71 protein-coding genes (2 of these 71 running past the window's edge) are annotated in these 55418 nt (G+C 35.7%); 60 read left to right on the forward strand and 11 right to left on the reverse strand.

The genetic code is table 11. The features are described from left to right. From K5783_RS02010 to K5783_RS02215, 42 genes are all read left to right on the forward strand, one after another. Nucleotides 1–68, forward strand: the final stretch of a protein-coding gene (locus K5783_RS02010) for a hypothetical protein (protein ID WP_297471890.1). 574 nt of this gene lie to the left of the window's left edge; only the last 68 of its 642 coding nucleotides appear in the window; the start codon falls outside the window, past its left edge; it ends in the stop codon at nt 66–68. Nucleotides 69–108: 40 nt separating this feature from the next. Next, the gene (locus tag K5783_RS02015; RefSeq protein ID WP_297471891.1) at nt 109–873 is read left to right on the forward strand and encodes a sulfite exporter TauE/SafE family protein; all 765 of its coding nucleotides are present in this window, start codon (nt 109–111) and stop codon (nt 871–873) included. Between the two features lie 163 nt (nt 874–1036). Continuing rightward, nucleotides 1037–2209: a hypothetical protein gene (locus K5783_RS02020; RefSeq protein WP_297471892.1), complete on the forward strand. Its 1173-nt coding sequence runs from the start codon at nt 1037–1039 to the stop codon at nt 2207–2209. Continuing rightward, nucleotides 2206–4440, forward strand: coding sequence for a PQQ-binding-like beta-propeller repeat protein (locus tag K5783_RS02025; protein WP_297471893.1), 2235 nt, complete (start codon nt 2206–2208; stop codon nt 4438–4440). Before K5783_RS02020 ends, K5783_RS02025 begins: the two co-directional genes overlap by 4 nt. Beyond that, entirely contained in the window at nt 4430–5200 is a 771-nt protein-coding gene (locus tag K5783_RS02030) for a hypothetical protein (RefSeq protein ID WP_297471894.1), read from the forward strand. Before K5783_RS02025 ends, K5783_RS02030 begins: the two co-directional genes overlap by 11 nt. Continuing rightward, the gene (locus tag K5783_RS02035) at nt 5190–5699 is read left to right on the forward strand and encodes a hypothetical protein (protein ID WP_297471895.1); all 510 of its coding nucleotides are present in this window, start codon (nt 5190–5192) and stop codon (nt 5697–5699) included. Before K5783_RS02030 ends, K5783_RS02035 begins: the two co-directional genes overlap by 11 nt. Next, entirely contained in the window at nt 5696–6670 is a 975-nt protein-coding gene (locus K5783_RS02040; RefSeq protein ID WP_297471896.1) for a hypothetical protein, read from the forward strand. The genes K5783_RS02035 and K5783_RS02040 overlap by 4 nt, the downstream gene beginning before the upstream one ends. An 83-nt stretch (nt 6671–6753) precedes the next feature. After that, the gene (locus K5783_RS02045) at nt 6754–6987 is read left to right on the forward strand and encodes a hypothetical protein (protein WP_297471897.1); all 234 of its coding nucleotides are present in this window, start codon (nt 6754–6756) and stop codon (nt 6985–6987) included. 4 nt (nt 6988–6991) lie between these two features. Continuing rightward, nucleotides 6992–7126, forward strand: a complete 135-nt coding sequence (locus tag K5783_RS02050) for a hypothetical protein (RefSeq protein ID WP_297471898.1) — start codon at nt 6992–6994, stop codon at nt 7124–7126. Then, on the forward strand, nt 7113–8165 hold the full coding sequence (locus K5783_RS02055) for a DUF5643 domain-containing protein (RefSeq protein WP_297471899.1): 1053 nt from the start codon (nt 7113–7115) through the stop codon (nt 8163–8165). Before K5783_RS02050 ends, K5783_RS02055 begins: the two co-directional genes overlap by 14 nt. Before the next feature lie 120 nt (nt 8166–8285). Beyond that, nucleotides 8286–8519, forward strand: coding sequence for a hypothetical protein (locus K5783_RS02060; protein WP_297471900.1), 234 nt, complete (start codon nt 8286–8288; stop codon nt 8517–8519). 82 nt (nt 8520–8601) lie between these two features. Then, nucleotides 8602–9432, forward strand: a complete 831-nt coding sequence (locus K5783_RS02065; protein WP_297471901.1) for a hypothetical protein — start codon at nt 8602–8604, stop codon at nt 9430–9432. Nucleotides 9433–9467: 35 nt separating this feature from the next. Further along, on the forward strand, nt 9468–10133 hold the full coding sequence (locus K5783_RS02070; protein ID WP_297471902.1) for a hypothetical protein: 666 nt from the start codon (nt 9468–9470) through the stop codon (nt 10131–10133). Between the two features lie 53 nt (nt 10134–10186). Beyond that, nucleotides 10187–10522, forward strand: coding sequence for a hypothetical protein (locus K5783_RS02075; protein WP_297471903.1), 336 nt, complete (start codon nt 10187–10189; stop codon nt 10520–10522). Between the two features lie 76 nt (nt 10523–10598). Then, the gene (locus tag K5783_RS02080) at nt 10599–12050 is read left to right on the forward strand and encodes a hypothetical protein (protein ID WP_297471904.1); all 1452 of its coding nucleotides are present in this window, start codon (nt 10599–10601) and stop codon (nt 12048–12050) included. Next, nucleotides 12047–12622: a hypothetical protein gene (locus tag K5783_RS02085; protein ID WP_297471905.1), complete on the forward strand. Its 576-nt coding sequence runs from the start codon at nt 12047–12049 to the stop codon at nt 12620–12622. Before K5783_RS02080 ends, K5783_RS02085 begins: the two co-directional genes overlap by 4 nt. Next, complete coding sequence (locus K5783_RS02090) at nt 12619–14619, forward strand: hypothetical protein (RefSeq protein ID WP_297471906.1); 2001 nt, start codon at nt 12619–12621, stop codon at nt 14617–14619. The genes K5783_RS02085 and K5783_RS02090 overlap by 4 nt, the downstream gene beginning before the upstream one ends. 9 nt (nt 14620–14628) lie before the next feature. Beyond that, nucleotides 14629–15066: a hypothetical protein gene (locus tag K5783_RS02095; RefSeq protein WP_297471907.1), complete on the forward strand. Its 438-nt coding sequence runs from the start codon at nt 14629–14631 to the stop codon at nt 15064–15066. 83 nt (nt 15067–15149) lie between these two features. Continuing rightward, a complete protein-coding gene (locus K5783_RS02100) occupies nt 15150–15539 on the forward strand; it encodes a hypothetical protein (protein WP_297471908.1) in 390 nt (129 codons plus the stop codon). A 3-nt stretch (nt 15540–15542) separates the two neighbouring features. Then, a complete protein-coding gene (locus K5783_RS02105) occupies nt 15543–16361 on the forward strand; it encodes a hypothetical protein (RefSeq protein WP_297471909.1) in 819 nt (272 codons plus the stop codon). Next, nucleotides 16358–16612, forward strand: a complete 255-nt coding sequence (locus K5783_RS02110; protein WP_297471910.1) for a hypothetical protein — start codon at nt 16358–16360, stop codon at nt 16610–16612. The genes K5783_RS02105 and K5783_RS02110 overlap by 4 nt, the downstream gene beginning before the upstream one ends. Continuing rightward, nucleotides 16609–17307: a hypothetical protein gene (locus K5783_RS02115; RefSeq protein ID WP_297471911.1), complete on the forward strand. Its 699-nt coding sequence runs from the start codon at nt 16609–16611 to the stop codon at nt 17305–17307. Before K5783_RS02110 ends, K5783_RS02115 begins: the two co-directional genes overlap by 4 nt. 128 nt (nt 17308–17435) lie before the next feature. Continuing rightward, on the forward strand, nt 17436–17651 hold the full coding sequence (locus tag K5783_RS02120) for a hypothetical protein (protein WP_297471912.1): 216 nt from the start codon (nt 17436–17438) through the stop codon (nt 17649–17651). Between the two features lie 73 nt (nt 17652–17724). Beyond that, entirely contained in the window at nt 17725–17997 is a 273-nt protein-coding gene (locus K5783_RS02125; protein WP_297471913.1) for a hypothetical protein, read from the forward strand. A 311-nt stretch (nt 17998–18308) separates the two neighbouring features. Further along, nucleotides 18309–19577, forward strand: coding sequence for a hypothetical protein (locus tag K5783_RS02130; protein WP_297471914.1), 1269 nt, complete (start codon nt 18309–18311; stop codon nt 19575–19577). Beyond that, a complete protein-coding gene (locus K5783_RS02135; protein ID WP_297471915.1) occupies nt 19574–19768 on the forward strand; it encodes a hypothetical protein in 195 nt (64 codons plus the stop codon). Before K5783_RS02130 ends, K5783_RS02135 begins: the two co-directional genes overlap by 4 nt. A 139-nt stretch (nt 19769–19907) precedes the next feature. After that, entirely contained in the window at nt 19908–20618 is a 711-nt protein-coding gene (locus K5783_RS02140; protein ID WP_297471916.1) for a hypothetical protein, read from the forward strand. After that, a complete protein-coding gene (locus K5783_RS02145; RefSeq protein WP_297471917.1) occupies nt 20618–22099 on the forward strand; it encodes a hypothetical protein in 1482 nt (493 codons plus the stop codon). Before K5783_RS02140 ends, K5783_RS02145 begins: the two co-directional genes overlap by 1 nt. Further along, on the forward strand, nt 22096–23793 hold the full coding sequence (locus K5783_RS02150) for a hypothetical protein (protein ID WP_297471918.1): 1698 nt from the start codon (nt 22096–22098) through the stop codon (nt 23791–23793). Before K5783_RS02145 ends, K5783_RS02150 begins: the two co-directional genes overlap by 4 nt. 43 nt (nt 23794–23836) lie before the next feature. Continuing rightward, nucleotides 23837–24142 (forward strand): hypothetical protein, encoded by a 306-nt coding sequence (locus K5783_RS02155; RefSeq protein WP_297471919.1) that lies wholly within the window; start codon nt 23837–23839, stop codon nt 24140–24142. Continuing rightward, nucleotides 24139–24636 (forward strand): hypothetical protein, encoded by a 498-nt coding sequence (locus K5783_RS02160; RefSeq protein WP_297471920.1) that lies wholly within the window; start codon nt 24139–24141, stop codon nt 24634–24636. Before K5783_RS02155 ends, K5783_RS02160 begins: the two co-directional genes overlap by 4 nt. Then, the gene (locus tag K5783_RS02165) at nt 24633–25334 is read left to right on the forward strand and encodes a hypothetical protein (protein WP_297471921.1); all 702 of its coding nucleotides are present in this window, start codon (nt 24633–24635) and stop codon (nt 25332–25334) included. Before K5783_RS02160 ends, K5783_RS02165 begins: the two co-directional genes overlap by 4 nt. Continuing rightward, nucleotides 25324–26736: a hypothetical protein gene (locus K5783_RS02170; RefSeq protein ID WP_297471922.1), complete on the forward strand. Its 1413-nt coding sequence runs from the start codon at nt 25324–25326 to the stop codon at nt 26734–26736. Before K5783_RS02165 ends, K5783_RS02170 begins: the two co-directional genes overlap by 11 nt. A gap of 2 nt (nt 26737–26738) precedes the next feature. Continuing rightward, the gene (locus K5783_RS02175; protein WP_297471923.1) at nt 26739–27344 is read left to right on the forward strand and encodes a cobalamin biosynthesis protein CbiN; all 606 of its coding nucleotides are present in this window, start codon (nt 26739–26741) and stop codon (nt 27342–27344) included. Beyond that, nucleotides 27341–27691, forward strand: a complete 351-nt coding sequence (locus K5783_RS02180) for a hypothetical protein (protein ID WP_297471924.1) — start codon at nt 27341–27343, stop codon at nt 27689–27691. Before K5783_RS02175 ends, K5783_RS02180 begins: the two co-directional genes overlap by 4 nt. After that, nucleotides 27688–28122 carry a universal stress protein gene (locus tag K5783_RS02185; protein WP_297471925.1) on the forward strand — a complete coding sequence of 145 codons (435 nt, stop codon included), beginning with the start codon at nt 27688–27690 and terminating at the stop codon, nt 28120–28122. The genes K5783_RS02180 and K5783_RS02185 overlap by 4 nt, the downstream gene beginning before the upstream one ends. Before the next feature lie 3 nt (nt 28123–28125). Further along, on the forward strand, nt 28126–28518 hold the full coding sequence (locus K5783_RS02190; RefSeq protein WP_297471926.1) for a hypothetical protein: 393 nt from the start codon (nt 28126–28128) through the stop codon (nt 28516–28518). Further along, nucleotides 28508–28768: a hypothetical protein gene (locus K5783_RS02195; protein WP_297471927.1), complete on the forward strand. Its 261-nt coding sequence runs from the start codon at nt 28508–28510 to the stop codon at nt 28766–28768. Before K5783_RS02190 ends, K5783_RS02195 begins: the two co-directional genes overlap by 11 nt. Next, nucleotides 28765–29700 carry a hypothetical protein gene (locus K5783_RS02200; RefSeq protein WP_297471928.1) on the forward strand — a complete coding sequence of 312 codons (936 nt, stop codon included), beginning with the start codon at nt 28765–28767 and terminating at the stop codon, nt 29698–29700. The genes K5783_RS02195 and K5783_RS02200 overlap by 4 nt, the downstream gene beginning before the upstream one ends. Beyond that, a complete protein-coding gene (locus tag K5783_RS02205; RefSeq protein WP_297471929.1) occupies nt 29697–30170 on the forward strand; it encodes a hypothetical protein in 474 nt (157 codons plus the stop codon). Before K5783_RS02200 ends, K5783_RS02205 begins: the two co-directional genes overlap by 4 nt. Further along, complete coding sequence (locus K5783_RS02210) at nt 30167–30586, forward strand: hypothetical protein (RefSeq protein WP_297471930.1); 420 nt, start codon at nt 30167–30169, stop codon at nt 30584–30586. The genes K5783_RS02205 and K5783_RS02210 overlap by 4 nt, the downstream gene beginning before the upstream one ends. Beyond that, nucleotides 30583–31146 (forward strand): hypothetical protein, encoded by a 564-nt coding sequence (locus K5783_RS02215; protein WP_297471931.1) that lies wholly within the window; start codon nt 30583–30585, stop codon nt 31144–31146. Before K5783_RS02210 ends, K5783_RS02215 begins: the two co-directional genes overlap by 4 nt. 12 nt (nt 31147–31158) lie before the next feature. Here the strand turns inward: K5783_RS02215 and K5783_RS02220 are convergent, their stop codons facing one another. From K5783_RS02220 to K5783_RS02235, 4 genes are all read right to left on the reverse strand, one after another. Then, entirely contained in the window at nt 31159–31332 is a 174-nt protein-coding gene (locus K5783_RS02220) for a hypothetical protein (RefSeq protein ID WP_297471932.1), read from the reverse strand. A 311-nt stretch (nt 31333–31643) separates the two neighbouring features. Continuing rightward, the gene (locus K5783_RS02225) at nt 31644–31853 is read right to left on the reverse strand and encodes a hypothetical protein (RefSeq protein ID WP_297471933.1); all 210 of its coding nucleotides are present in this window, start codon (nt 31851–31853) and stop codon (nt 31644–31646) included. A gap of 111 nt (nt 31854–31964) precedes the next feature. Further along, on the reverse strand, nt 31965–33017 hold the full coding sequence (locus K5783_RS02230) for a hypothetical protein (RefSeq protein WP_297471934.1): 1053 nt from the start codon (nt 33015–33017) through the stop codon (nt 31965–31967). A gap of 193 nt (nt 33018–33210) precedes the next feature. Beyond that, complete coding sequence (locus K5783_RS02235) at nt 33211–34014, reverse strand: helix-turn-helix domain-containing protein (protein ID WP_297471935.1); 804 nt, start codon at nt 34012–34014, stop codon at nt 33211–33213. Between the two features lie 110 nt (nt 34015–34124). On the opposite strand from K5783_RS02235, the gene K5783_RS02240 reads away from it, so the two are divergent. From K5783_RS02240 to K5783_RS02285, 10 genes are all read left to right on the forward strand, one after another. Further along, complete coding sequence (locus tag K5783_RS02240) at nt 34125–34691, forward strand: hypothetical protein (protein ID WP_297471936.1); 567 nt, start codon at nt 34125–34127, stop codon at nt 34689–34691. Nucleotides 34692–34763: 72 nt separating this feature from the next. Continuing rightward, nucleotides 34764–36080: a hypothetical protein gene (locus K5783_RS02245; RefSeq protein WP_297471937.1), complete on the forward strand. Its 1317-nt coding sequence runs from the start codon at nt 34764–34766 to the stop codon at nt 36078–36080. 1 nt (nt 36081) lies between these two features. Beyond that, complete coding sequence (locus K5783_RS02250; protein WP_297471938.1) at nt 36082–37011, forward strand: hypothetical protein; 930 nt, start codon at nt 36082–36084, stop codon at nt 37009–37011. Nucleotides 37012–37014: 3 nt separating this feature from the next. Beyond that, nucleotides 37015–38328 carry a serpin family protein gene (locus tag K5783_RS02255; protein ID WP_297471939.1) on the forward strand — a complete coding sequence of 438 codons (1314 nt, stop codon included), beginning with the start codon at nt 37015–37017 and terminating at the stop codon, nt 38326–38328. A gap of 40 nt (nt 38329–38368) precedes the next feature. Next, nucleotides 38369–39139 (forward strand): hypothetical protein, encoded by a 771-nt coding sequence (locus K5783_RS02260; RefSeq protein ID WP_297471940.1) that lies wholly within the window; start codon nt 38369–38371, stop codon nt 39137–39139. Next, nucleotides 39129–40412, forward strand: coding sequence for a hypothetical protein (locus tag K5783_RS02265; RefSeq protein WP_297471941.1), 1284 nt, complete (start codon nt 39129–39131; stop codon nt 40410–40412). The genes K5783_RS02260 and K5783_RS02265 overlap by 11 nt, the downstream gene beginning before the upstream one ends. Next, nucleotides 40402–40866, forward strand: coding sequence for a hypothetical protein (locus K5783_RS02270; RefSeq protein WP_297471942.1), 465 nt, complete (start codon nt 40402–40404; stop codon nt 40864–40866). Before K5783_RS02265 ends, K5783_RS02270 begins: the two co-directional genes overlap by 11 nt. Continuing rightward, complete coding sequence (locus K5783_RS02275) at nt 40866–41486, forward strand: hypothetical protein (RefSeq protein ID WP_297471943.1); 621 nt, start codon at nt 40866–40868, stop codon at nt 41484–41486. Before K5783_RS02270 ends, K5783_RS02275 begins: the two co-directional genes overlap by 1 nt. After that, nucleotides 41483–42322, forward strand: a complete 840-nt coding sequence (locus K5783_RS02280; protein WP_297471944.1) for a hypothetical protein — start codon at nt 41483–41485, stop codon at nt 42320–42322. Before K5783_RS02275 ends, K5783_RS02280 begins: the two co-directional genes overlap by 4 nt. 127 nt (nt 42323–42449) lie before the next feature. Then, nucleotides 42450–42647: a hypothetical protein gene (locus tag K5783_RS02285; protein ID WP_297471945.1), complete on the forward strand. Its 198-nt coding sequence runs from the start codon at nt 42450–42452 to the stop codon at nt 42645–42647. A 274-nt stretch (nt 42648–42921) separates the two neighbouring features. Here K5783_RS02285 and K5783_RS02290 read toward each other — a convergent pair whose 3' ends face one another. Beyond that, nucleotides 42922–43374: a hypothetical protein gene (locus K5783_RS02290; protein WP_297471946.1), complete on the reverse strand. Its 453-nt coding sequence runs from the start codon at nt 43372–43374 to the stop codon at nt 42922–42924. Between the two features lie 2 nt (nt 43375–43376). Further along, entirely contained in the window at nt 43377–45146 is a 1770-nt protein-coding gene (locus K5783_RS02295) for an SDR family oxidoreductase (protein WP_297471947.1), read from the reverse strand. Between the two features lie 280 nt (nt 45147–45426). Between K5783_RS02295 and K5783_RS02300 the strand changes: the two genes are divergently transcribed. From K5783_RS02300 to K5783_RS02320, 5 genes are all read left to right on the forward strand, one after another. Continuing rightward, the gene (locus K5783_RS02300) at nt 45427–45654 is read left to right on the forward strand and encodes a hypothetical protein (protein ID WP_297471948.1); all 228 of its coding nucleotides are present in this window, start codon (nt 45427–45429) and stop codon (nt 45652–45654) included. Between the two features lie 84 nt (nt 45655–45738). Then, nucleotides 45739–45936, forward strand: coding sequence for a hypothetical protein (locus K5783_RS02305; RefSeq protein ID WP_297471949.1), 198 nt, complete (start codon nt 45739–45741; stop codon nt 45934–45936). A 51-nt stretch (nt 45937–45987) separates the two neighbouring features. Beyond that, nucleotides 45988–47775, forward strand: a complete 1788-nt coding sequence (locus tag K5783_RS02310; protein ID WP_297471950.1) for a cation:proton antiporter — start codon at nt 45988–45990, stop codon at nt 47773–47775. A gap of 364 nt (nt 47776–48139) precedes the next feature. Further along, a complete protein-coding gene (locus tag K5783_RS02315; protein WP_278975142.1) occupies nt 48140–48376 on the forward strand; it encodes a hypothetical protein in 237 nt (78 codons plus the stop codon). A gap of 2 nt (nt 48377–48378) precedes the next feature. After that, a complete protein-coding gene (locus K5783_RS02320; protein ID WP_297471951.1) occupies nt 48379–48756 on the forward strand; it encodes a hypothetical protein in 378 nt (125 codons plus the stop codon). Here the strand turns inward: K5783_RS02320 and endA are convergent. The 5 genes from endA to fbp form a co-directional block, all read right to left on the reverse strand. Beyond that, nucleotides 48753–49289, reverse strand: coding sequence for a tRNA-intron lyase (endA, locus tag K5783_RS02325; protein WP_297471952.1), 537 nt, complete (start codon nt 49287–49289; stop codon nt 48753–48755). The genes K5783_RS02320 and endA overlap by 4 nt on opposite strands. Before the next feature lie 94 nt (nt 49290–49383). Then, nucleotides 49384–50037 carry a DUF47 family protein gene (locus tag K5783_RS02330; protein ID WP_109877250.1) on the reverse strand — a complete coding sequence of 218 codons (654 nt, stop codon included), beginning with the start codon at nt 50035–50037 and terminating at the stop codon, nt 49384–49386. Nucleotides 50038–50102: 65 nt separating this feature from the next. Beyond that, on the reverse strand, nt 50103–51869 hold the full coding sequence (locus K5783_RS02335; RefSeq protein WP_297471953.1) for an ATP-dependent DNA ligase: 1767 nt from the start codon (nt 51867–51869) through the stop codon (nt 50103–50105). Between the two features lie 36 nt (nt 51870–51905). After that, nucleotides 51906–52316 (reverse strand): hypothetical protein, encoded by a 411-nt coding sequence (locus K5783_RS02340; protein ID WP_297471954.1) that lies wholly within the window; start codon nt 52314–52316, stop codon nt 51906–51908. 64 nt (nt 52317–52380) lie between these two features. Continuing rightward, nucleotides 52381–53517 carry a fructose-1,6-bisphosphate aldolase/phosphatase gene (gene fbp, locus K5783_RS02345; protein WP_297471955.1) on the reverse strand — a complete coding sequence of 379 codons (1137 nt, stop codon included), beginning with the start codon at nt 53515–53517 and terminating at the stop codon, nt 52381–52383. Between the two features lie 131 nt (nt 53518–53648). Here fbp and tuf point away from each other — a divergent pair, with 131 nt between their 5' ends. The 3 genes in view from tuf to K5783_RS02360 are tightly spaced (at most 29 nt apart) and all read left to right on the forward strand, a layout consistent with a single transcriptional unit that may run on beyond the window. Beyond that, nucleotides 53649–54947, forward strand: a complete 1299-nt coding sequence (gene tuf, locus K5783_RS02350) for a translation elongation factor EF-1 subunit alpha (protein ID WP_109877246.1) — start codon at nt 53649–53651, stop codon at nt 54945–54947. A gap of 11 nt (nt 54948–54958) precedes the next feature. Beyond that, entirely contained in the window at nt 54959–55267 is a 309-nt protein-coding gene (gene rpsJ, locus K5783_RS02355) for a 30S ribosomal protein S10 (RefSeq protein WP_008299200.1), read from the forward strand. A 29-nt stretch (nt 55268–55296) separates the two neighbouring features. Then, a protein-coding gene (locus K5783_RS02360) for an RNA polymerase Rbp10 (RefSeq protein ID WP_366939141.1) crosses the window boundary here: on the forward strand, nt 55297–55418 show its 5' portion. It continues 85 nt past the right edge of the window; the window shows 122 of its 207 coding nt (coding positions 1–122); its start codon is at nt 55297–55299; its stop codon lies off the right edge, out of view.

A 55418-nucleotide genomic window follows, 5' to 3' on the forward strand; every position in this document is an offset into this window, starting at 1 on the left:
AGAGGTTGATTTTGGAGATTACATCCACAGGTGAATCATATCTGTGGACATTAATTGTACTAAAGTAGTCTGATTATATACTGCAAAATTCTTTGATTGACAATTACAATGATTGATCAATTTTGGTTAATTCTTTTGGGATTTGCAGCAGGACTTCTAGGATCTATGATTGGTCTTGGTGGAGGAATTATCGTAGTTCCTGTATTGACATTTCTAGGATTTCCACCTACGACTGCTGCAAGTAACAGTCTTTTTGCTGCATTAAGCAATGCGATTGCTTCTACAATTTCATATTCTAAACAAAAAAGAATAGAAATTTCTTTAGGATTAAAACTTGGATTGCTCTCAATTCCTGGAACTGTTTTGGGTGCAATGATCTCAACTGATGTGGCACCAGATATTTTTAAAATATTATTTGGCTTTGTTTTGATAGCGTCTGCAGCTTATATTTTTTTAAGGAAACAAATTGAACCTAAAGAAAAAGCAATATCAAAACAAATAATGATCTTTGCAGTGGGTGCAAGTTTTTTTGCAGGAATTGTCTCTTCATTTTTTGGGATAGGTGGTGGTATCATCTTTGTGCCATTGATGGTTGTTGGAATGGGAATGGCAATGAAAAGAGCGGCCCCTACATCTCAACTGATATTGTTGTTCTCTTCATTTTCTGGAGTAGTCTCTCATAGTCTTTTAGGCCATCCTGATTTTACACAGGCAGGATTTTTGGCAGTTGGTTCTTTTGTTGGTGGATTAGTTGGCGCACGCTTGTCTATTGATATACGTGAAAGATATTTACAAATAATTGTCTCTGTTGTAGTTCTGATAGCTGCAGGAAAACTTATTCTAGATTCACTTTCTGGTAATTTTGGTTTTTAGTCTTGTTGTGCTTTTATACTTTTTTTGTAATTATAAAATGTTCTTCAGGTCTTTTGATCTGAGAGCTGGGGAGACTGGTTGGTCAGCACATATTTTATAAAAAATATTCATGGATACAAAACATCAGAAGAATTAATCAGTGATAAAATAATCCATACTTTTGATGGATGCTGTTCTCATTCTCATATCTTGGTTAATACTACTAGTTCCAGGATTTGATGACTCTGTTCCTGTTACTTCTGACAAAGTTTTCAAAATCGAGACTAGTCCGGATATGATTCAGTCCATTACAACACGTTCTGATGAATCTCTGGATTTTTTGGGTTTTGATGTTAAATTAAACCAAAATTCTACTGGAATTCTTGAGATCAAAATTCCAAAAAACTTGTCAACTCCTGCAAGCTTTACTAATTCATGGCATTATGACGCAAATCCAATCATACTAGCAGATGGTGCTGAAATTGGTTATGACATAATCCCAGATCCATGCTATTCTCATTACAAGATTCCTGTTGATGAGAAGACAAACTTGGAGATTCTCTATACAGTTATCTTGACAGGTTCGTGGCAACTTTACAGTCCCATACAATTTGATGAAAACCACCAATGCTACAACAAGGTGTTTTATGAAAAATTTCCGAAGTCTGCTCTAAACCAATTTCAAACCGCTATAATACAATGGAATTCTCGATGTTACTCTACTCATGATGTTGCAACTGTTACTGTGATTGATCAAGACATGAACGTTGATCCTAATGTTCCAGACCAGTTTCAAATTACTGTATGGTCTGATTGGATAGAAGAAGAAACAGGAGAAAGCAAGATTTTACCTGTAAATGTAATTGAGACTGGAAATTCTACTGGTGTTTTTGAGAGCCTTGTGTTTCTTGGAAGTGCATATGATGAGACATCCGGGCACAGAATTCCAGTTGGAATTGAAAATACTATCTTTGCAAAATATGTAGACTATACAGTATCGTCTTCTAATGAACTAAAAATAATAGAGACTACCTCTGCAAAAATTCTTTCAATTGGAGGTTCTTGGGAGAGATGGGAAGAATTTTCATCTCTTTATGACATCCCTCTGGTCTATGATCCGTGTTTAAAAAAACAAATGGATCTTGTTGGCACTGGAGATGAATTTGCACAACTTGACATATTTTATCCTGCACCTCTCAAACAAATTGAATCTGGATTGTTTGTTGATGAGATAATATGCAAAGACGGACTTACAATGCTGTTGTCTCCTAAAGACTCTAGACCTGTTTGCGTAACTGAAGACACTTTTAACAAACTAATTCAAAGGCATTGGGGAATTTTAGTTTCAAGGGGATGAAAAGTAGACTATTGATAATTGTTGTAATGCTGATGATGGTAATCACAATTACAACAAATCATGTGTTTGCAATGTGTGCATATGATCCTACTAATCCCCACAAACCATGCGATGATCTTCGTGCTATGCTGATTATTGAATCACATGAAACTCAACTTAAAAATATTGATGGAAAATTATATCATGTTATTGGTCCGTTTACTCTACAAAGTCAATCGGAAGATGCAATTCGTTTAGGGGATACTGAATTCACATATCCCTATTATCCTGTACCTATACCTCCTGGGGGAGTAATGACAGTCGAAATTACCTTTTCTGATGGGATCAAAGAATCAATTGGGAGAGTTGGACCGCCTACTCCATTTATTGAATTCACAGACCACGATGATCCCAAGGCAGGAGTTAAACACAATTCAGATGGCACGTTTAATTTTCTACTAAGCGTTGAAACCAATTCTATTTTACCATTAAAACAACTCAAGTTAGCAATTCCATTTGATGAAATACAGTGCAAAGACGAATTAATTTTAATCCAAAAGTATGATGGCTCCCCTGCATGTGTAACAGAGTCAACCAAACAAAAACTAGTTGAGAGAGGGTGGATAAAAATAGAAATCAAAGACTCGAATAATTCATTACTACAGAAATGGACATACGATACAAAGGGCGAAATATCCAGTATTGATATTTCAAAGGATGACTCCATTATTGTAGTAGGTACCGCAATCAGAGACACCCAGAAGGGAATGTTGTATCTTTTAGACAATGATGGGATGCTTTTGTGGGAAGAGGAGTTTGATAGTATGATCAATCATGTAGATATATCAAACAATACAATTTTGGTGAACGGATTTCATATTTGTGGAGGAGGTGGAGGAGCGAGAACACATTGCAACTATACTGTAGATATTTTTGACATTCAAGGCAATAATATACAAAGCTACGCTCATGATGACAATACTTCTTTTGGAGCATCGCTTTCGCCAAACGGAAGTCAGATAATCACTCATACCTATGATGTGCTAGAATACTTCGATATCCAAGAAAATGATTCTTGGATGTATGATCCAGATGAATCAATCAGACATGCGACATTTCTTACAGATTCAACATTGCTAGTAAATACAGACAACGCAGGAGAAATAATCGCACTAGACAATACTGGAGATGAATTGTGGAATTTTGCCACAAACTATCCAGACAACTATTCCTATGCAACTTCAAGCAATGGAAAATATTTCGCTGTATCTGATTATACAAGTCCAGACGATGGAAATATCTACTTGTTAGATTCCAATGGAAATCTTTTGTGGCAAGCCAATACAGGAAACACAGTATTGCATCTGGAATTTTCAGGTGATGATTCCCGCATCTTAGCTGAATTAAACGGTGCATTCATGGTGTATGACATGCAGGGAAATCTGCTGTGGAAGAACAACATTCCATCTAATCTGACAATGTCTTCATTTGGCTCATTTCTGCTAGGAACCATATTCAATCAGGGTTCTGGTGCCAGCATTACATTGTTTGACGGTAAGGGGAACATACTTTCCAACTATCCTGCTGACAAAGAAAGTCTAGGTGCTGTTTTTGCGCTTGCAAACAGCGATGAATACTTTGTAATGGCAAATGACACAAATCAACTCGTAATGTTTGAAGTGATTCCTGATTTTGATAAAGTGTACTATGATCTTACAGATATTCGTGATTCTGAGGATCTTCATGTCAAAATTGTGCCAAAAATTCCGGGATTATTTGATGTTGCAATTGCAAAAGGTGATTCCGTAGAAATTCCATGGGACATAAAATTTGAGCAAGGATACGCTAGATCAAACTTTGATGTATCGATTGCATCTGATTCTGATATAGAATCTCAAATAACTCCTACCAGTCCTTACACTCCAATCAACGGGGTGCCTCCAGGCGAAAAAATAATTATCATTCATCCTAAACCTGATGCAACCACAGAAAACTATACCGTACAAATTCTTGGAAGGGGAGACACAGTACACAACCAAACGGGATGGATGACAAACCTTGATGGAAAAATACTGGGAACAATCAATGTCAACGTGATTCCAAAACCGTTGGGTCTTCAAAGAGTTTTAGACAGTTGCAATTCTACTGGAATTCAACCTAGTGTTGGATATAGATATTCAAATGACACTCATACCATTGCCAACAATTCTTGTGAATGGCAGACTATTGAAGAATATGAAAATGAAAACTAGGCTCTTGATAATAATCTGCATCGCCGTTTTTGTTGCAGTCATGATTCTATTGAATTTCTCAATAGTAAAAGATGACCAGTCATACGTTTTATTTTGTACTCATTATGTATTCTCAAATTCTAGAACTTGCACAGTTCTCTGGCATGAAACAGAACCACTTGATGATATTAGTTATGATTCAGAATCAAGCTTCTCACAGAAATACCAAATATCTATACTCCAAAACACAAAAACAATGAGGCAATACGTATCTCCTGATTTTATAACAATCGGTCCTGGCAGTAAAGTACTTTGGTATAATTCTGATAAAACTCCAGTTACGATAAACTCCAACGATCCTGACAATCCTTGGAGTACTGGAGTAATCTTGCCTGATGAGTATGCTACTGTGACGTTTGATGAGCCTGGAATTTACGAGTATCATGGAAGACCTGGAATCAATGGAATCATTGTTGTTATGGATGATGATGGGACCCCGCTTACATCAGAATTTAGCGAAGTGTTTGGTAATGGAAGTCCACTAGTATACAATGATGGAATGAGGCCCGTTTTTCTTTATGATAATTGTAATCGATATGCATATTGGTTAAACGCGCATGGTAAAGAGAAAATAGATTTGCCTGAAGACTATCCACGATATCCGCCATGGGGAAACCAGATTTTCCCACTTGTTGAGTTTTGTACTAGTAATGGGGAACTGGTAAAAACCATATCAGGCAATAACATTCGTTGGGAGTTTAGAATAGAAAATGAAAACTAAGATTTTGATAATCATTGGAATTGTTTTGACAATTTCTATTACAAGCGCATTTATCTTAAATTATTATGTTGATGAGAAAATAAAAACTCAAAAGTTTAACGAAGTACAAATAGATAGAATTTTCAAACGATGTGATTATCAAAAAATGATGGATGAAAGAGGCTGGATCGGCCTTGATGGAAACAAAATTCTTGATCATCAACCGTTGTATGTGTGGAGCAACTCTACTCATCATCTTGATAATAATATCTGCAATTGGCAAACCATTGAAAAATACGAATCTGATGCTAATCTTAGAAATGCTTTAGCCAGATGCTGGACTGGAAACAGTGAATTCCTCGCTGATGATTTTGTATTATGGAATAATGTGACACATTACATAGATACTGATACTTGTTTAATCACTGAGACAATTCATTCTGAATCCGAATCTGTCAAAATTAAAGTCTGTCGGGGTGAGTATGACCCTGAATGGTGTGGAGAAGGTACTGATCCTTGAAAACTAGGCTCTTGATAACTATCTTGTTGACCGTATCAATCCTTATCCCTATGACATCATTTGCACAAAAACCCGTCAACTGCTATTTTGGAGATGATTCTGTATCACTTGATGACATCTTTGAAAAAGACATGGCAGTCAAGGCATTTACTGAAAAACATCCCAATGCGATACGGCAAGTTGTAATTGAGCAAACAGATCCTCTGCAAGGAAAAATCAGTTTCACAACAGATGACAATGGCAAAGAAGAAATCCTTTTGATAAAATTCAATCAAAATGAAAACGGATGCTATAGACCATACCCGTATATCTATTCCTATGATGATGGAATAATTGATGGTACAGTACAATACTCTGTACTCGACATCACTGAGATAATCAATCTGATAAAACTAGAAGACAAGAAAATAGAGCACTTTTACGCCAAAAACTGCAATACTATCCAATTAGATGCTGTATTGGACGGCAACTCAAAACCGTACTTTTGCAAATCTGATGTTAATGGTTCCATAGAGATGCACCTTCAAAAACATGTTGGTGGAACAGTTGAGGTTCACATCAAAGACAAAGCAATGGATGCTTTGTTTTACAACTGTGTTATTGATGGTTTTATGGTGTTAAACAATAATGAAGAAATATCGTATGAGTTGGTTGTTGAGGAAGACAAGAAAATATTCAAGTTCGAGTTTTTGCCAGGATACAACGAGGCAGAGATTGCAGGATTTTCCTATGGTGGAGGCAGTGGATTTTGCGGTTCAATATGGGGTGATGACTCTAGATATATCTCTCCGCTACTGCAAACAAAGATTGGCGTTGAACCTTGGATGGTCAAATGTAATGATGATATGACTTTGTTGCTAAAACCTACAGAATTCACAACATCTGCTTGCGTCACTGGTGAAACTGCTGATAAATTGTCTCATAGGGGATGGAGCATCGTCTTGTCTCAAGATGAATATTCTGACTGGTGATCTGATTTTATCCTCTTATTTCTAGAATAAAAAAATCTCATAGATTAGAACAACTTATGAGTATAATGTACTGAGTTTGATTAATGCAAGTGTATGTTCGCAAAGAGGTTCAGGCATTTGAGTATGTCTCTTTTACTGAATTTAAAAATGAGGATGAGTTAGATTTTTGCTGTGAGAGATTAAAGAAATATGTTTCAGTTGTAAAATCTTGGAGTGGCAAAATTGGGAAATTCTGTATTGTGGAAAAAGATGTTCTTACTCCGATTGATTACTGTCCTTTTTGCGGTGAAAAAATAGAGTGTGTTTCGGTTGAATGAGAATATGAAAACTAGATTTTTGATACTTGTTGGAATTGTTATTCTTGTAAGAATTATTCTATTGTCAATCTTCTCAATAGTAAAAAGATACAATAATTTATCAAAACAAATAGAGTATGACAAGTATGAATCGATTTAGACTGCTTCCTCCAACTGTGGATGATTTTGATACAACAATAGTGCGCATTGGAAAAAGTCAAATGGAAAAGATGGGATTGCACGACGGTGACACAGTAAAGGTTACTGGGATGAAATCCTCAGGTGCATTGTGTTATTCTATAGATGATGATTTTAAACTGCCAAATGATTCAGATATCACATATCTGTCAGAGAATCCTACAATTTTGCCCTCTTTGAGAGCAGGCAACTTTGTTGGATACAACATCAACCGTCATGGTTCAGGGCTAATTCCAGTAAGTGTGGAAAAAGTGTATGAGGGTACACGTCCTGCAAGCAAAGTTTGCCTAATGTCTCTTAACTCTGGCTCGGATGATGAAAGTTTTGCCAGGAGCAAGCTTGATGCATTGATTGTATGTGAGAATGATCGACTAAATTTTCGAGATGCCGTGCCGCAAAACAACTTTGGGTATCACATTACATGTGTTGAGCCTTCAGATTATGCCCAAATCACCAAAGATACTGTAATAGAATTTGTAAAGATAAAACCAGACAAGATAAGTTCCTTCTTTAGCGGTCCCAAACTAGAAAGACTGCAAGATGTGATTCCTATCGTATATCAGGAAACTCTGAATGATGTGAATGTAACAATACCTTCACTTGAAATCTTTGATACTGGGATTCGATTTGCCTTATACATAAAAAGTGATTTTGAACCTAGTCAGACCATTCAAAACGGAGCAACATCTGTAGTTGTTACTCTGGAGGATGACCTTGGAAATTTGCATGAACTGACCAACCACGGTGGTGGAGGTTCAAGTTCCCAGAATGGGTTTGAATACAAACACGAGTTTCTTGGAAAACCTTTGCATCATGATGCAAAGCAAATTACCATTACGCTGCATGAGATCCTCATTCAAGAACGTTTTCCAAGAGAAAGTCCAGGTTCTGTGTCACGCAAACCAATGAGGGGAACAAAAGAGGAATATGCAAAAATTGACAAGTTTCCTGCATTTGTTGTTATTTCAGGTCCTTGGACATCTACAGTTCAATTAAATTAATGATTAGAAAACAAATCAAAAATAAATGTGCACATCTTGACAGATTCAACAGTTCAAACCTGTATGGATTTGCATATTCAATAGAATGTTTTATGAGTATAATCATCTGAGAAAAAGAAAATGAAAAGTAGATACAAAATAATGTCAATTTTAGTTATTGTTGGTGGTATTTTATTGACTGCTAATTTTACCGTGTATCAAGAAGGGAATTTTGATTCACTACAAGACGAAGTAGTGATAGTTTGTGATATTAACTGGTTACAAAAACCAATTAATTGTAAACCCGTATTTCCTGATGGATTTGATTTTAGTGCAGGAACTGACTCCATTACTAGAGAATCAACTTGGCCATAGGGAATTACTATGATTAGAAAATGAAAACTAGATACAAAACATCAGAAGCACTTTTCAATGATGGGATGAATTTTCATACGGTATGAAGTATTTTGTAATTCTTCTTTTATTGATAGTATTTGTTTTACCTGACGTTTTTGCAGAATCTAGCGATTCTGCATTGGCTGATATTCAATGGAAAGAGGCTTCTTTCCCAAGTCATGCGGGTACAAAAGCCACAATAACTGTAACTGACAGTGACATGAACAAACATTCTGAAGTAATTGATTACATATGGATTGACGTTCGTTCTGACTCTGATGGTGTAGGTTTTAGAATGAATCTATTTGAGACTGATTTTGATTCTGGAGTATTTGAGAATGATGTGATATTTACAGGAACTGCTCCTTCTGGAGGTGGTTTTTTGCATACTGTGGACGGTGACACCATAACTGCAAAATACGTTGACAGAAATTTTCCTTCAGATTATGAATCTGAGCGTAGAAACATTGTTGTGACAGAAGACAAAATAGAGATGTTTGCAACTGCAATTGTTGGAAGCACTGGTCCTCCAATGGAAAGAGCACCTGCATCAAACTTTATGGTACTTGATATAAGAAAAACCCCGATAGAAAACAATCTGATTGCAGTTGATCAACAAATAAGACTAGTTTCTGATCTGGAAAATCAAATGAGTCGTATTCAACCATTTGCATATCTAGTTCAAATACATAATGAGCAAAATCAAGTAGAGTCTTTGTCTTGGTTAACTGGAAATTTAACTGCATATCAAAAAATAAACTTGGGTACAACTTGGATTCCAATCAAAGAAGGAAAATATTTTGCAACAGTCTTTGTTTGGGAGTCCATTGACAACCCTACTGCTTTGTCCCCTCCACTACCACTGGAAATTTTTGTGAAAAATGAGAACTAGATACATTATTTTTGCATTAATTGGAGAAAAAGAAAATGAAAACTAGGCTTTTGATAATTATTGGAATAATTGTGCTTGTTTCAGTTTCATTTTTTTCTTATCTTCAATGGGGAACTGGAACCCCCTCTCAATTACATTGCATGTTTAACAAATGCGGTATTGAATTAGGGGGAAGAGTTGTGTATCCTACACTAGATCCCACCATGTCTAGAAATTCTGTAGGCATTTCATCTGAACCTAGAATTACAGGAAAGATGGCGCAAGAAATTTGCTCCATCACTGGGGGTGAATGTCCTCCAAATTATCCTGCAAATATTCAGGAGGATGGTTCTAAAATGACAATAGTAACAACTTGGGATGCAGATACAAACACGGAAAAATCATTTGTTTTTATCATCAAAAACAATACTCTGAGTTATGATGTCCATGTAATAGACAAAGACGTACATCCACATCCATTTGATACAACAACAGAAAAGAAACAACACACTGTAGATCCGATATACATAGAGAATCCCCACAATTCTGGTGAATTAGTGTTAGATCTTGATTCCATGCAACAAGTTCAAAAAATTTTAGATTGGTGTCATCGAGAATCATTAGGATTTGGAGTTCTTGATATAGGTCTGTCTTTTAAAAATGAAACTCACTATATTGATAATAATGATTGTAAATGGAAAAAAATTGATAATGAAAACTAGATACAAAAGATAAGAAGGGTTTATCAACATCAAAATTTCAAAATTACCATATCATGAAATCTCTGCTTGTCGTGATGTCTGTTGCTATTCTGGGCTTGTTTGGCACTGCATATGCTCAACCATTAGATGACATTAGTGCAACTGTGCTTGAATATGATGATTCCCTAGCATCAGTACACTTGGCATGGAATCATGATGATTCCATATCCAGCTATGATATAGGATGTGTAAGTTGTATTCCTAATTTCTCAGAAAACACCACTTATGATGAAATAGTCTTGTCTGACATTACTTCACTTGAAAATGGCATTGCTATTCTCTATGTCATTGCATATCATGATGATGGTGACATGATTACTGCAAAGCAGGTAATGTTGGAGTTATCTTGACATTTTTCTAAAAAAAACCCTGTTCATCTGTGCGTAAACTCCAAAATTTTACTAATAATTCATCAGTGTTTATTATATGGAAAAACTCAGTCGATTTTTCATGGTTGGCGTGACAATTCTTGGAATTTGTGTTGTTTTTGCATTTTTTATCACAAGTCCTGCTTTTGCCCAAGAACCAGTTGAGACAAGCAACCAGACCACACTGTCAGGTGATCTCTCAAACAATCCAGTAGCACAAGACATTCTAAAAAAGATAGAGCAGACAAAAAAATGGATCAAAGACCTAGAACAAAAAGATTATGAAAGACTAGAGGCGCAAAAGGAACTGGAGGCAAAAAGAGCACAATCTCTCCAAATACTGAATCAGGATCTGGCAGACTGGGAAAAACTGTGGGATTATTATTCCTCTTACAACGCTTTTGAGAGGTTTGTAGACAAGATTCCTGACTCTCAAGTGCAAGATGTTTTCTGGGACCAGTTTGAATTCAAGGAACAAAAAGTAGAGGCAGGACGAGATGCATTCAAACAAGTGATTGCTGATGGCGGTTCCAGGCGTGATGCACTTCAGGCATATCTTGCAGCAGCTGAGACCAAACGAATTGAGCTTATTGAAACAAATTCACAGTTTAATGTGAACCATAACTTGGCATATTACTCGCAGCAAATCCTTTTTGATAAAGAAGGACAGTTCATTGATTCTCCGATTACTGGTGAGCAGCTACGAAAATACTATGAGGATTACAGGACAAACCCTGCATATCTTCAGGCAAATCCTGACGATGCTGTTTCATGGGAGGATCTTGGCAAAACTACTCCTGACACCGAATGCCGGGAGGGAAATGTTGTAGTGTATAGATTTCATGCAGAAGATTATGTCTGTGTGAGCGTGTCTACTGCAGAGATGTGGGTGCGACATGGGATGGGTGAGATTACAGGTGACGCACAAAATAGATTTGCACAAGAACCAATCACACCACTTACAAAATGCAATGACGGATTCAGCGTGATATTTAATCTTGAAACCCAGAAATATTCCTGCGTACCTGATGATACTGCAAAAGAATGGACAGAACAAGGGCTGGCAGAGTTTCATAATGTAGATGACTATGTTGCAACCAGCATTGAGAATAAAGACAAATCTGTAAGAGTCGAGGAAGTGAATTTGCAAATACGAGAAATGAAAAAAGAACTTGAGGAAAAACAAATCGAGCTAAAAAAAGAATACGACAAAAAATACGATGATGCCATATCCCAATCAAAAATAGATGAAAAGAATGCAACTGTTGACTATAACCAGCGCACCGGCATGTCAAAAGAAGAATTGAGCATAAAGATTGGCGAGATTAGGGAAAATCTTGAATCAGAAAAAGAATCCATTCTTGAGAACAAGATTGACGACTTGAAGAACCTTGAAAAAGAATTCCAAGACCGCATGAAAGAACTGGTTTCTCTTTATGAGAGTGATCCATATGTCGAGGTCAGATTGAACATGGGTCATACCGGATATGAAGCAGTTTCCAGACAATGAAAACTATATTCTTGATAATTGTTACATTTGTAATGGCTATACCAATAACTGAATCCTTTGCCGAACCAATTGAAATAAAACTTGGCGAAACTATTCTCTATGAAAATTTGAATTTATCTTTTTATGATATAAGGGATTCTAGGTGTCCTTTGGATGTGACATGCATTTGGGAAGGAAAAGTTACAGCCATGATTAGCACTAGCAACCAAACTCACAAAATTGGAGGGCTTTTTGAAATTGGCTATCCTCTTACCTACATGACACCATATACAATTACTCTAATTGATGTAAAGCCACATCCAATCAGCACTGAAAAATCAGACTATGTTGCAATCCTTGACGTATCAAAAACAGAAAAAAATATTGATGCAAACTATGTTGACTTTCGTAATGCGTCCGGTGAAATCATTGAAGTTGGATGCAGTACTGGTTTGAGGGCATTCCCTAATGACTCTTTTGACAATGATGTTTTATTTTTTTTTAAATGTAATCCAAGTTTAACATTGATTCTAGTGCTAGTCGTTGGAGTTATTGTTGGAATTATTTTTATTGTCTGGAGAAAAAGAAAATGAAAACTATGCTTTTGATAATTGTTGGAATTATAGTTTCAATTAGCATTGTTTCAATTCTAATGAATGCAGATCAAGCATTTGCATTTTGTGATGCACATTCTGAACCTTGTTTTCAAAGAATTAAAACATATGATAAAATTGATGAACATTTTGTAAGAAATTACATTTTTGATTATGCTGATGATGTTTTTGTCCATTATGATTGGCCAAACAAATCAGTTAATGTGGCAAATAACTTTGATGGGTTTCCTGCAGTTTATTGTTTTGAAATAATTGCTGATGGTGAGCCACATTTTCTCATGACCAATTGGATAGATCACAAAAGCATTTCTAACATAGTGGATATGTATGTGCCAGAATTGTGTGAACAATCACTCAACCCAATTAATTCTGAAAACAGACCTGATTCTTTGTATGTAAACAAGTCTATGAACACTCTGACTCCTGAACCTGATATGTTGATGCTTTCCACTCCTCCTCTGCACCCTGACGATCTGAAAAGTTGTCTACTTGGAGATTTTGATGATAAAAATTACAAATGGTGTAACAATTACAAAGAGAAGATAAAATTACTGCCTCCACTAAAGCAATTCAAGTCCGGAGTTCCAATTGATGATATACAATGTAAAGACAATCTGCATCTTATTCAGAAACATGACGGTGCTCTTGCATGTGTAAAACCAAAATCAATAAACGCTCTTGTTTTTAGAGGGTGGACTGATGATAAATTCCGAACTCTGCCAATAATCGACTTTCAAAACCCAGATAGGATTTTTCGTGAGGTTGGGTATTTGGGGCTGATGATGCTTCTTCCACACATAGAAAACCAGACTGTAGCAATATCGCTTGAAGGTAAACCAAACATGGTTTTACCGATTATTCAATATTATGAGATAGAAATTTTATCAGAAAAAACCAATACAAACGAATCTTTTTCAAGCGTTTTTGGAAAAATTACCAAACCCCACCTTCAAAAATTCTTTGAGGAAAATCCGATGAATCTTTTTGTCAAACGTGGGGTGCTATTGACATCATTGGGGGGATATCACGATAATACGGGAACCAATGGACCATTCAACCAATTTCTTACCGACAAAGAGTCTCAGATAATTGGGGATGCTTTGAATTATTATGAAAACAAGAGAACAAATGGAGAGAACGTACACTTTAATGATTTTGTCAAATGGCCAACCGGCAAAATCAATGAGTCATTTCTTCAAAAATCAAAACTTCTGGATATTGCAAGTATAGAAGACAATCGCATTACATTGAATCCAACAGACACATGTGCACATATATCACTTAGACTACTTTCTGCAGACAATCTAGAGCAATACCAGTCCAGAGATAAAGAGATTCGATTTTTTGAAATTACCAAAACTGATTTGGAAAAGTTACCTGTTTTAGATGAATTAATTCAGGCAACCCATCATCTGGAATTTACAACAAATGATGATGCACGTGCGGAAATGGGTTTACGAGAACTTGTAGACTATGAGTTTTTCATTATGGGAAAAGCAATTGACAAATATGATGATTCTCAAGATGACTATTTTGTCAAACTTGATGGTAATCTAGATGAGAAACTTGCAGATCCGAAACCACAGGGATTCTCAAATGAATTTTTATCTCCTCAGCTAGTCTATGATGACAATGCGTATGTCCTAAGTCACACTTTTTTTTGGGTTGCAAATGAACATGAAACACAACACATGTCAGTTCATTTACAAGACAGTATAGACCACGATAAAAAATTCATTACCATTACTGAAAAAGACATGGAATCAATTCCAAAGATAAAACAAGCTATAGAAAAAATTGGCACAGAGTTTGAAAGCATTGTTGCTTACAAGGGATTGCCTGAAAATCCTGACTGGAATGAATATCGAGAATGGTTTGGGCAAAAAAAGACTGAGCAATTTAATCTAGATGAAACCTATGTTCCTGGATTTGTGTACAACAACGAGTATTATGATTTGGGGTTTCCTATTTGTTAGGGATAGAAAATGAAAACTAGACTATTGATAATTATTGCAATTGTTTTGATTATAATTCCTATTGGATTTTTTTACTATATCTCAATTAATGGATTTTCTACTTACCATGCTGGAATTTACGTACGATTACTCTCTGAACAACAGCTAGAAAGTTTTGCAATATCTGAGCCAAAAACTATTACACAAGAAGAATTAATGCAGTTTCCACAAATCTCTACCATGATCAATCTATTATTAGAAGAAAAAGAAAACCCTCGGGGAACTAGAAGTTTTTTTGTAAATTTTGATACCTATCGAATTTTTGACTCTCATGGTGAACTAAAAATAAAAAATCACATGTCTGATTCAGGAGCACGTAACTTATATCAGGATTTCACACAAAGTTTTGAATCCAATGTTATTGTCTATGAAGGAAATTATTTCTCCATTAGTTCATGGATTGCCTGATGAAAATTAGAGTTCAAACCTGTATTGATTTAATACAAAATATCAGAAGCACTTTTCAATGACCTAATAAGATTTCATACAGTATGAGGTATTTTGTAATTTTGATTCTGATTGTGGTAATTGCTATACTTTTATTACTAATAATCAACATGATTATTCCTGCATATTTGTATAGACAGTCAGACAAACTAGGTTTGATTTTGTATAATTGTACACTTGGAATACATCGTTATGGCTCTTTGATGTTAATCACTTATGATAATGGGACGCATACAATTGATGAAAATTCATGTGCATGGATAAAAAATATCAATCATAAACCGTCTTCTATGGAATATCAAGAAATTAATGGTATGTCTTGTGATGAACTTTTAGAAAGACACACTGCAGATAGGCCTTATCAAAATAAAGAAAATAAAATATTTGCTGAATCAAAGATCTCAAATTGTAATTTTGTAGATGATTGGAGATAGAAAATGAAAACTAGACTTTTGATAATTGTTGCAGTATTTCTTGTACTGATTCCTTGGATTAAAGGATTGGATTTTGACATTAATAATAAAGTGATGGTAGATGGAATCACAGTTAGCAGTGTTACAGTTATGACATTAGCTATTGTTTTTTCTCTAGTGTCATGGATTTTGTTTTCATGGGCATCAAAAAATATCCGAATTGCAGGAATTCCTCTAAGTGTTATTACTGCTGCCTCCCTAATGCTTCCATTTAGCCAAACTCTTGGCCCAATGGCTGCAATAATTGTAGGCCTAGTTGCAGGATTTGCATCTTTTATGATTCAAAAAAAGATGATTTGTCAAGCACAGAACAAATCTCTGATAATATCTGCAATTACTCTAACTCTTGCATATGTTACTTTGATCTTGGTGATTTTGGCAGTTTCAACAAATTCGATGAACCAAGGCATTGGTGACTGGACTGGTACTGCAGAAGGAATGGAAGAAACAGGATTTGGTAGTGTTATTAATGCACATATTGAATTTGTTTTCTTTCTAATCATAATTCCGTCTTTGATAGTAACCATATTGATAATTCAAGGTAAAACGCTGAAAAGTAAGTTTTTGATTATTCTTGGCGCCGTATTAATGATTGAAGGATTATTTGTGACTTTGTACTTGTCATTCGTTTTACTTTCGCCTACAGAACCACCGACGATGCGACCAATTGAAGGTATTGATCTTATTATTATTGTATACCGTCACGCATTTTGGCTAAGTGGGATACTGGGATTTTTTATCACTCTTGTAGGAATCATTACATTTTGGAGAAAAACCAAATGAAAACCAGATACATTGCAATAGGTGCTGCAATCTCTCTTGTGTTAGGTATTGCAATTACCATTCAAAGCTTTGAGACGATTCCTTCTGAATACCCAGAAAACTTGCCTGAAGGAATGACTCCAATCACGCCTGAAGTCGGAAAGACGTCAACTCCTGTTGGAAATTACATGATTATTACAAGCATTCTTGTCTTGATTGGAACTGGAATTTACTTTTTGATGGGTTTTCTAAAACGGAGAATTAGAAAATGAAAACTAGATTTTTAATAATTATTGGAATTTTATTGATGATTGCATTTTCCATTTTTTTCACGGTGTTTTACACATTTGATAATAATAGTACATACAATGTTCTTGATGTAGAAGTTAATGTTGTTGGAATAAAATCGAACTATACAATTGGGGAGCCTGTTAGTTTTTCTGTTCATGTAAATTCTTTGGGAAATATTGTACCATGGCCCACTCTTAGAATATATCAAGATTATGTAGACATTAGTTCAAAGCCAGTTTATTCTAGAATGTATATGACCCCAATTGAATCAGGTGATAAACAAAAATCATTAGAATGGAGAGATAGAACTTGGAATTTCCCTCTAGAATCTGATATTCCGATTAGATTTTCTAATAATGGAAACTATACTCTTCGTGTAGATGTTGATGCAAAAAAACATGTTTTGATTAATTTTCAAGTTGTAAATTCAACAAACAACTCTGAAATCATTGATGATGGTATCAATAACAAATGGAAAGAATATGATTCCTCTGTATCACAATGCCTTTCATTTTTCCATTGTGATGCTTCTGCGCAAAATTTTGAGCAATGCATCAGCGGTAAAAAAGATGGAATTACTATTGAGCAATTATGTTCTGATTCTAAAGTTACAACAGATGCAGGGTGTACAACTATTGAATTCCCTGATGATACAACAATAATTAGGTGTGGATAAAAATGAAAACTAAATCGTTCAAATGTTTATTGGGATTTCATGACATGAAAAAAGGTCATTGCCAAAGATGTGATTTTACCGATTTTGGGCACTGGTCTAAATTTTGAGAACTATCATGTATTTTCAAAATGTCTGAACACATTATGGTAAAAGTAATAAAACAATATTCCTTCAAAGCATTAATGCTGTTGGAGTATCTTTCGTTCATTTTGTACATCATGTTATTTACACTGGTTCCATTTATTGCCGTGTTGGGAATTTCCCTTAGAATTATCAAGAAGAAAAAGCAGACCAGAGCATATAGAAAACCCCCAACAGAACTAGAAGAGATCATGGGATTTTAAGATTAGAAATTCAAAACCATGCAGTTTTGATACCGAAAACAGTGTTTAAAACACAATATTTTTCAAACAGAACATGCTGAAAATTTTGGTAGGCGTATTGGTTTTTGTGTCACTATTTTTCATGCCAACTTCAATTTATGGACATCCAGAAATTAACTATACAAAATCATTCGTAAAATTTTCTGACGATACCCACATGCATCTTAAACAACCAGAAATTAAACGGCCAACACTAGGTGAGGAAGATTGTGACTGGTTAAACCAATGCATCATCATAACACTGACTGGAATAATTAGCATCACTATGATCATAGTAGTTGTGTTTGTGTATAAAAAACCAGCATAGTTTCATGTTCAGATCATCATGGATTTGTTCAATATGGTTTTCATTTTCTATTCCACACAAATGTATTCTATTTGTTCACCGCAGTATGGAACTAAAATTATGATATTCATAAGTAATTCGAATCATTTGCAGATGCAAAATCTAAATTTAGTCGGGCCAAAATCTGACCCGACTGGAAGCGCTATGGTCGGTTGTACACACTGATGAAAATGACTCCTTTCATCGCATCCTGAAATTATGAGGAATTTGTTTATAATATTCACTAATGATTCATCAGTGTGTGATATATACAAAAAATTAATTTTTTTCGTATGGCGGTTGCAGGGTTTATAGTGTTAGCATCTGTTGCTTTGGTTTTTACCAATACTGCATATGCCCAAATTACCGATGACCAAGTCACCTTGTCAGGAGATTTGCAGAACAATCCTGTAGCTCAGGATATTCTAGACAAAATTGAGAAAAGCAAGAAATGGATTGCAAAACTGCAAGAAAGAAATTTTGAGGCCTCTGAAAGACAGCGAGAACTAGAAGAGAAAAGGGCAGAAGTATTGGAACATCTGAATGCGGATTTGAAAAAATGGGAAGATTTGTGGGGGTACTATACATTTGATAAAATGCTAGAGCGTGCACTAGAAGATAGCCCTGCAAAACATACTGATACCATTTATGATCATCCCCTGAAATTCACTGCATCAAAAATCAACGCAGGACGTGCTGCTTTGGCCCAAGTAATTCAAAACGGCGGAGGTCCTGAAGAGGCAAGAAACGCGTTTGCAAATGCTGCAAAGATTACTCAGGCAGAGATGGTAACTGCCAATGCTCTGTTTAATGTTCTAAATGGCAATGCATACTATAACCAACAGATTCTGTTTGAATCAGATGGCCAATTTAATCTGGATTTGTCTGGAGACCAGTTGCGCAAATACTATCTTGATTACAGAACAAATCCCGGCTATCTGTTGGCAAATCCAAAAGACACTACATCATGGGAGGATTTGAGTGAAACCAATCCAAATACCGTATGCAGAGACGAATACATTCTGATATACAGAAATCATGCTGATGACTATGTCTGCGTAACTGAATATACAGCCGAAATGTGGCAGCGTCATGGTATGGGGAATCCAGTAAACAAAGAGATATCATCAATTCCTGATGAACTGACTAGAATCCAACTGAATCATGACAGGATTGCAGAAAAAGTCTCTGCCATAAATCTGAAAATCCAAAAAATTCATGACAATCATGAGATTCAAGTCCAAAACATGGAGAAAAAATACGACCATATGTTTGTAGAAATGGAGCAAAAACAAAAAGACGAAGAGAAACTTGTCCTAAACAAACTAAACTCTGATGAAATAGATGCTGAAAACTTTAGTGTCCAAATTACAGACATTCGTGCAAAATACAAGGCAGTTGAGAAAAACATGATCAAAGAGAAATTTCAGACTCTGGACATACTGGACAAATCCCTGAGAGAAAACCTAGATACTTTGATATCCAAATACGAGCATGATTCTGAAATCAAGATTGTCTGGAACGATGCGCAAGGCACCTATCGTGCAACAATGAATGTGTGAATTCATCTTTAGATTGCACATGCCATAAAAACAAAATCCCTTCACTCAATTCTGATGATGTCGAGTTCTTTTCCCCTGTTGGTTCTTGTGTTGCCTCTGGTCTTTGTATTGCAGCACGGGCATTTTACCATCCTGTCTTTGAAATAATAATCGCAGTTCCTGCAATAGCATCCGCCGTTCTGATAAACTAATTTCTTGTGAATCTGCTCGAATTCATTGCACTTGTTTTTGCATGATGCCATCACAGTTTTATTTTTAGGACTATCATATATTCATAAACAAAGAATTCATGAGTAATTCTTAAAAGGGATAATTTTTGGTTTTTTTATAATGGGCGTGGTTGGGATGAATTCTAAAATATTACTGGTTTCATCCTTGTCGGCCATCTCTTTTTTAGGCGTGTTTGTGTTTCTTTCTATCAATAATGATGATCTAATCAAGAATAACATGGATGATGGTGTTGTTGTAAATCTAGAATCCTATGCATATGAGGATGTATGTGGATATCCTGTAACTGATGAGATGAGATTGGATTTGATCTCTCGATCTTCTTGGAGCCATGACTCTTTTCCATATCTGAAAGGTCATCCGGGACATTTTACACATGTTATTCTTTCACGAGATATTGAGGCGATTCCTGTATTACAATATCAGTTTGAGCTTGATTCTGGAAAACATGTCTCTTTTGAGATGGATGCTTGCAATCTTGATAGTTCCAAAATAGGTCTGATAGAATATGGTCCAACTTATCTTAAACCCCAATCAGAATATGGTGATGCTTTTTTTAACACTATCTCAGTTCCTGGAAACCCAATGGTCCAATTCAGTACGATGCAACCTGTACTTGATGCTGAGAACTGCCAAAGAGTTGCCAAGTATTACACAACACTCCAAAGCCACACAATGTTTACTCGTGAAAATGTAACATTTGATCCTATTTGGAAAGATCAAGTATTTCCATTAATGGATTACTGCAATGATGCAGGGGATTTCAAGATGGATATAATCGATGAAAAACTAAAATGGAGTTTTGTGGTGTGATGAATTTTAAATTTTTCTTGTTTACTGTTGCAGTCTTGTTTACATTGGTTTTTGTTACTGCTCATCCTGTGTTTGCTGAACCCATTGACGACACACATGGCATTTCATATGGTCAAGTCGGAACAGCAGTGTCACTTAATACCCACATACAAAACCCATATGATTTTCCCGTGTCTGCATCAATCGAGTTTGTCTTTGAGGATATTGACAGTGGAAACCACTGGGATGCCAAAAAACATACAGGCACAGCAGATGCTAATTCAAGCTTTGTAACTCATCAATCGTATTTTTTTAAAAATACTGGCAGGTTTTTAATCCACTTTGTATATGAAGTTGATGGAAAGCCAATCAAAGAACCGGAAACTACCGAATTTATTATTTTCAAAGAATATTCTGATGTTGCACTAAATGGGTGTAGTCCAGATCATAAATTCATAATAAAGCCAAACTATGGCACCGCTGTATGTGTATTTGATGAGACCGTTGAAAAACTAGTCAAAAGAGGATGGGTTGATAACAACATTACAGAAATGAAACATGATTCTGAAAATGATGCTCCAACATTTCAAATATCTTTTGACATTTTAGGTGATTTTAATTTTCCAGATAATTTCTATTTTATAGATGATGAAATTAAAGTATCTGGAAATATTTGGACTCTGCAAAAAGAAAATTTTGACGAGACTCCCGTAATAATTCAGGTCAATTATGATGATGAATTAATAGAAATTGCTCAGGTTCCAGTGTCTTCAGACGGTACTTTTTCACATTCGATTAAAGCTGCAGGTCCTTTGTGGCAACAAAGTGGACTTTATTTAATCACCGTCTCATATGACTCTGTAACTACTCAGCAAAGTTTTGGGTTCTCCACTTATTATGATGATGTTTCTGTAAATTATTTTGTAAATTCAGATTCAGATGATTACGAAGAATTATGCGGATATCCAGTTACTGATGAAATGAGGTTAGATATAATAAAAAATTCATGGGTTTCTTATGGTGTCCCATATCTTACATCTCAACAAGGAAATTTTACACATGTTGAACGTTCGAAATATCTGACTGACATTCCTGATCTGCAATACTGGTTTGTGTTAAAAAGTGGTAAACAAGTTTACTTTGAAATTGGAGCATGTGATATTGATGATTCGAACATCACACTTGGAGAAATTGGTCCAAACTATGAAAAATCTCAAGATATTATTGTTGATGGAATTCATTATACGGTGTTGCCCGCTCCTGGTTCTCCTTTAATTTACAACGACACCCTTTTGCCTGTATTGGATATTGATAACTGTAAAAGAGTTGCAGATAATTACACAAAAGAAGAAAGACCAAAACTATTCACACGTGAAACCACAACCTTTGATGCCGCATGGGCAAATCAGGTATTCCCTTTGATGGATTACTGTACTGGTATCGGAAACTATGAATTAAAAACCATTGATGGAAACATAAACTGGAGTTTCACAGAAAAATGAATTCTAAACTTCTGTTAGGATTGATTGTATTTGCAAGTTTAATTTTTGTTTTTAATCCTGTTTTTGCACAGAATACACATCCACAATTACCTACCGTCTACCAAGTTCCAAATGCTGGCTTTGATAAATATGCGTACACGTGGGGAGAGCAAGGGAAAATTTTCTTGGCTTCTTCACTTGATAACAAAGATCCTCAACGAATCGAAGTCATAACTTCCAACAATTCAACATTTAGCTATGAAATATCCGTCTATCCAGATTCTACCCGTCAAGAAAATTTTATCTTAACTGAGACTGGACCTGATACTGGTTTGTTTGAATGGGATTTTGTCGTATCTGATCCTGAAGCCAAGCCAACATATGATGTCAACAGTAATTACATAATAGTGTCTGATTCTACCACCGATATCCACTTTCAATTTGATGTAGATTCAATCAATGGATATGTTGCAACTGCAAAAATCACATATCCAAATGACAATACTCTTCCAAGTGATGAGCAAATACAAAATATGTTTGACATGTATCCAAGAATATCCTCCGTACATTCTATCCAATTTCGAAACGGCACAATGATTAGTCCCTATGACGGACAGGGAATTCTTACAGTACAATATCCATCTCAAAACAAGTCACCTACAACAGTTGATCAACTCAAAGTTACTTTTTCTGCATATGATGCACATAGAATTTTTGAGGTTCTAGATGAGACAGGACCTGACACGGGAGTGTTTGAAGGCTCATTATCGTTTTCTAGCTACAAGTCATTCTCAAAGATATATCTGATAAAAAATGAAAACAACGTACGAAGTATAACTGCATACTATCTCGTATCTGATACTGAATCTCCTACATACTCAAATAATATTTTGTTGCATCATGGACTAGAGTATCCAGATAACACGTCAGGTAGAATTCACAATGATTTGAGATTGTCCGTACATTCAGACAAAAAGGCGTATCTAGATGACCAGTCAATTAAGGTGACTGGATATGCAGAACCTGATGAAATTATAAATGTGTCACTTTTATCAACACGTGGATCTCATGTGTTGTTTGAACAAGTACATGCAGATAACAATGGGATGTTTGATACTGAATTTACTTTAACTGATCCTTCTTCATCTGGAAAGTATGACATTAATGCAGTTAGCATAAAAAATGACAAGCAAACCACCACTCAAATCACTATTACAAGCATTGATGATTTGAAAACTAGAAGCATTGATGTTCCTCCACTACAGCAATCACAAATGGGATTGCAACCTGATGAAATTGTTTGCAAACAAGTCTGGAAAAAATTAATCAAACCTGGGGGGGAATCTCCTGCATGTGTGACATTACCCACATATGAAAAACTGTTAGAACGAGGTTGGCATGGTCAAACCAATGTCAATAAAACTGAATCAGAGATAATGGATAGAAAATATCAAATGATTGCTGATAAAAATATGATGACTTTTGGCGAATTTCTAAGAGTGGATGTTAAAATTGACAGTCCTGTTACTAACTCACATGAAATTAAAGTTGTAGGACCTGATGGAAAAACTCATGCAAGCATAATTTCAGAATCGGATGATGAACATGGTTGGTCTTTTCAAGCCAGAAAGAATTGGCCAACAGGTACATATGAAATTCAATTATGGCATTCTGATGAAAAGGTACTGACTTCTACATTTATCCTGCAAAACTAACACTTGATTAGATGTTATATTGATGTAGTTTTTGGATAAAAAAATGAAAACTAGATTTTTTATAATTATTGCAATTGGTTCTATTATTGGCCTTTCTACATTTTTTGTAGTAATATACCATGATCCAAATGATGAGTTACCTGTTCAAGAATTATCCTATATTCCAATTAAAGAATCCAATAGACAAACTGGGGACGATAGTTGCCCTGTAATTCATTTTGTTGGATATGCTTGGGAGGATTGTGGATCAATTTGGACTTGGAGTATATTGGGAGTTCCACTATTGATGATAATTGTTGCACCTATTGGAATTGCTTTAGCTGTGGTAATTTGGAGAAAAAGAAAATGAATACTATAATTTTGACACTAATCCCTGTATTGGCGTTTCTTGGGATTTTGGGAATTGTTATTTTATTTGGATCTTGGAGTCAGCCCCAACCCGAGCTAGGAAGCGGCGCAATTGATTTGGATCCTGATTTATCGCCAACTTATGCTTTAGATTTTATGGGCGGTTTGTTTTATCATACAATTTTATCCCTGATTGCTTTGTCTACGGTAATCTCTGCATTATTTCTAGTGCCTTATTTTATTCTGAAAAGAAAAAATATTCCAAGCAAACCGTACCTGTCTTTAATCTTGGCAGGATCGTTGTTGTATTTTGGAATGCCTTATATTATTTTGTCTTTACAGACTATGGCAATAATATTTTCTCAACCTGAACAAATTAGAACGTGGGTTATTGATATTCGATTTGTTTTGTTACTGGTGCCAATCATGGTGTTATCTATCCCAGGAGTCTTATTGTATAAATCCTCAATCCTTAGGAAACTGATGAAAAAATGAAGACTATGCTTTTGATAATTATTGGTATGGTTGTTTTTACTTTTATCTCTTCTCAAGCCCTTGCATGCTCAAAAGGTGGACCTGACTTGAATACTTTCTCTCCTTGGAGTGAAAAATTACATGGAGACTGTTCTGTTACTGTAGGGAATCTAAGTTGGTTAGGAATGATATACATCATACTTGCATTTATCGTTCCACTAATTGTTATCATAAGAAAAAAGAAACTTTCCAAAAAACTCTATCTGTTGATTCCAGTAATCATTTTTGTAGTGATGATATTTTACTCAATTTTCATTTATGGAACTCCTGACATTACACAATTTGCAGTACCTCATGGAATCTATGGCGGAATTGACTATGACACTGTAGCATGGCTTGAAACAGATAAGGATTTCAAAAGAATGCTTAATGAAAAAAACATTGTGTATTCAGATGAACATTTCAATACTGGTTATGATTATTCAAGTGGCACGAATTATGATAACTTGGAATATCAAATTATCATGCCTGCAAGTTATTGTGGATTTGTAATCTCTGATGATGGAGATGAGTATTGGTATACTGCAACATTTGATAAAATTATCACTTCCTCTGAATTACATGAGGCAAATCCATATGATTGCTCTGGAGAATCTAAAGAATGTGTATGTAATATGCAAAAAGGAATAAGAGAAAGGTTTTCAGAAAATGAACATTGAATTTTTAATAATTATTGGATTAATCTCAACAATTGGACTGTTTGCAATTTCTCCTGCATATGCATCTTTTACGGATTCAATATTGGTTCAGGTAGATGGTGACTTTAGGAAGGTTTACTATAATGAGAAAAATGTAGATTCTGTTTTATTTGACTCTGATTCATCTTCAGTAATATTTGAAACTGGAAGTGATGCTATATTGGAGATTAAATCTCCCAAAGTATACAAAGTAGGACCGGGACCATTCATTTTAAAAAATGGAGTAGAGATTGCACCTGAATACACCTCAGATGATTGTTTTTACTATGTAAATATTGAAACAAAGACACCTGAAACAATCGAACTTGTGTTTGCTTTTTGGCCTGAATATCCTGAAACAATAGAAGGATGTGAAACATTCGTTCTTTCTCCACTACAACAATTCAGGTCCGATATTCCAATTCATAACATACAATGCAAAGAGGGTTTGATGTTAATTGAAAAACATGATGAAAATCCCGCTTGTGTGAAACCTGAATCTAAACAGAAATTACTTGAACGTCATTGGACAGTATCTCCATCATACAAAGTTGTGGGGCTTGACAAGGCATATGTTGACGAGCCAATCAAAATTGCAGTTGAAAAATTGGGATGGAATAAATGCAATAGTTATGATGCAAAAATATACACTGTTTCACATGACAACGTGTGGGGTTACTCGTCATCTGGCTCTTGCATAACGCTAGATCCTCCTAAACTAAGCAAATCAACAATTGATGTGCCAAGAAACAAAAAATACCCGATAATTGAAACGACTGGGAATTACATCTTTGAGATTAAATTTGGACATGCCGTCATCACAGAAGAATTTTATGTTAAAAACTTGATTTCAAAACCAACACAAAACACAATATCTGTATTTTGTGGACCCTCCATAGAACAGATACGGGCAGAATCCTCTATTGACATTCTAACTCCAAAAAACCTTCCTGTTGGGTATTCGCTAAAAAGCACCGACGACATTCATCCGGGCATTGTTCTGTTAAACTATGCTAGAGGAAACACGTGTGGTCCAGATGCGCATACATTAGAGGATGGAAAGATAGAGATTGTGATTGCCTTTTCTCCTGATGCTCCTCTAGAGTCAGATGGAGAAACATTTTTGGAGCAATACAAGACACAATACAGGGAAAATAATATTGGTTTTCAAACATCCGTTGTGGATTCCAGACTTTACATAATCGGTGTTAATGGCATGATGCAGCAGTTAGTGGATGATGACATGATTCATGATGAAAAATGGATAGAGCCCACACGAGTTCATGTTTTTGATGAAAAAAATTCTGCTGGATATAAAATCACAGCACATTTGCCTCTTTATGAGGTGATGAGTATTGCAAAGTCACTTTCGGAAATTGAATAAATATGAAAACTAGGCTTTTGATAATTTTTGCACTTGGGTTAACCGGACTATCACTCCCTTTTGTTTTTGCATGTGAGTGTGTAGGGTCCACTCTTGAGCAAAGAATTGAAAATTCTGATGTGATCTTTTCTGGAAAACTCTATCCAAATGTATGGGATTTTTCAGAATTAAAGATTGCTGGAAATTTTAATGTGATCCAAGTCTGGAAAGGTGCAGATTCTTTCCCACAGATTGCAACAGGGGATGTTACCGTAGTTACAGGAGTGGATAGCGGAATATGTGGTGTCACATTTATTCCCAACAACAAGTATCTGATTTTTGCAAAAATTGACGGGGATGTTTTGACAACAAGTAGCTGTTCAGGATCATGGTTTTTGGATGGACGTGCAGATGATGTAAAAGCATTGGATGCCATGGGGGCGACACATCACTTTATTGATGCAAGAGATGTGAAAGGTTCTTCATCAGACGACTGCAGAGGTCCTGGATTATTTACTGTAGAGCAATGTGAATTTGAAAAACTAATACGCACCGTATTTTTGCCAATTGGAATTGCCTTACCTATAGTTGGACTGTCTGTGTTTTTTATCTGGAGAAATAGAAAATGAAAACTAGACTCATGATCATTGGAATAGTTTCAATTGCAGGGTTTTTGACCATTCCATTTTATGCCACTAATGTTTACTGCGATGTTTTTGATTCTGAAAACGGTACTTGTATGCGTATTTCAGGGATTGGACCTATGGATTATTCTAGTTTGCCATACTTTGTAATTGATTCTAAAAACACAGGTAATTCAAACGAATGCTGGGTTCTAGAAGATGACGGGAGCCTGACACCTTGCAAAATGGATGGCAGGCCTTCTGTGATGATGTTTTTTGTAGTCTTTTGGCCTTACATTATTTCTGGAATTGCGATCATGATAGTTTTTACTGTTTGGAGAATTAGAAAATGAAACATGTTATGATTCCATTTCGTCCAGATGGCGTATTTTATCGAGCATTTGAGAGTGCATTAAATGTGGCAAAGCAAAACAATGCATTACTTTCGCTAGTCAAGGTTATCCATTATCCTGCTGGGATAGGTCTGGATACGTTCTTGGTGATGGATATGGTTTCACGTGAATATGATCTGTCCAAGTTTGACAAAATAGTGACAAATCTACAAAAAAATGCAATTACTGCCAAAGTCAAATTAGACGTACATGTTCTTGACATGCATTTGTCTCCTGCCAAAGCCTTTGTAGAGTTTGCATCAAAAAATAATGTTGATTTGATGGTTGTAGGAAGCCCTGCTAGGAAAGGCTGGAAAAAACATCTCGGCTCTGATATGTCTGATGAGATAATGGCTTTGAATCCTTTATGCAATGTGATCTTGGTGGAATAAAAAATGAAAACTAGATTCAAAATTCCATCATGCAAGACAAACATTTTGTTTATACTTAATGCAGTACTAGTTGGCATTCTAAGCATTGGTGCGTCTTATTTTACACTGGTTCCACTAGTCATGTTTGATAGAAATATTTCTGATATAGTAAGAATGTCCACACAAAATTATGCAATGATTGGCTTGTGGATAATTTATTTTGCAAACATTATCTGCTTGCCAATAAATCTAAAAAAGACACACACAAATTGGAAACTCGGATACATCCTATTTCTAATTGGTATAATGATTTTTGTAATTTACATCACAGGCGTATTTGATTGTTGGGAAGCAATGGTATCTAAATTCTTTGGGATGGATTACAATGACAGGATTAGATGTTTGAATGAAAACTAGACTTTTGGTAATTGTCGGACTTGTTTTGGTTATTGGAGCAATGCTTGCAGTTCTGATAAACCACCACATTTCAATCCGTGAATACGAGTCAAACAACACTCCAAATCAGCTACGAGGAGTTTTTGCCAACTGTGCATGTCAGGAAAAACAAAACCCTGATACAAACATGCTGTGCACTCAACCCTTCATTGACTGGGAGAACTCTACGCATTATATTGACAACAATATCTGTGAGTGGAGAAAAAAATGAAAACAGAGCACGGCGTAATCATAGCAGTAGGCATTCTTGTTTTGATATCATTGGGATTTATCGCATCAAATCCTGATTCCACACCATATGAGACTGCATTGACTCAAATCAATGAAAAGGGAATTGAGGCTGAAAAGGCAGAAGATGATGCCAAACTCAATGAGCATGCAATGCAGATACAAGAAAAGATAACAAAGATTGCAAGTGACTCACTTGGATTGCACATATTCATGGGTGATGCTTACCGGTCTTATTTCCCATTAGCAAAAGGCTCTGATGTGGAAATTCAAGAGGGAAGAGACTCGTTTCAAATTTGCAATGTTGCAGAAAACATTCCAGCACACCTTCAAGAAATAAGCAAGACAGAAAAATTCAAACTCTTTGCAGCAAAATATTCTAGTTATCCAATAGAGCTGAATCTACAGGATGAGCGATGGAGTGAATCCTTGTTCCATTACGGATTGATTGCAAACTCCCCTGATGGAAAAACCGCATTGACAATGTTTCATGTGAATTCTTGCACAAATCAGGTTACAGATTCCGAACGATATTTCCTGTCATGCCATGATGATGCAACGCACAAGATCTTTGGCACGATAAACAAAGATGATGTTCTTGCAAGTCTGAATCATCCAGACTTTTGCACCATACCGCTTGACTCGTGGCGCCAATCAGTGTATGACTATAATCAGAAAATTCATGAACAACAAACAAAATATTTTCAAACAATTGAAGTCATTGAACAAAATCACGAGTCTTTATCCGCATGGGATTTGGAGCATCGTCGATTTGGACTATTACGAGACATCTCAAGCATGTATGTGATGGGAATAGACAATGAAGAAGACATTGAAGACAAGATAAAACAATACAATGCCCTGTTTGGTTCCTTGCCTGAAGAATTTTTACAGATACTGGAGGCAAGAAAATGAAGTCTAGACTTTTGATAATTATTGGTATGATCACGCTCCCAATGATTTTGCCACAAGGATTTTCACAATGCATCTACAATGATGACTGGCCTGATGCTCCGTGTTTTGATACGGGTCCTGTAAGTCATTTGGAATTCAATAAAGCATGGGCTCCGTACTATGATCACAAGGGTTCAGAATGGATGGAAAACAAAAGAATCGAACTCAATCAAGTCTTAGAGCAAGGAACTATAGAAGAATGGGTTGAGAAATTAGAAAATCATAATGTTTACCAATATTATTTATCCAGAAATGAAATTCAAAGCAGTCTTCCATATGATAGTTTTTTTGTAAAATACGATCCGAACTTTGAACCTCCTACACCAGTTGGATTCTTTACTGATGAACAACCCTCAGAATGGCTTTGGTTTGTAATTGGTGGTTTGTTTATGCTAGGTATACTTTTGTTAATTTGGAGAATGAGAAAATGAGGTTTTTGCTAATCCTTACAGTAATTGTTGGCTTTTCTGCACTGTTACTTTTGTTTCTTGTTCAAAACCCATCTGAACCAAATGTATCTGATGACAGGGATGATCTCAAAGAAGTAGTGTACTCATCAACTGTGTGTTCAAGATATTGGCGCGGTGAATTATTTGAAATGTGGGACAACAAAACACACGACTATACAAATGATCCAATATACCAAGAATGCTCAGAGTGGCTAAAATTTGAAAAATACGCCAATACTTCCTACGATCCCAGTCCTGTGCAACTAGAGGCAATATCAGAGCATTGTATTGACTCAAAAGATCTTGTAGAAACTAAAGGGCTTTCTTATTCTAATGACACTCATTACATTGATACAGTAAACTGTCAATGGCAGGCACTTGAGAGGATTGGAAAATGAATGCTAAATTTTTAGAGAATCTGCGAAAAAGAATAATCATTGTAATTCTGGGAATTATTGCATCTTATTTTGGTATAATCCCGTTAGGTTTGCTTTATCATAAACTATCCTATGCTCCATTGCCCGATCCTGTATCATCATACTTTTTCTTTAACAGTGTGAGAATTGGAATCATGGTGTTGTCTTTGTATCTTGCACTAGTTCATGTCAAGCCATCCCTTGTTCCACAACAAGAAAAATACAGAAAATTTGTCCTGATTTCAATCTTGATAATTGTAACTCTTACAGTTTCGCTGCCAAGCGGATATGTAATTCCTCAGCTGGAACAAGGCGGATGTATTACAAAATCTGGAAGCTACAATGATGGTGGTAATTTTAGCGGTTCATCTTCGCAGGGAATAACAACCGAGTCTGAATGTGCTTATAACTGTATATTTTCTGGCAAGTTTAACACGCAAGAAGAGAAATTTTGTGAGTTTACTGGAATATTTGGAAAAACACATTGGATGAGATCCCCTGATGACTTTGACACTCCTGTATTTGGGGAAATTGTAAAATGAAAATTTGTAAAATCAAGTGGAAAACTTTACAAGAATTCCGCCAATGATTAACGCACTCACTCCACTGACAAAGATTAGAGGATTGGGTTCAGAATCAAACAAATTTGCAACGCCGATAAGAGTGACAATAAAACCCACTGCCAAAACAAAGATCGCCAATACTAAACCTGCATCTTCAGTTATCATACTTTTTCACGTTAAGAAACTAGTGTAATTCTTCATAAAGAATTCTATGTTTGAGTTACTGGTAGAACCAATTTCATTCATAGTTTACACCTATGAATGAATTTATTTTATTGAAAATACTCGTAGATACAAAACATCAAAAGCACTTTTCAAAAACCACAATTGAACCAACAAGATTTTTTTGTAATTAATCATCAGTAGCAAGATCATCTAAGAGTTTAGAGTATTTCTCGATGAGTTCATCAGTTATTCTCTCATGTTTTGGACTCATACTTGTTTTATCCTTTCTGAGACATATGAAAACAACTGCTTCATAATAGTTGGTTCAAGATCACGTCGATGTTTCTTGATCTCAACATTTCTCTTAATTTTGTATTTTCTTCTTCTGGATTAATATCTAATTCATAATCACTATCTCGCAGAAATGTTCCTGCTGCAATGATCGAAGTTCTCCTATTGCCATCAAAGAACTCCTGAGTCCAAGGAATTGCAGCCATTATTGCAGTCGCTTTTTGAATCAAATCCTGTAGAACAGAACTGGTATTTTGGTCTGATTATTTTGATAACGGGACACATCATCTTGATGGACAATATTGTGAATGGGATGTAAGAAAATGAAGACTAGGAGTTAATCAAAACCTGCTATCCAAGAGTGAGTTCATTCTTGTCTGACATGCGTCGTTTAATTTTTCATTGAACCTCTGGCAAAAATCTTCTGCCTTTTGTTCTGAGACAAATCTTGTAAGGGACTCAACTGCACCGATTATGCACGCCTCCCTGTATTTGTCAGGAGTTGAAAGACACATTGACTGTGTTTTATCCAGATCATTGAAATTGTCTTTTGTCATGTGGGCCGAAATGCCTTTGTAACAAACAGCAATGTATCTCTGGTCTTCAATGCCACTACATAATGAAAATGCACTTTGCAAATCATAGCCTGTTTGTATCAAAAAATAATTTGCCTGATATCTGTGACATAGAGTTGCAGCTTCTGAATTTTCAGTTCCATCAATCTGATTACAAGGATGATACAAATCAGATTCATCAAAATCTCCTCCTCTGCTTTCTGCATATTCTCCGAGATTCTCCATGAACAAACCTCCGTTACACATGTAGACCTCACGCCAATTATCAAACTCATTGCATCGCTCCAATGCCTTTGTTGTGTTGTAATTGTATGTCTTTATCAGGCTGTGTCCCATGCCATGAATACATTCTTGTTTTGCATTGGATCCTAATGCGCTTTGAACTGTCTCGCATGATTCTTTGATGTTGACAGATTCAACTGGTTTTCCGTCCAGCATGTTTTCTATCTGGATTGTGTTTTCAAGTAGACCGTGCATTATGCCTGATGCACATCTATGATCAGAAAGAACTGATGCCTTTTGCAAGTCGCGGTTAACGTATCCGAAAAGAAACTCTCCTAAATGATGTGCTGCTGGATGACAATAAAAGTCTGCATCGACGTACAAATCTAAAAGTTCATCTAATGTCAAAAACACTGTCTCAGTAGAGTTGTTTTGCGACAACTCGTAGAGTTTGTCAATAGTGCATTCATCATCATTGTAACATGATTCAAAGATAGAATCTGCATATGATACTGGTGATGATTCTATATTGGATGCAGCCAGTGCAACAATTACCAATGCTGCCACTATTGTGATTAGTAAAAACTTGCTCTTCATATTCTTGCTATTTCTGATTCTAATCTTCTTCTGTTAGAGCGAGTAGAGTATCTGACACGAATATTGCAACATGGGCAACGCAGGAATCTTTTTTTAAAATAATAGTCGCATATCTTGCAGTAGCATCCCCCTGTATGATATGCAATATGCCTTGTTGTAGATTCTGACTGTGAGCATCTTCCTTTGCATATAGTCATGGCAATCTGTCTCGCAACTTTTTATTTTGCCTTCGTTTATTGTATAATCTTGCAAGTATTCGCTCCAAAACTATCCCTCCAATCACAACACTGACTGAAACAACCATTGCGACAACTAGTGATTCAACTCCTCCGTCATTTAGAGAATCAAACGGTTGTGGGTATACTGTTCTGTCTGCTGAAGCAGATCCTGTAAATACAGCATCAGTGTCTGCTGAATCCCAATACTCTATTTCCGGTTCAGGTTCTGGCTGCGGTTCAGGTTCCGGAACGGGCTCGGCAATTGATTCTGAAAATTCTACCTCATCCTCTGAAATTGCAAATTCATCTATGGATGATTTCATCCCTGAATCGTGAGGTTGTATGTCCAAATTCCCCTGATTTGGTTTTAGCGCAAACCATGACACAACTCCTGCCATTCCTATTGCTGCAAATTTGGAGAACTTTTTCAATGATTCCACAAGTGAATTGGTTGATTCTTCTGAAGTAATGAGAAAAGACTGGTTTGTAGAAACATAATATTTCATTTCCTGACCCTTTGCGGAAATTCCTGTTTTGGATACTTTGATCATTCCTGCAGACTGCATTCTTTTTAGGTGATGTATTGCCAATGCTAGGGATATTTCATTTTCTTGTGCAATCTCGTTTGCAGTCATTTCGTTGCCTTTTGAGATTGTCTTCAAAATTTTTCTGCTAGAGTCATTGCTAAATATCTCACCGATGATCTTTATTCTATCATCTTCTGTTGAGATGATCTCTATGTCTTCATCCCCGTCTTTCATGATAATTCCATCTGTCATATTTTATGAATTAAATGTTCGGTAAAATTCAGATTTAATCAAACGTTATAACCAAAATATAATCAATCTATGTACACATGAATATCTGTACGTTTGAGGTGCTATGACCTGTGGAAAAACTACTAAAAATTGCAATTGTAATTGCAGTGGCAATAGCATTGATGTTCTTTTCAATATTTTTAATTATGGTCCTTCCAAACATCATATCAGATGCGCAACGTAATTGGAATGATGCGCTAACACCAAAACTCACAGATGAAGAAGCAATGGAGATTTTCAGCAATGAGGTCATCTATTCAAAATTCAAAGCAAAATACCCTGATGCCAGCGTGGTTCTCAAAAATCACAACAATAGGAATGCGCGTATAGACTTGACTGCTATGAATTTTACAACTTTTCACTACATAACACTGAACATGGATTATGATCCTCGCAATGGGGTCTTGGATTATTCTATCCGATGTAACCTTTCTGGAGACGATCATCTTCCAAGTGCTCGTGACACGTTAGCTATTTTGTATTTAGAATACACTCAATGCCTGCAGATTCCTAAGAGTCCTTTTACAAGCAATGAAAATGACATAGTTTATCATGATTATGATGAGAGTGTTTATCCTGTACCGTCTCAATACCAGTTGGCAGTAGAGCGTGAGAGCGCAGGTCTTCATGGTAATTGATCTGTTTTACACATTTGAGTTTGATGCAAAACCTCAGAAGCACTTTTCAATGACTGTAAAATTTCATACATTATGAAGTATTTTGTGATTTTTCTTGTTTTGATTGGATTTATGGGAAGTTCATTTGCAGATGAACCATCTGATCCTCCAATACCTGAACCTGAACAAGATATTCCTGTGTTTTATGATTGTGGTCCAGGAACAACACTCCATGATAATATCTGCGTTGTTGATGAAATAGAAAATTCCACAAAATCTTCTTCTAGTAGTTGGGATTCTGCTCGATCAATAGAACAAAAACCCGTTTCAGATGTTATTCCTCCACCGCTAAAACAAATGAAACTTGGAATCAAATTGGGACATATCATATGTGACAAAGACAAATACCCTGTCTGGAACACTCACTACAAACCTGCATGTGTATATCCTGACTCTGAATCCGAACTTATCAACCGAGGTTGGGCAAAACTTCGATTAATGCTTCCTGCAGGTCCTGATCCGGAAAAGGAGATGGAATGGATGGGAAGGAATGTAATGTCTATGATGTTAGAGGGAACTTTTTCTTACAGTAGCACTCCTGTTGAAACCCTTGATGAGAAAAGAAATGCAGTAGAGGAATATTCCAAACAATATCATTCAGGAGAACAATATCTGGAATATGCAATTACTCCACACCAAAATCATTACAATATGGGAGATAAAGTTCAGTTTGATTTGCTAGAGTGGGGAAAATCTTCTGACTGTTCAAATCTTCAACTCAGAATAATTGACATGTATGATCAATCTGTGTTTGAACATATTCCAAAAAATCTTTGTGTTAGTACTGATGTCCCACTTGTTATCTTTAATTCGTATTCTATGGGGGATTATTTTAACGAATTTGTTTGTGATGATTCTGGATATTATCGAATAGAAGTGACAAATGGAGATATTTTCCCTCCAACAATATTGCAGAATTTTGTATGTCTGGAATCAGAAACTAATTCATTAAGACCTGGTGACCGATTACAAGTTAGACATTCAGCAGGATATACTACTGTATACATTACACTATCAAGCTGGGATGAATACTATGATTGGGAAAAAGATAGAGGGGAAGAACACGATGCAATGCCGCCACTAGTTATTGATGACAAAAACATTGACCCAATAGTCTTTGATCTGTTAAATGAAATGTGGAAGTTTGAGAATTATAATATATCAAAGTATGACAACACGTTATTCATCAAAACCATTCAAAAAGATTATTCAGTCCCAAACCATCACGGCATTCATGATTGGCTAGAATCTGAATATGCCAAACAGTTCGGCGAATCAAATGATGGATTCAGTAGTCATTTTGAATACAAAGATAATGTTTACAGTGTCACCATGATGGCAGCTGATTGAAATGAAGACTAGAGTTTTACTATTCCTTGCACTTGTTTCTGCATTGATTACTCCCTTACTTGCAGAGGGTCTTGTAATTCCAAGTTCTACAGAGGAACTACTTGAGGGAGATAACTTGATTGTTCTTGGTACAATATCTGATGTTAAAGTATTTGATGGTAAACCTACAGAGTTTCACATAGACATAGAGCAGGTAATACAGCCTCAGTCATTTGACAGTAAAACAGTTGTCGCGTTGGGTTGTGATCCTAACAGACGACAATTAGGTACTCCATGTACGTCATATGAACAAGGGCAAAGAGGTCTGTTCTTGATTTTTCAATCCGATGATCTATATCGCTTGTCTTTTGAATCTCGCGTATCTGATGCAATGTGTTCAGCACAAGAGTTTCTTTCAACATACAGAGGATTCAAGCCTCATTTCTTTTGGACTCAAGATGGACAGTACGATGTCTTTTTTACTGGCAAACCAGTTGACATACATTTTGTTGTGACAAATTCTGACATGACAGAACAGGACTACTCTGTGGGACTAACTGCACACACTAATGGCTTTGCATTCTCTGATGTTGTAAATGGAACAATCCCTCAATGTGTAGGGTTTGAAACAGTCACTGTATCATTTGTGCCAACCAAGATGGGAACCTATGGCTTTAATTCAAAACATGAGGGAGGGGGAGATGGTTCTTTTGGCACTGCAATCATTGATCATGGTTCGTCCCCAAAACAACAGATTGATGCACAAATCTATGCACAGGATGTGTGGTGCAAGGAAAACTTGTTTCTGATTCTGAAAAATGACGATACCAAACCTCGATATGACAATCATCCTGCATGCGCCACAAAAGACACTGTTGCAAAATTGATTCAAAGAGACTGGGGTTTTGTTCCGTCACAAAGCAAGTACAATGAATTTCTTGAGGGGAATTAGAAAATGAAGACTAGACTCTTGATCATTAGTGGAATCCTATCTGTAATTGCAGTTATTGTTGGCATGTCTGTTGCTAGTCCTTCGATAAATAATTTTGATGACTTTGTTTATCAACTAAAAGAACCCTTTGATGGGGCAGAACCTGAAGAAATAGTGGTGCCTAAATCTGAATATGTTGTAAGCAAAGACAGCCCGATTAATTTTTCTGATTATGCCTCATTAAACTCAAATGATTTTGGTTTCAAATTTTACAGACACTTATCTGATTCTGATGAAAACTTGTTTTTCTCACCTATTAGTATCGATATTGTTTTTGCAATAATTTATGAATCTGCACAAGGCGAGACTAGAGAAAACATGCATCAATTATTTGAGTTTGAGCAAGATTCTGAGAAAAGACGATTATCCTACAAAAATACAATTAAAAACCTAAACCAGAAAAACCCTGACTTTGAACTAAATGTCAAAAACGGAATCTGGGTTTCAGACATGTATGAAATAAACCCTGAATATGAAAAAATAGTTACAAATGACTATGCTGCATCCTCACAAAATGTTGATTTTGTTTCCAATCATGGAGTTCAAACCATAAATCAGTGGGTCAAAGAAAACACTAACGGCAAAATTGAAAAAATCTTTGAAGACAATAGCACTGGACCGCTGACTTTGATGGCGGCAACTAACACAGTTTACTTTAACGGGTTGTGGGAAAAACAATTTCCTCCTGGCATGACATATGAAAGGAAATTTTTTGTCACTCCTGACAATGTACAAATGATAGATATGATGAAGATTAAAAATTATCATTTTAATTATTATGAAGATGATGCAGTAAAAATTGTTGAGCTTCCTTACAAAAGTAACAGAGCATCCATGTATCTTTTGCAATCCTTTGAGATGCATCAGCTAAAACAGTTGGAAGACAATCTTACTGCAAATTATTTTAATGAGCTAAAATCCAAACTATCTGAAAAAATGGTATCAGTAATTATGCCAAAATTTTCAATGGAAATGGACTATGATCTTAGGGAAATCCTAACAGAAATGGGAATGACTCATCCATTTTCTAGAGAATTGGCTGATCTAAGTGGGATGGCAAATTATCCCAACATCTTCATAGATGAGGCCGTCCACAAGACTGCAATTGATCTTCATGAGTTGGGAACAGAGGCTGCTGCTGCAACTGGGGCAATGGCTGAGTTGCAATCAGGTTCTCCATACACGTTTAATGGCAATCATCCGTTTATCTATATTATACAGGACCATGAAACTGATCAAATATTGTTCATGGGAAGATTTGTTAATCCTAATCACTAAAACTGTAAAACCAAAAAATGATTTTAATTTGGAGAAGACAATGAAAACTAAATTCTTGATAATAATCTGCATCGCCGTTTTTGTTGCAGTCATGATTCCATTGAATTTCTCAATAGTAAAAGATGACCAGTCATACGTTTTATTTTGTACTCATTATGTATTCTCAAATTCTAGAACTTGCACAGTTCTCTGGCATGAAACAGAATCGCTTGATGATAGTAGTTATGATTCAGAATCAATCTTCTCACAGAAATACCAAATATCTATACTCCAAAACACAAAAACAATGAAGCAATATGTATCTCCTGATTTTATAACAATCGGTCCTGGCAGTAAAGTACTTTGGTATAATTCTGATAAAACTCCAGTTACGATAAACTCCAATGATCCTGACAATCCTTGGAGTACTGGAGTAATCTTGCCTGATGAGTATGTTACTGTGACGTTTGATGAGCCTGGAATTTACGAGTATCATGGAAGACCTGGAACTGACGGAATCATTGTTGTTATGGATGATGATGGGACCCCGCTTACATCAGAATTTAGCGAAGTGTTTGGTAATGGAAGCCCACTAGTATACAATGATGGGATGAGGCCCGTTTTTCTTTATGATAGTTGCAATCGATATGCATATTGGTTAAACGAGCATGGTAAAGAGAAAATAGATTTGCCTGAAGATTATCCCCGATATCCGCCATGGGGAAACCAGATTTTCCCACTTGTTGAGTTTTGTACTAGTAATGGTGAACTGGTAAAAACCATGTCAGGCAATACCATTCGTTGGGAGTTTAGAATAGAAAATGAAAACTAGGTTATTGCTAATTATTGGAATAGTTATTTTTAGTACTGTCCCGTTTGCAACAATTATCGTTCTTGACCGATATGATAATTATTTAGAGCAGTTAGAGTATGAAAGACTAGCAATAGAAAATCAACCAAAGCCAGGTGAACGCTCATACATAGAACCAAACCTAAAAGCAAATCTTGAGAGAGTTGAGATTAGCATCAGAGAAAAAGTTAGGCAATTGCATGAAGGATTGCCTCCAAGCTCCTACGCAGTAAATCTAAACCATCAAACAAAAGAGATTGAGGTTATAATTGAAAACACACAACTCAACTCTGAAATAAAGAAAATCATCTCTAGTTACCCTGAAGACATTCCGATAGTATTTTCCAATGGAAAGATCTCCATTGATGTTCCTATAGTATCTGTACCTGACAATTACCAGTGCGCAGAGCAATTTGATAAACTTCTGCAAGAGTCAAAAGACAACTATGTTCCTTGCAAATCATATGTTGATGATGATGGAAATGTTTTGTCTTGCGAACCTAAGCTTCCAGGATGGGACATTATACAAAATGATGAGTTTAATGACACTGGCTGTCCATTGACTTACAATGATTGGGCATATCTTACTGATGACAATGATCTTGTATTTGGATTGTATTTACCACGATATGAAATCAAAATGGAAAAGACAAACCTTGATCAATTCATTCCGATATCTGTAGAAAAATGGGGATTTGATGCGTGTGATTCGCTTTATCTTAGGATAGTCAACAATGACAACCGTGATGAGACATTGTCTTTTATTCCATATGGGGAGATCTGTGCTGAATCCTCTGAACAAATCAAACGGCAGAAATTTGTTTATGATTTAGATTATCTGGAGTTGCCACGTGGAAACTATGTGATGTATCTTTACGACAAAGATCCAAGAGAAATAATTGACATTGAACATTTTAGGGAACTGGCAAAATTTTCTTTTTCATCTCACTTTGGAACTGGGCCTGTGATAAAACTAGATGCAATCAATCAGTCTGATCCTTCAGTATGGATAGTAACAGGTAAAACCACTGATACAAAATCAGAAATTATCATGCATTTGTATAATCCTGAAGATGTATTTGTTTCTAGAGATGTCATCTTGCCTGATTCTGATGGTACCTTTTCTACAATCATTACTAATGGAGGCCCGTTATTTCAATTGTCAGGACATTACAAAATAACCTTGCAACAAAGTGATGATGTGTCTGTCCCACAAGTTAGTCGATTATTCCGTGTTGTACAAAATGAAAACTAGGCTTTTGACAATTCTATTAATTACAGGACTGGCATTCCTATCTGGTTTTGTATCTGTGTATGCTGTAATGTATGAGTGCACAAACCCTCCTCTTTGGGTAAAGCACCCCAGATCTGGTTTTGCATATTGTTTTGGATTACTACTTGATGGGCACATCATTGACTACAACCGAAATTTAGATTATGATCCCTTATGTGAGACCGGTTTTTGGATGAACGTTACAAAATCACCAAATGAGTTTTACACAAAGACAGTGATGCTTGATGCTCTAAATGTACAAGGACTAGAATTTACGGCAGACGATATTTCATTTTACAAAAATGATTCTTTGTTTGTAGCAAACGTAAAGGGAGATTGGGGCGAACGTTCTTCCGTTGTTATTTCACTGACAGATACTTTAGAAAAATTAGATGAAGTGATTGCGGTAAATGAAACAAGGATTGCGTGCGCATAATGAAAACCAAACTTTTGACAATTCCCCTAATTTTGTTTTTGATTTTCTCAGGATTTACTCCTGATGTGCAATCTCTATCATGTGCAATTCCGAATCTAGGTGACGTCTTTGACAAATCAGATTATGTGATTCACGGCAAGGTTCTTGACAAAAATTACCTTACATGGGATCCGCAAATGCCAATTGTGACGTTTCAGGTACTAGAGTCGTTTAAGGGAAATGCGTATGAGGAAATCTCAATAACGGTTAATGAAAATTGGGATTACAAGTTTGAAGATGGCTTTGAGTATGTTGTGTTTGTATATAGACAGGAATTGTCGCTTCTAACTGATCCTTGTTGGCCAAAGTTTCATGCATTTCCATCCACTCTGGAGATTGCAAGACAGCTTGTAACATCTAATCATGAGATTCGTTCAAGTCCTACAAGTGTGGTTTATGAATCCCTTACGGAACAAGAACTAATACAACTTGAGGAAAACCAAAAAGTCATACAAGAAAAGAAACTTGAGAGATGGGATGCTGTAACTTCTCAGAGACTGGCAATAATTATTACGTCTATTTTATTGATTCTAATTGCTGGAATAGCAGTTTTTGTAGTATTTAGGAGAAAGAGAAAATGAAAACTAGAACTTTGATGATTGTTGTAATAATAACTTTTGCAGGATTTTTTAATACTGTTCAGAGTTTTTCAGAAGATGGTTTTGATACAGGACGATTTAGTGATTTTCACTATGGTGAAAAATTCTATCAATACAAATATTATCCAATTGATGCATTAGTAGAAGACTCTTCTAACAGATGTCATTTCACATCAGACTTTATACTTGATAAAAATTCTATTTCTGAATCCGGATATGTAAAATACAAATTTCCAAATAACATGAACTGGCCTGGTGGATATGAGAATAGCACCTATTACATCATAAGTTCGCCATCTTTTAATTTTCCAGAAGATAACCGATTTGAGAAGATAATTCCTACTAAAACAGAAGATGGTAGTATAATTTTAGAGTTTGATCTCATGCCCGGACTTAATACCTTTCTTGCAAATTCAACTGCTTTTTGGGATTCTCAAAGTTCTCAAATAATTGATTGTTTGAATCCTTTTGATTTTGAAAAACAAGACTCAGAATACTATGATCTTGTATATCCACTTAAAGTTCAACAGAATCGTGCAATGATGTTTGATTTGAATGAAAATGATTTTTTGTGTAAATCAGAATATGTTTTAGTTCAAAAATATGATGGCTCTCCTGCATGTGTAACTGAATCAACCAAACAGAAACTGATTGAGAGAGGTTGGACTAAATACAAGGATGGCATTACAGTTCAATTTTCATATTGTGGAGCAGATGGATTTGATTCAGAAGGTAATCCAAATTCAGATAATTCGACACATCATTGGGATAAGAATAACTGTGAATGGAAAAGAATTGGGTATTTTGTAGTTGATTAGAAAATGAAAACTAGGGTTCAAACCCGACAGTCCACTAAACCAAACCTGTCAGAGTTTGGACTGTCAAGATTGTTTAATCTCAATTTAATAAATAATGTTTAAAAAAGCGGTTTTATTAAAACACAATATGGAATGGTATGATATTTTTGTTGCAATATTATTTGCAATTGGAGTTACGGCATACCCTGGCTGGAATCTAGTTCTACGCTTAGAATTGAATTATGAGAATAGGATTAAAATTCTATCAAAACCATCCAAACAAAATAAAATTCTATCAAAACCCACTAAGCAAGTTAGCGAATTAGAAAAGATCTTTGGAGTTTAATACTACACATCTTCAGATTAATGAAAATTACAAAGTTCAAACCTGTTAGGACTTACACTCAATTCTCTGAAAGGGGATTGTCTTACTGGCTCAAATCCCTTCTGTGGTTCAATACTTGAAAAACAGTATTTGATCTGTGAATCAAACTTCTCTAATGCTGGTTCAAATTCGATGAAAAAACACCAAGTTTTTCGTGATTTAATTTTGTTGTGCCTGGATGGGGCCGAAATTGTGTGCAAAAAGGTTGACTACTAGTCGGCTTCCCGGTTTTATTTTATCTAGGAGGTTCTTTCTTTATTCTGTAAATGTTTCTTTTTGAAATAACAATGGTTTCTCCTTCTTGATTGGTTCCTTCATAATCAATTCCAATCTTTCCATATTCTTCATCAATGTCATCTTTTTGTGATATTGTGAATTTTAATTTCAAAACTTGATTGGTGTATAATGTCTTTAGAAATCTTGTGTTTCTGTTTTTCCAGTCTGGATCCCCATCTGTTCCAACAAAAATAATATGATTCCCATAAATCTGACTCAATCTTGTAAATTCTCCTTCCATTCTGGATAAAATTGCTCTTCCTGAAACAATCTTTTCTTTTTCTTTTTCTCTATCTTCTAGGAATGCATTTCTAACTCTTGAAAAATTCAAATATTCTTCTAATTCTTTGTTTGAAATACTACATGTGGAATAAAACGAATCTCCGACTCTGAATTCTGAAAATTTTTTCATTCTTATCTTGTTTCATCAACACAGAAAACAATTTCTGCTGATGATAAAGCATTATCAGTAACTAGAAAATTAAATGCGTCTGCAATTCTTTGATTGTTTGGTTCTGCACCTGTTACTGAACCTGGAAAAATTGTAAACATTCTAATTTTTGAATTTAGAACGTCACTAAGTTCTTGGTTAACTGTGGTTGTAAATGGTCTTAATGCTCCTCTGAAAACCTCTACTTGTGCTCTCTGTATTCCTGTTACTTTCTTTCCAATTGGCAAATCTGGCCCAATTATCATAATTGCTCCTTTAGCATCTTTGTAAAGACGAGGATCATTAGCTCCTCCTGGAACAAATTGTTCAAGTGCTCTTTGTGCAACTGTTGCTGGAGTTGAAATGAATTTTTCAGTTAAAGCCTCCCATTCTGCTCTTGATACTTCTGTTAATTTTGGTATGTCTGGTAGTTTTCCAGTTACATGAATAACTCCTAAAATATCCCCGATGTTTGTTTTTGCTGTGTTTAACCACCTCGCAACTTCATCAGGATTCTTGATGTCTACTATATGGGAGTGGAATTTACTGCTGATGTATTCTTGTAATTCTAAGGGTGTGTCTTGAGAAATAAAGCATGCAACTTTTCCGCCATTTTTCTCTACATGTTGTGCTAAAAATTCAGCTCTTTCAACATCTGCTTTGTCTGTCGCGTCAATTGTAAACACGACTGCTTTTCCAGTAAAGTCTGGTTGATGTACTCCTGGTGCGGTAGTTCCTATATGTGGTTTAACTGGATAAAATACTCTATCTCCGGGAATTACTTTTCCATTAATTATTTTTGCAATTTCATCGTCACATAGATTGAGAACTGTTTCAGCAACTTGTCCTTGTGAAAGAAATTCTCTGTTTGCAATCATATGAGATGTGTTGTTTTGAACCTTTTCTGCAATGGTTTGAATTTTGTTTAGTAGATTGGTAAATGTTTCAGTTAATTTGGATGCATCTTTGCCGTTTGCAAGTTTAGTTGCAGCATCAATAATTCCTTTTTTAATTACACTTTCATCTTCTCCTAATAATGGGAGTAATTCTCTGTTTGCTTCATCAACTTGCACTGGGGACAAATCTTCAAATCCGCTTACCCGCATAAACTCTGCTGCGGCTTTTGGGTAAACCGTTTTGTAAATTCTATCTGAATGCACTGGACCTGGATTTGTAGCGATAGATATGATTCCTTTATCTGTCAATTCCCATGACATTAATTCTGCTAATCTATTTTTTGCTCCTTGGGATGCAGTATATGGGCTTCTAAATCTATAAGGTCTCTGTTCTAGTGGTTTTTCTTCTGTAAAGAATGTGGATATTGTAATAATTTTTCCACCTTCTTTCATTACTTTTAGAGCCTGAACAGATCCCCAGAACGTACCTGTGAGATGAATTCCAATTGTACTTTTAAATTCATCAAGTGGGGCATTTGGAAAACATGTTACTGGTCCTGAGACTCCTGCATTGTTAATTATGTAATCTATAGTGACATTGTTCTTTTTTAGTTCATCAAACATGTTGTTCATTGCTGTTTCATCTGCAACATCAACCCCCGCAAAAATTCTAACTGATGCGTTTATTCCTTGAGGGATTCTTCCTTCAAGTTCCTTTGCTGCTTCTTCTAAGGGTTCTTTTCTTCTTCCAAGAATAATCACACTAGCTCCTTCTTCTATGAATTTTGTAGCGATAGCTTTGCCTATTCCTGTTCCGCTTCCTGTAACTAGGGCAATTTTATTTTGGAATTTTGGCATTAGCTAAAATTCCAAAACTTTTGTGATATTTAATTCGATTGATCTCTGGACTTTTTTCTTGATATCTTTAGGAATGATGTGTTAAGCCATCCACAATGTAGATTTTGCAGGTGGTTGAACAATCCACAAATATCTATGTGGATCGATAAACAATCCATATATTCATTTTAAGTTATTTGCACCTGCAAATATTTTATAAAAAGTATTCCTGAATTTGATACAAAACATCAGAAGCATTTTTCAATGACGTATTAGGATTTCATATATTATGAAGTGTTTTATGATTTTTCTTGTATTGGTGGGATTTGCAATCTCTCCATATCTTGTTTCTGATAGTTTTGGATTATGTGTGGAAAATCAGGACTGGCAAGACGCTCCGTGCTATGGTTGTAGAGGTTGCTATCCTGGACTAGAGCAGGAAAATCTAGACTGGTCGCCATACTATGATTTTAAGGGCTCAACATGGATGAATGCAAAAGTTCATTCTTGTCTGACATGCGTCGTTTAATTTTTCATTGAACCTCTGGCAAAATTCCTGCCTTTTCTTTTTGGCTTAAAAAGTTTAAAAACTTCACACCATAAAAGACGTAGCATGGATTTATTGCGTATAAATGCCTCTAAAATGATCCTGTTTATTGGAATCGCAGTAGTAATGTATGACATAACAAATTCTATCATACTATCTTCAAAATGGGATACAAGTTACAAGTATCTATTTGTCGGAGGAAGCGTATCTGCAATAGGATTGATCTTTATGTTGATTGATTCAAAAGACAAGATAAAACAATAGTTTCTTACTCATAGTAACTAATTTAATTAGATAACACAGCGGTATAACAGCATGGTTTCTGCAGGTAGTACAGAGTTCATCTCACTGCTTGCAGTTCTTTTGGGCGGAGGCATGTTTGGTGCATGGTTGATGCACAAGATAAAATTTCCCACCATGATTGGATTTATCCTAATTGGAATTGTTGCTGGTCCGTTTGGACTGGGAGTTGTAACTGATACAGAATTGATCAACATACTTGCAGAATTTGGAATAATCATACTTCTGTTTGTTGTAGGACTAGAATTCAGTATTGACAAGCTTCGAAGAATAGGTTCCAAAGGAATCTTGGTCGGAACAGTTCAGCTCTCAATTGTGTTTTTTCTAGGATACATCACTGCAACATCATTTGGTTGGACACACATAGAAGGACTTTACCTAGGTGCCATTTTATCCATTACAAGTACTGTAATATCGCTCAGATTATTGCGTGATCTAAATCTAGTGAACACCAAAGAGATGAACACTGTAGTAATGATTCTCATCATAGAGGATCTTGCTGCCGTACTACTTTTGGCAGTTCTTGGCAACATGTCTGAAGGTCAAGGTATTGAATTCTTTGACATTGGAATAATGATACTTGAGAGCTTGGTGTTTTTTGTATTGGCTCTTGTAATGGGAGTAAAAGTAGTTCCCAGAATAATAGAAAAAGTCAACGTAATGAGAATGGAAGAGGCTCCATTCATTACGGCACTTGCGCTGGGCTTTGGACTTGCAGTTCTTGCAAACTTTCTTGGTCTGAGCACTGCTATCGGTGCATTTCTGATGGGAGTGATAATTGCATCATCTAAACATTCAGAATCAATCATACAAAAGATACTTCCCATCAGAGATTTTTTTGGAGTGATATTTTTTGTCTCAATAGGAATGCTGTTTAATGTGGCCTTATTCCCCGAAGCCATATGGATTGCCCTACCAATAATTGCCATTGCAGTAATTGGCAAGTTCATCGGTAACTTTTTTGCAGCATCAATTGCAGGAAACAGCCTTACAAGTGCAGCTACCATCGCTACAGTAATGGTACCTATTGCAGAATTTTCATACATACTTGCAAAACAAGGAGTAGACAATGGAAGCTTACGAGAATCCATCTACCCAGTAATACTTTTGGTGTCTCTTGGAACCATGTTTTTGCTGCCGCTACTTTTGCGAATAACACCTACTGTAGCTGATCCTCGTTCTCTCATACCAGATAGATTCCTAAACTCAGTCTACATAACAGGCCAGTTCTTCAGGAAGATGTTTCCAAATCAAAATGAGACAGAACACATCAAGTTTGTCAGCATATTCAAAAAATACGGCATGACGTTTTTTGTCAATCTTGTAATCATAGTAGCCATACTGTCTGCGATGGATTATTTTTCATCAGAAATTGTACTTCTTTTAGAAGATCCAGAGGTGCCTTTCTTTATGGAACCAGAAGTCTTTGTGACAATAATTACAATTCTGCTTGTAGTGTATCCAATATTTTCACTTGTAAGAAGATTAGAAAAGGTAGTAGAGGTCGTATCTAATACCATCACCATCAACATCGGGTTCATGGCAGTAGGAAAACCAGTACAAAGAATAACAAGAAATGTGTTATTTGTTGGACTGATTTTGCTCATGGTTGCAATATTTATTTCCTTTACAGCAGATATCAAAACAGTAACGTCTATGCCCATCATAATATCTACAATAGGCATGATAATTGCAATACCATTAATTCTAGATACCATTATTGTTATACAAAAGATAACTCAATCCAACATGGCAACCCTTCTTGCAGATGAATCAAAGGAATCTAACACAAGATCAGATTAGAAAAAATCACAACAATTTACACTAGACCTATAGGTCATAATTAGTAAATTAATGTAAAATTATTGACGAAGTTTAGGTTCAAATTTTTATTGGGATTTCATGACATGAAAAAAGGTCATTGCCAAAGATGTGATTTTACTGATGTGGTAAATTTGATATATGTATTGATTTTTCTCAATCATGATTGTTTTTTGTTAGTTTTCATGTTTGCTAAATATGAAAAAAATCCACAACAAAACATTTTCTTTGTGGAAGTCTCCTAGAAATATTGGTATCTGGGAGGTTCAACATGCCACAATTAGAAGTGAGTGGAATGTTCATCAAACGCCGAATCTTTATTTGTGGGTATGATTCATGATTTTTAATGCACGATACAGAGCCAGATACATTTGTTTATCAAACATGGCCTGAGAAATTTAGTGGGATGCTAAAAGAAATTGGAATTGATTCAGAACCTAAAGAAATTGGTACTGATGATGTTGAAAAAGGAGATTACTATAGTAGATATTTTGCTCATACAGCTAGAATGATAACTAATAGGGGATGTCTTGATGTCAAAAACTCAAACATTGACACAATACAAATAATTCAAAAGGGATAAAAATGCAAGATCCTGATCCACTTCCTTGGGGCGCATTAGATAGATTCCAAGCGCATTTTATTGTAAAAAGAGACTCTGGAACTTCCGTTGGTAACTTTGTAGCAAAAACAAAACTAACAACAAAAGGCCATTTCGCTTCAAAGACTGTCGAAAAAGTTGAATGGGATGGGCCTGGCAGTTTAGCATCAAAACTCAATGCAGATGCTGAGCTAAACGAAATGATTGCAAAGCAATCTGTTAAAGACGCAACAATCTATGTTGAACCTACTGATGGTGCTATTAGAATTAGAAATAAGTGGAATAATCATTTATCTTTTGGAATCACAAAAGATCTTTTTGAAATTTACGACAGAATAGCAGGTCACGTAAAATCTGTTTAAGCTTTCCACCAGTCTAATGCAAGAAAATCCACTTTATCCTTTCCTTTTGGAATGGCTAAAATGAATTGTTTTCTAACGGTTGTAGCAAGTCGTCCTGCAAGAACAATCCCTGTTGCTGAAATTGATTCGTTTCTAGTGTACACTTGAATTAAAAAAGGTGCATGATCAATTCCTGGACCTTTTTCATAAACTGCAAAGTCACAACCGAATTTTATTCCAGGATTAATGATGTATCCTTTGTCTCGAAAATTTTTGTAAACTAGATATTTTTTATCAAATTCGTGAACTTCATTTCTACAAATATCTGTCAATTGCTCTACAGTAATTTTTTGTTTTGATTTTCTAATGGTTATTTTTTTGTTTTCTAAAAGGTACAACCCTTCAATAAGATCCAAAATCAACGGCGCATCGATTTCCTCAATTTTTGGTTTTGGTATCCCTATTGGTTTGCCATAATATCCTTGACTGAAAAGTTTGCGTGAATCTTCAATATTCCACACAATGATTCTGTTTTCAATTAATTCACTTTTCATTATTATTCTGAAACATTCTGTGTATATGAATTCTCTAGTTGTTTATAGAATTTTTAAAACATTAAAAATAAAGTAAAAATTTAGAGTGAATTGTTTATAGGCTCAATGCTAGTAATATGAAAGAGTCTGATACTCTTTGACATTTGTCTGACATTTCTTCAATTCCTTCTATAACATCTTTGATTAACATCAGTTCTTTTGTTGATGTAACCTCGTTTAGAAGTTTAATTGTTGCATCTCGATATTTTATATCGATTTCTCTTTCTATTGTTTGTGTTTCTTGAGCCAATTCAATTGCATTTGCAGTGTTTGTGTTTAGGCTTCTAATGATTTCATTCAACTTGTAGACTTCATCGACAACAAGCTCGATTAATTTAGTGATGTCTTGATCAAGTTTTGAACTTTTTAGCGTAGCTGGCTTTACATTTGATAGTTTGAATGAAATTCCTGTGATGTAACCTGCGATCTCATCCATTGTATATGCTGTGTTTAGGAGATTTTCTCTATTCATGATTAATCCTCCTACATCTGCAACTTCTCTGGTGATCTTTCGTCTTAGACTTTCTACTTCTTCTTCAATTGTAGAAATTTGCTCTAATGCGTTTTTAATTCCTGTCTTGTCTTTTTTCATCATAAGCTCAGGAAGTGTTGCTAGTTCTCTTGCAGCATTTAGAATTCTGTTTATTTCGTCTTGTAAAACTGCTATAGCCTTTCTTTTTGCTTGAACTTCAAGCTCTCCGCTATACATAACAGAATGTAAAAAATCTTCAGGTAATTTAAATCCTCTATGACTTTTGATGTTTTTTGAGCATGTTAAATCAAATTTTTATCATGTGCCACTTTTTTTTGCCCTCTGTACAGTGTGATCACTTCTTCATTAGTTGATGCGTCTTCTGCTGCTTTTTCTACTCTTATTTTTCCAGTAAATTTTGGAAATCTCAATGCAAGTCCTGCACCTTTTCTAATTTTGTCTTCTGCTGCTTTGTGAATTGGACTAAGTGTAATTTCTGATGCCACTACTTCTACTACTAGCTCTGGCTCAAACCATACATCTGCTTCCATCTCACTTATGATGCGGGGATTTTTTTTGATTGTAACTTTTGGATGTAATATTTGATACAGTTGATCTAATGATTCATCAGAAAATCCTGTTCCTACTTTACAAACACTTGGAAATGTATCATTGTCTTCGTCATATGTTGCAAGCAACAATGTTCCATAACTTCCTGTTCTTCTTCCTTTTCCAAAAAATCCGCCTATCACAACTAGATCTAAACTGTCCCCTAATTCGTTTTGATACTCTCGTTTTAATTTCAACCAGTAATTTCCTCTAGAACCTGCTTGGTATGGTTTATCCATCATCTTTAACATCAATCCTTCACTACCTGCATTGATGCCATTTTCCATAAAGTCTTCAATTTCGTTTTTGTTTTTGACTATGGTCATTGGTATGTATTTTACGAATTCATCTTCTTTGACCGTTTTTTCTAATTTCTCTCTTCTGTTTTTGTAGGATAATTCTAAACAGCTTTTACCATTGCAATATAGAACATCAAATAAATTCACTGAAATTGGATACTGTGTTACCGCTTTTTCTATTTTGTATTTTCTTCTCCTGTGCATTAGTTCTTGAAACGGTAAAAACTCTCCTGTGTTTTCGTTCATTGCGACCGCTTCTGCTTCCAATATGATATTGTCAGCTTGAACTGCTTTAGGAATTCTTTCTATGATGTCAGGATAATAACTTGATATGTTTTCTAAACTTCTTGAAAACAATACTACTTTTTCTCCTTCTATGTGAAGTTGTACTCTTTCTCCGTCTAGTTTGTATTCTGCGGCAAACTCTTTTCCCATTTTCTCCATTGCCTCTTCTTCACTTTTTACTCTGTCTGCAAGCATGGGTCTAATTGGATTAAATAAAATAATTTCAAATTTTTCCACTCCTTCAATTCCTTTTGTTGCAATTATTTCTGCAACCTTTCCCAAGTCGCTTGAAACATTGTATGCGTGTTCTAAACTTTTTCTATTTTCTTTACTTCCAGAAAATGCTATTGCTAATGCATCCATTACTGTATTCTCCGCAATTCCTAATCGCAGTGTTCCTAACAAAATTTTCAAAATGTAACTTGCTTCTAATGGAGTTGCATCATTTAGCAAACTTGAAATGTATTTCATCTTCATGTCTTGAGAACGAGAACCTTCTAATTTTGCAATTTTGAATAGCGTTTCATAGACTCTTTCTATTGTAATGTCTTCGACAAGAAATGTTGTTTGTGTTTTTTGTTCCAGTATTATCGATGCTGCTTGCCCCAAGTCTCCTCCTTTTCTATATTCGTCCTCGATTTTTTTGATTGGTATTCCTGAGGACTTTGAAATTGCCCTTATTGCAAGTTTTTCTGCAACGCCTAACTCAATGCCTTCAAAATCAGGTCTTAGTTTTCCTTGTAACAAATACACAATTTTTGAAATTATGTCGTGTGGTGTATTCTCAAACAATTCCACTAAGAACTGTGTTAATTCTAATCTTTTTCTGGTTGATTCCATTTTGTAAAATGATTCAGCTAAAATGGAAAACTCCATTCTAACTCTCTGCTAATCCTGAATAAAAGTTTGAATCTAGATGTATCTGAAAATTGTAGGTTTGTCTGATTTCGGAAGTTCAGAAACTAGTGCAAAATTGTATAGCGGATATGCTTCTTTGTATTGTTTCATAAAACTCCATGCAACATCGTGTGTTTTGAATTCTGTTCTAATCCCATCAATGCGACTTATTTTTCCAAACACATCAAATACTACAACCGAATACTGTTTTGGGCGATTATGTGGTTTTGCTTTAAGTAACCATGCAAGGGCAAAAATAAAAACTGCCCCTAAAATCACGTATTCTCCTGCTACTTTGAAAAATGCTAAAACTACTCCTGGTATGGTTTGTCCAAATAACACCGCTACAAAATTTGAAAATGATATCACTGCTAACGCTGTGAAAATATACGTCTTCCAATCAAAGATCTTCTGAAAAGAATTCAAAGATACAAAGAATACACTTCATTTTGATTTAACTATTTCCCATGATTTGCAAGATTTGAAATCACTAATCTGGATCTTCGTAGTTCTCTTTTTTATCGCCACTGGAGGATGTCTCTTCCATTGGTTTCATCTTTGCTTCAAGAACATCCATTCTTGCTCTGTATCCTTCAGCATATTCTAGTTCTGATGGGACAAGTGTTGCTGGGTGGATGAATCCTTGGCTTCTAATCGCAATTGCTTTCTTTGTTGCAATTTCTCTAATGTAATCCCAATCTGGAGTAGAGAACCCGTCAAATGGTCCTGTTAACTTTCCATTATGCATGCTGAACACTAGGGCTTGTACAATTGGAATGCAAAAGTTGATTGTTGCAGCTGAATTTAGTTTTACAGGCATTAATGGCATATTGTGACTTCCTCTTGTGTTTCCTGCAACATAATGTGGATTGTTAAACACACTTCCTACTTCTTCTGTTGCTGGAAAATTCTTTTGTGTTCTTACTAGACAAATTGGATCGTCTTTTCCGACATATGTTCCTGCAATGTTGTGTAATCTGTCAGTTGATGCATCTAAAATTGGTTCCCCATCTTTTGTATATACTGAATCTACAACATATCTGCCTGGATACATCAACGCAGCTTCAATTGTAGGCTTGTCTTGCCATAATTCAAGTTCTGCAATTTGCGCTTTTTCAACATCCATAATGTGCATCTTTACTCCTGCTGCAAGACTCTTGTTTACAATTAATCCTGTGTTACTTAGTGCATCTACAAACATTCTGTAAATTGGATAGTTGAATGCACCAGGTTCTGTTTTGTCTGCTGCAAACACAGTAAATGCTTCGTTTGGTCTTTCTTCAAATTCCATCTCTGCAACTCCCGGACCCATACCTTTTACATTGCCTGAAAAAGAATCTTTAAGCAAATCTTGTCCTGCGCCATACAGTCCCTCTTCTTTTGCAACTTGAGTTCCCGCCATGAATGCATCCCATGCTAGTTTGTGAATTTTTTCATTATTCACACCATGAGTATGTGTCATGACAATGTGGGTATCATCTCCACAATAACCAATATAGTGATCAATTAGTAAATCCCCTGAATTCTTGACTGTGTTTCTAATTGCTTCTATTAGTCCATCACTGGGTTTTGTGTGGCCGCCTACTCCACCTACGTCTGCTTTGATAACGGAAACTGTAATTTTCATATTTTTTTATTTTTAATCCTTTGATTTATGTGCTTTTGACAAAGTTTCGTGATCTGAAATTAATTGAATTTTTTTAAATTTTTATTCAAAAATTCATAACAGTAATAAATGCCCTCAGTTAGGCAATTCATATGGCAGATAAACCACACTTGAACCTGATTGTTACAGGACATATTGATAATGGAAAATCAACTACTATGGGTCATTTTTTGATGGATCTTGGGGTTGTAGATGAAAGAACTATTGCAGCTCACGGTGCAGAATCAGAAAAGACCGGAAAAGGTGATACTTTCAAGTATGCTTGGGTTATGGATAACATTAAAGATGAAAGAGAGAGAGGTATTACAATCGATCTAGCTTTCCAAAAATTTGAGTCACCAAAGTACTTCTTTACTTTGATTGACGCTCCTGGTCACAGGGACTTTATTAAAAACATGATTACTGGTGCTTCTGAAGCAGACGCAGCCATTCTAGTACTTTCAGCAAAAGAAGGCGAAACTGATACTGCAATTGCAGCTGGTGGACAAGCAAGAGAACACGCATTCTTGCTCAAGACACTTGGTGTAAGCCAACTAATTGTTGCAATCAACAAAATGGATGCAGTAGAATACAAAGAAGATGCTTTTAATGCAGCCAAAGAGAAAGGTGAAAAATTAGTAAGATCTGTAGGTTACAAACTAGAGAACGTACCATTCATTCCAGTTTCTGGATGGAAAGGTGACAACCTAGTTAAAAGATCTGAGAACATGGCTTGGTATAAAGGTAAAACTTTGCTTGAAGCATTTGATGACTTTACTATTGCTGAAAAGCCAGTAGGTAAACCATTACGTGTTCCAATACAGGACGTTTACACCATTACAGGTGTAGGTACAGTCCCAGTAGGTAGAGTTGAAACCGGTATTATGAAAGCAGGACAAAAAATTATTGTCATGCCATCTGGTGCTCAAGGTGAAATCAAATCTATTGAGACTCACCACACAGAAATGCCATCTGCAGAAGCAGGTGACAACATTGGTTTTAACCTTAGAGGTATTGAAAAGAAAGATATCAAGAGAGGCGATGTACTTGGAACTCCTGATGCACCACCAATGGTTGCAAAAGAATTCAAAGCACAAATTATCGTCATTCACCACCCAACAGCAATTGCTCCTGGTTACACACCAGTAATGCATGCACACACAGCACAAGTGGCAGCAACAGTTACTGAGTTCCTCCAAAAGATAAACCCAGCATCTGGCGCAGTTGAAGAAGAAAATCCAAAGTTCCTCAAAGTTGGTGACTCTGCAATTGTCAAAATCAGACCGGTGAGACCAACTTGTATTGAAACATTCCAAGAATTCCCTGAAATGGGTAGATTCGCACTTAGAGATATGGGTGCAACTATCGCAGCAGGAATTGTAAAGGAAATTACCGAAGAGTACAAACCATAGGCGGATCTTTTATGACTCAAACCGCCCGTGTTAAACTCACTTCAACCAGTCTGCCAAAATTAGATGGCGTCTGCGGTGAAATCATGGGTATTGGTAAAAAGACAGGTGTTAAGGTAAAAGGTCCGACACCACTTCCTGTAAAAAGATTACATGTGGCAACTAGAAAATCTCCTTGCGGTAGCGGAACAGAAACTTATGAAAAATGGGAGATGAAAATGCATCGAAGAATTATCAATATCAACGCTGATGATAAAGCTATCCGACAACTAATGAGGCTAAAGATCCCTGACGATGTTTACATTGAATTGTCCTTGACATAATCTGGTAGCCTTAAATTATAGAAATTTTGATGATAAACATGGTTGAAAATTTTGATGATGAAGAAATTGAGGAAACTCCTGTTGAAACATTTGATGTAAACTATTCTTGTCTGCGATGCGGAACTATAGTTTCAAACACTGAACTATCAAG

Source organism: Nitrosopumilus sp. (assembly GCF_025699125.1).
In the GTDB taxonomy this organism is placed as follows: Archaea; Thermoproteota; Nitrososphaeria; order Nitrososphaerales; family Nitrosopumilaceae; genus Nitrosopumilus.

What these genes read in the sequence shown, in the direction of transcription:
- K5783_RS02100 (WP_297471908.1), top strand. Translation starts at nt 15,150, where the DNA reads ATGAGGTATTTTGTAATTTTGATTCTGATTGTGGTAATTGCTATACTT.
- K5783_RS02160 (WP_297471920.1), top strand. Translation starts at nt 24,139, where the DNA reads ATGAATACTATAATTTTGACACTAATCCCTGTATTGGCGTTTCTTGGG.
- K5783_RS02065 (WP_297471901.1), top strand. Translation starts at nt 8,602, where the DNA reads ATGAAGTATTTTGTAATTCTTCTTTTATTGATAGTATTTGTTTTACCT.
- K5783_RS02095 (WP_297471907.1), top strand. Translation starts at nt 14,629, where the DNA reads ATGAAAACTAGACTATTGATAATTATTGCAATTGTTTTGATTATAATT.
- K5783_RS02290 (WP_297471946.1), bottom strand. Translation starts at nt 43,374, where the DNA reads ATGAAAAAATTTTCAGAATTCAGAGTCGGAGATTCGTTTTATTCCACA.
- K5783_RS02125 (WP_297471913.1), top strand. Translation starts at nt 17,725, where the DNA reads ATGCTGAAAATTTTGGTAGGCGTATTGGTTTTTGTGTCACTATTTTTC.
- K5783_RS02085 (WP_297471905.1), top strand. Translation starts at nt 12,047, where the DNA reads ATGAAAACTATATTCTTGATAATTGTTACATTTGTAATGGCTATACCA.
- K5783_RS02115 (WP_297471911.1), top strand. Translation starts at nt 16,609, where the DNA reads ATGAAAACTAGATTTTTAATAATTATTGGAATTTTATTGATGATTGCA.
- K5783_RS02075 (WP_297471903.1), top strand. Translation starts at nt 10,187, where the DNA reads ATGAAATCTCTGCTTGTCGTGATGTCTGTTGCTATTCTGGGCTTGTTT.
- K5783_RS02060 (WP_297471900.1), top strand. Translation starts at nt 8,286, where the DNA reads ATGAAAAGTAGATACAAAATAATGTCAATTTTAGTTATTGTTGGTGGT.
- K5783_RS02105 (WP_297471909.1), top strand. Translation starts at nt 15,543, where the DNA reads ATGAAAACTAGACTTTTGATAATTGTTGCAGTATTTCTTGTACTGATT.
- K5783_RS02110 (WP_297471910.1), top strand. Translation starts at nt 16,358, where the DNA reads ATGAAAACCAGATACATTGCAATAGGTGCTGCAATCTCTCTTGTGTTA.
- K5783_RS02165 (WP_297471921.1), top strand. Translation starts at nt 24,633, where the DNA reads ATGAAGACTATGCTTTTGATAATTATTGGTATGGTTGTTTTTACTTTT.
- K5783_RS02150 (WP_297471918.1), top strand. Translation starts at nt 22,096, where the DNA reads ATGAATTCTAAACTTCTGTTAGGATTGATTGTATTTGCAAGTTTAATT.
- K5783_RS02310 (WP_297471950.1), top strand. Translation starts at nt 45,988, where the DNA reads ATGGTTTCTGCAGGTAGTACAGAGTTCATCTCACTGCTTGCAGTTCTT.
- K5783_RS02260 (WP_297471940.1), top strand. Translation starts at nt 38,369, where the DNA reads ATGAAAACTAAATTCTTGATAATAATCTGCATCGCCGTTTTTGTTGCA.
- K5783_RS02250 (WP_297471938.1), top strand. Translation starts at nt 36,082, where the DNA reads ATGAAGACTAGAGTTTTACTATTCCTTGCACTTGTTTCTGCATTGATT.
- K5783_RS02035 (WP_297471895.1), top strand. Translation starts at nt 5,190, where the DNA reads ATGAAAACTAAGATTTTGATAATCATTGGAATTGTTTTGACAATTTCT.
- K5783_RS02230 (WP_297471934.1), bottom strand. Translation starts at nt 33,017, where the DNA reads ATGAAGAGCAAGTTTTTACTAATCACAATAGTGGCAGCATTGGTAATT.
- K5783_RS02070 (WP_297471902.1), top strand. Translation starts at nt 9,468, where the DNA reads ATGAAAACTAGGCTTTTGATAATTATTGGAATAATTGTGCTTGTTTCA.
- K5783_RS02170 (WP_297471922.1), top strand. Translation starts at nt 25,324, where the DNA reads ATGAACATTGAATTTTTAATAATTATTGGATTAATCTCAACAATTGGA.
- K5783_RS02300 (WP_297471948.1), top strand. Translation starts at nt 45,427, where the DNA reads ATGATTTTTCTTGTATTGGTGGGATTTGCAATCTCTCCATATCTTGTT.
- K5783_RS02280 (WP_297471944.1), top strand. Translation starts at nt 41,483, where the DNA reads ATGAAAACTAGAACTTTGATGATTGTTGTAATAATAACTTTTGCAGGA.
- K5783_RS02265 (WP_297471941.1), top strand. Translation starts at nt 39,129, where the DNA reads ATGAAAACTAGGTTATTGCTAATTATTGGAATAGTTATTTTTAGTACT.
- K5783_RS02200 (WP_297471928.1), top strand. Translation starts at nt 28,765, where the DNA reads ATGAAAACAGAGCACGGCGTAATCATAGCAGTAGGCATTCTTGTTTTG.
- K5783_RS02335 (WP_297471953.1), bottom strand. Translation starts at nt 51,869, where the DNA reads ATGGAGTTTTCCATTTTAGCTGAATCATTTTACAAAATGGAATCAACC.
- K5783_RS02140 (WP_297471916.1), top strand. Translation starts at nt 19,908, where the DNA reads ATGGGCGTGGTTGGGATGAATTCTAAAATATTACTGGTTTCATCCTTG.
- K5783_RS02120 (WP_297471912.1), top strand. Translation starts at nt 17,436, where the DNA reads ATGTCTGAACACATTATGGTAAAAGTAATAAAACAATATTCCTTCAAA.
- fbp (WP_297471955.1), bottom strand. Translation starts at nt 53,517, where the DNA reads ATGAAAATTACAGTTTCCGTTATCAAAGCAGACGTAGGTGGAGTAGGC.
- K5783_RS02220 (WP_297471932.1), bottom strand. Translation starts at nt 31,332, where the DNA reads ATGATAACTGAAGATGCAGGTTTAGTATTGGCGATCTTTGTTTTGGCA.
- K5783_RS02330 (WP_109877250.1), bottom strand. Translation starts at nt 50,037, where the DNA reads ATGTATAGCGGAGAGCTTGAAGTTCAAGCAAAAAGAAAGGCTATAGCA.
- K5783_RS02180 (WP_297471924.1), top strand. Translation starts at nt 27,341, where the DNA reads ATGAAAACTAGACTCATGATCATTGGAATAGTTTCAATTGCAGGGTTT.
- tuf (WP_109877246.1), top strand. Translation starts at nt 53,649, where the DNA reads ATGGCAGATAAACCACACTTGAACCTGATTGTTACAGGACATATTGAT.
- K5783_RS02145 (WP_297471917.1), top strand. Translation starts at nt 20,618, where the DNA reads ATGAATTTTAAATTTTTCTTGTTTACTGTTGCAGTCTTGTTTACATTG.
- K5783_RS02030 (WP_297471894.1), top strand. Translation starts at nt 4,430, where the DNA reads ATGAAAACTAGGCTCTTGATAATAATCTGCATCGCCGTTTTTGTTGCA.
- endA (WP_297471952.1), bottom strand. Translation starts at nt 49,289, where the DNA reads ATGAAAAGTGAATTAATTGAAAACAGAATCATTGTGTGGAATATTGAA.
- K5783_RS02305 (WP_297471949.1), top strand. Translation starts at nt 45,739, where the DNA reads ATGGATTTATTGCGTATAAATGCCTCTAAAATGATCCTGTTTATTGGA.
- K5783_RS02235 (WP_297471935.1), bottom strand. Translation starts at nt 34,014, where the DNA reads ATGACAGATGGAATTATCATGAAAGACGGGGATGAAGACATAGAGATC.
- K5783_RS02015 (WP_297471891.1), top strand. Translation starts at nt 109, where the DNA reads ATGATTGATCAATTTTGGTTAATTCTTTTGGGATTTGCAGCAGGACTT.
- K5783_RS02270 (WP_297471942.1), top strand. Translation starts at nt 40,402, where the DNA reads ATGAAAACTAGGCTTTTGACAATTCTATTAATTACAGGACTGGCATTC.
- K5783_RS02285 (WP_297471945.1), top strand. Translation starts at nt 42,450, where the DNA reads ATGGAATGGTATGATATTTTTGTTGCAATATTATTTGCAATTGGAGTT.
- K5783_RS02090 (WP_297471906.1), top strand. Translation starts at nt 12,619, where the DNA reads ATGAAAACTATGCTTTTGATAATTGTTGGAATTATAGTTTCAATTAGC.
- K5783_RS02190 (WP_297471926.1), top strand. Translation starts at nt 28,126, where the DNA reads ATGAAAACTAGATTCAAAATTCCATCATGCAAGACAAACATTTTGTTT.
- K5783_RS02055 (WP_297471899.1), top strand. Translation starts at nt 7,113, where the DNA reads ATGAATCGATTTAGACTGCTTCCTCCAACTGTGGATGATTTTGATACA.
- K5783_RS02255 (WP_297471939.1), top strand. Translation starts at nt 37,015, where the DNA reads ATGAAGACTAGACTCTTGATCATTAGTGGAATCCTATCTGTAATTGCA.
- K5783_RS02130 (WP_297471914.1), top strand. Translation starts at nt 18,309, where the DNA reads ATGGCGGTTGCAGGGTTTATAGTGTTAGCATCTGTTGCTTTGGTTTTT.
- rpsJ (WP_008299200.1), top strand. Translation starts at nt 54,959, where the DNA reads ATGACTCAAACCGCCCGTGTTAAACTCACTTCAACCAGTCTGCCAAAA.
- K5783_RS02320 (WP_297471951.1), top strand. Translation starts at nt 48,379, where the DNA reads ATGCAAGATCCTGATCCACTTCCTTGGGGCGCATTAGATAGATTCCAA.
- K5783_RS02050 (WP_297471898.1), top strand. Translation starts at nt 6,992, where the DNA reads ATGAAAACTAGATTTTTGATACTTGTTGGAATTGTTATTCTTGTAAGA.
- K5783_RS02080 (WP_297471904.1), top strand. Translation starts at nt 10,599, where the DNA reads ATGGAAAAACTCAGTCGATTTTTCATGGTTGGCGTGACAATTCTTGGA.
- K5783_RS02025 (WP_297471893.1), top strand. Translation starts at nt 2,206, where the DNA reads ATGAAAAGTAGACTATTGATAATTGTTGTAATGCTGATGATGGTAATC.
- K5783_RS02205 (WP_297471929.1), top strand. Translation starts at nt 29,697, where the DNA reads ATGAAGTCTAGACTTTTGATAATTATTGGTATGATCACGCTCCCAATG.
- K5783_RS02155 (WP_297471919.1), top strand. Translation starts at nt 23,837, where the DNA reads ATGAAAACTAGATTTTTTATAATTATTGCAATTGGTTCTATTATTGGC.
- K5783_RS02175 (WP_297471923.1), top strand. Translation starts at nt 26,739, where the DNA reads ATGAAAACTAGGCTTTTGATAATTTTTGCACTTGGGTTAACCGGACTA.
- K5783_RS02185 (WP_297471925.1), top strand. Translation starts at nt 27,688, where the DNA reads ATGAAACATGTTATGATTCCATTTCGTCCAGATGGCGTATTTTATCGA.
- K5783_RS02315 (WP_278975142.1), top strand. Translation starts at nt 48,140, where the DNA reads ATGCACGATACAGAGCCAGATACATTTGTTTATCAAACATGGCCTGAG.
- K5783_RS02210 (WP_297471930.1), top strand. Translation starts at nt 30,167, where the DNA reads ATGAGGTTTTTGCTAATCCTTACAGTAATTGTTGGCTTTTCTGCACTG.
- K5783_RS02275 (WP_297471943.1), top strand. Translation starts at nt 40,866, where the DNA reads ATGAAAACCAAACTTTTGACAATTCCCCTAATTTTGTTTTTGATTTTC.
- K5783_RS02215 (WP_297471931.1), top strand. Translation starts at nt 30,583, where the DNA reads ATGAATGCTAAATTTTTAGAGAATCTGCGAAAAAGAATAATCATTGTA.
- K5783_RS02195 (WP_297471927.1), top strand. Translation starts at nt 28,508, where the DNA reads ATGAAAACTAGACTTTTGGTAATTGTCGGACTTGTTTTGGTTATTGGA.
- K5783_RS02245 (WP_297471937.1), top strand. Translation starts at nt 34,764, where the DNA reads ATGAAGTATTTTGTGATTTTTCTTGTTTTGATTGGATTTATGGGAAGT.
- K5783_RS02295 (WP_297471947.1), bottom strand. Translation starts at nt 45,146, where the DNA reads ATGCCAAAATTCCAAAATAAAATTGCCCTAGTTACAGGAAGCGGAACA.
- K5783_RS02020 (WP_297471892.1), top strand. Translation starts at nt 1,037, where the DNA reads ATGGATGCTGTTCTCATTCTCATATCTTGGTTAATACTACTAGTTCCA.
- K5783_RS02045 (WP_297471897.1), top strand. Translation starts at nt 6,754, where the DNA reads ATGCAAGTGTATGTTCGCAAAGAGGTTCAGGCATTTGAGTATGTCTCT.